Origin of the sequence: Micrococcus sp. HMSC067E09 (assembly GCF_001812555.1) — a bacterium.
Taxonomy (GTDB): domain Bacteria; phylum Actinomycetota; class Actinomycetes; order Actinomycetales; family Micrococcaceae; genus Micrococcus; species Micrococcus lylae.
Window position 1 is genome coordinate 44511 of record NZ_KV809452.1, and the last position, 57671, is coordinate 102181.

General features: G+C 72.2%; 45 protein-coding genes and 3 tRNA genes (1 of these 48 only partly in view). 8 read left to right on the top strand and 40 right to left on the bottom strand.

The window, feature by feature from the left end:
- Nucleotides 1–56: 56 nt before the first annotated feature.
- The 5 genes from HMPREF2863_RS09655 to ftsY form a co-directional block, all read right to left on the bottom strand.
- Entirely contained in the window at nt 57–296 is a 240-nt protein-coding gene (locus tag HMPREF2863_RS09655) for an RNA-binding protein (protein WP_067190287.1), read from the bottom strand.
- 2 nt (nt 297–298) lie between these two features.
- Nucleotides 299–766 (bottom strand): 30S ribosomal protein S16, encoded by a 468-nt coding sequence (gene rpsP / locus HMPREF2863_RS09660; RefSeq protein ID WP_070639731.1) that lies wholly within the window; start codon nt 764–766, stop codon nt 299–301.
- Nucleotides 767–984: 218 nt separating this feature from the next.
- Complete coding sequence (gene ffh, locus HMPREF2863_RS09665; protein ID WP_070639733.1) at nt 985–2568, bottom strand: signal recognition particle protein; 1584 nt, start codon at nt 2566–2568, stop codon at nt 985–987.
- A gap of 197 nt (nt 2569–2765) precedes the next feature.
- Nucleotides 2766–4073 carry an ammonium transporter gene (locus HMPREF2863_RS09670; protein ID WP_070639735.1) on the bottom strand — a complete coding sequence of 436 codons (1308 nt, stop codon included), beginning with the start codon at nt 4071–4073 and terminating at the stop codon, nt 2766–2768.
- A gap of 275 nt (nt 4074–4348) precedes the next feature.
- Nucleotides 4349–5542: a signal recognition particle-docking protein FtsY gene (ftsY, locus tag HMPREF2863_RS09675; protein ID WP_070639737.1), complete on the bottom strand. Its 1194-nt coding sequence runs from the start codon at nt 5540–5542 to the stop codon at nt 4349–4351.
- Nucleotides 5543–5593: 51 nt separating this feature from the next.
- Between ftsY and HMPREF2863_RS09680 the strand changes: the two genes are divergently transcribed.
- Nucleotides 5594–6898 carry an MFS transporter gene (locus HMPREF2863_RS09680; RefSeq protein ID WP_067190297.1) on the top strand — a complete coding sequence of 435 codons (1305 nt, stop codon included), beginning with the start codon at nt 5594–5596 and terminating at the stop codon, nt 6896–6898.
- Nucleotides 6899–7076: 178 nt separating this feature from the next.
- On the opposite strand, the gene wecB is transcribed toward HMPREF2863_RS09680, so the two are convergent.
- The gene (wecB, locus tag HMPREF2863_RS09685; RefSeq protein ID WP_067190299.1) at nt 7077–8243 is read right to left on the bottom strand and encodes a non-hydrolyzing UDP-N-acetylglucosamine 2-epimerase; all 1167 of its coding nucleotides are present in this window, start codon (nt 8241–8243) and stop codon (nt 7077–7079) included.
- Between the two features lie 309 nt (nt 8244–8552).
- Between wecB and HMPREF2863_RS09690 the strand changes: the two genes are divergently transcribed.
- Nucleotides 8553–9473, top strand: coding sequence for an ABC transporter permease (locus HMPREF2863_RS09690; protein WP_070639739.1), 921 nt, complete (start codon nt 8553–8555; stop codon nt 9471–9473).
- Entirely contained in the window at nt 9457–10359 is a 903-nt protein-coding gene (locus HMPREF2863_RS09695) for an ABC transporter ATP-binding protein (protein WP_070639741.1), read from the top strand. The genes HMPREF2863_RS09690 and HMPREF2863_RS09695 overlap by 17 nt, the downstream gene beginning before the upstream one ends.
- A 150-nt stretch (nt 10360–10509) precedes the next feature.
- Here the strand turns inward: HMPREF2863_RS09695 and HMPREF2863_RS09700 are convergent, their stop codons facing one another.
- The 12 genes from HMPREF2863_RS09700 to coaD all read right to left on the bottom strand — a co-directional run bounded on the left by HMPREF2863_RS09700 (nt 10510) and on the right by coaD (nt 25684).
- On the bottom strand, nt 10510–14955 hold the full coding sequence (locus HMPREF2863_RS09700) for a glycosyltransferase (RefSeq protein ID WP_070639743.1): 4446 nt from the start codon (nt 14953–14955) through the stop codon (nt 10510–10512).
- A gap of 63 nt (nt 14956–15018) precedes the next feature.
- Nucleotides 15019–15996 carry a UDP-glucose 4-epimerase GalE gene (gene galE, locus HMPREF2863_RS09705; protein ID WP_070639746.1) on the bottom strand — a complete coding sequence of 326 codons (978 nt, stop codon included), beginning with the start codon at nt 15994–15996 and terminating at the stop codon, nt 15019–15021.
- Nucleotides 15997–16098: 102 nt separating this feature from the next.
- The gene (gene wecC / locus HMPREF2863_RS09710; protein WP_070639748.1) at nt 16099–17340 is read right to left on the bottom strand and encodes a UDP-N-acetyl-D-mannosamine dehydrogenase; all 1242 of its coding nucleotides are present in this window, start codon (nt 17338–17340) and stop codon (nt 16099–16101) included.
- A gap of 76 nt (nt 17341–17416) precedes the next feature.
- Complete coding sequence (locus tag HMPREF2863_RS09715; protein ID WP_070639749.1) at nt 17417–19216, bottom strand: glycosyltransferase family 4 protein; 1800 nt, start codon at nt 19214–19216, stop codon at nt 17417–17419.
- A 36-nt stretch (nt 19217–19252) separates the two neighbouring features.
- Nucleotides 19253–20470: a glycosyltransferase family 4 protein gene (locus HMPREF2863_RS09720; RefSeq protein ID WP_070639751.1), complete on the bottom strand. Its 1218-nt coding sequence runs from the start codon at nt 20468–20470 to the stop codon at nt 19253–19255.
- Complete coding sequence (locus HMPREF2863_RS12210; protein WP_246828874.1) at nt 20463–21620, bottom strand: LCP family protein; 1158 nt, start codon at nt 21618–21620, stop codon at nt 20463–20465. Before HMPREF2863_RS12210 ends, HMPREF2863_RS09720 begins: the two co-directional genes overlap by 8 nt.
- 61 nt (nt 21621–21681) lie before the next feature.
- Nucleotides 21682–22575, bottom strand: a complete 894-nt coding sequence (gene mutM, locus HMPREF2863_RS09730; RefSeq protein WP_070639753.1) for a bifunctional DNA-formamidopyrimidine glycosylase/DNA-(apurinic or apyrimidinic site) lyase — start codon at nt 22573–22575, stop codon at nt 21682–21684.
- 7 nt (nt 22576–22582) lie between these two features.
- Nucleotides 22583–23245, bottom strand: coding sequence for a ribonuclease III (rnc, locus tag HMPREF2863_RS09735; RefSeq protein WP_067188847.1), 663 nt, complete (start codon nt 23243–23245; stop codon nt 22583–22585).
- Between the two features lie 73 nt (nt 23246–23318).
- The gene (gene rpmF / locus HMPREF2863_RS09740; protein WP_067188743.1) at nt 23319–23522 is read right to left on the bottom strand and encodes a 50S ribosomal protein L32; all 204 of its coding nucleotides are present in this window, start codon (nt 23520–23522) and stop codon (nt 23319–23321) included.
- Nucleotides 23523–23524: 2 nt separating this feature from the next.
- On the bottom strand, nt 23525–24094 hold the full coding sequence (locus tag HMPREF2863_RS09745) for a YceD family protein (protein WP_067188745.1): 570 nt from the start codon (nt 24092–24094) through the stop codon (nt 23525–23527).
- A 115-nt stretch (nt 24095–24209) separates the two neighbouring features.
- The gene (gene galU, locus HMPREF2863_RS09750; RefSeq protein ID WP_070639755.1) at nt 24210–25118 is read right to left on the bottom strand and encodes a UTP--glucose-1-phosphate uridylyltransferase GalU; all 909 of its coding nucleotides are present in this window, start codon (nt 25116–25118) and stop codon (nt 24210–24212) included.
- 98 nt (nt 25119–25216) lie between these two features.
- Entirely contained in the window at nt 25217–25684 is a 468-nt protein-coding gene (coaD, locus tag HMPREF2863_RS09755; protein WP_070639757.1) for a pantetheine-phosphate adenylyltransferase, read from the bottom strand.
- A 48-nt stretch (nt 25685–25732) separates the two neighbouring features.
- Here coaD and HMPREF2863_RS09760 point away from each other — a divergent pair, with 48 nt between their 5' ends.
- On the top strand, nt 25733–26977 hold the full coding sequence (locus HMPREF2863_RS09760) for an aminotransferase class I/II-fold pyridoxal phosphate-dependent enzyme (protein ID WP_070639759.1): 1245 nt from the start codon (nt 25733–25735) through the stop codon (nt 26975–26977).
- A gap of 140 nt (nt 26978–27117) precedes the next feature.
- Here the strand turns inward: HMPREF2863_RS09760 and rsmD are convergent, their stop codons facing one another.
- From rsmD to HMPREF2863_RS09780, 4 genes are read right to left on the bottom strand one after another with little or no spacing between them, the layout of a single operon-like run.
- Complete coding sequence (rsmD, locus tag HMPREF2863_RS09765) at nt 27118–27678, bottom strand: 16S rRNA (guanine(966)-N(2))-methyltransferase RsmD (RefSeq protein WP_067188751.1); 561 nt, start codon at nt 27676–27678, stop codon at nt 27118–27120.
- A gap of 10 nt (nt 27679–27688) precedes the next feature.
- On the bottom strand, nt 27689–29902 hold the full coding sequence (locus HMPREF2863_RS09770; RefSeq protein ID WP_070639883.1) for an ATP-dependent DNA helicase RecG: 2214 nt from the start codon (nt 29900–29902) through the stop codon (nt 27689–27691).
- A complete protein-coding gene (locus tag HMPREF2863_RS09775; protein ID WP_083315359.1) occupies nt 29889–30890 on the bottom strand; it encodes a DAK2 domain-containing protein in 1002 nt (333 codons plus the stop codon). Before HMPREF2863_RS09775 ends, HMPREF2863_RS09770 begins: the two co-directional genes overlap by 14 nt.
- Nucleotides 30887–32086, bottom strand: coding sequence for an LCP family protein (locus tag HMPREF2863_RS09780; RefSeq protein WP_070639761.1), 1200 nt, complete (start codon nt 32084–32086; stop codon nt 30887–30889). The genes HMPREF2863_RS09775 and HMPREF2863_RS09780 overlap by 4 nt, the downstream gene beginning before the upstream one ends.
- 108 nt (nt 32087–32194) lie before the next feature.
- Between HMPREF2863_RS09780 and HMPREF2863_RS09785 the strand changes: the two genes are divergently transcribed.
- Nucleotides 32195–32683 carry a DUF3515 family protein gene (locus tag HMPREF2863_RS09785; RefSeq protein ID WP_245829842.1) on the top strand — a complete coding sequence of 163 codons (489 nt, stop codon included), beginning with the start codon at nt 32195–32197 and terminating at the stop codon, nt 32681–32683.
- A gap of 156 nt (nt 32684–32839) precedes the next feature.
- On the opposite strand, the gene HMPREF2863_RS09790 is transcribed toward HMPREF2863_RS09785, so the two are convergent.
- The 6 genes from HMPREF2863_RS09790 to leuC all read right to left on the bottom strand — a co-directional run bounded on the left by HMPREF2863_RS09790 (nt 32840) and on the right by leuC (nt 39433).
- Nucleotides 32840–33964 (bottom strand): D-alanine--D-alanine ligase family protein, encoded by a 1125-nt coding sequence (locus HMPREF2863_RS09790; protein WP_070639763.1) that lies wholly within the window; start codon nt 33962–33964, stop codon nt 32840–32842.
- On the bottom strand, nt 33961–34998 hold the full coding sequence (locus tag HMPREF2863_RS09795; protein ID WP_070639765.1) for an NAD(P)H-dependent glycerol-3-phosphate dehydrogenase: 1038 nt from the start codon (nt 34996–34998) through the stop codon (nt 33961–33963). The genes HMPREF2863_RS09790 and HMPREF2863_RS09795 overlap by 4 nt, the downstream gene beginning before the upstream one ends.
- Nucleotides 34995–35738, bottom strand: coding sequence for a lysophospholipid acyltransferase family protein (locus HMPREF2863_RS09800; RefSeq protein ID WP_083315362.1), 744 nt, complete (start codon nt 35736–35738; stop codon nt 34995–34997). Before HMPREF2863_RS09800 ends, HMPREF2863_RS09795 begins: the two co-directional genes overlap by 4 nt.
- Nucleotides 35738–37063 (bottom strand): UDP-N-acetylglucosamine 1-carboxyvinyltransferase, encoded by a 1326-nt coding sequence (gene murA / locus HMPREF2863_RS09805; RefSeq protein WP_070639767.1) that lies wholly within the window; start codon nt 37061–37063, stop codon nt 35738–35740. Before murA ends, HMPREF2863_RS09800 begins: the two co-directional genes overlap by 1 nt.
- Before the next feature lie 291 nt (nt 37064–37354).
- Complete coding sequence (leuD, locus tag HMPREF2863_RS09810) at nt 37355–37963, bottom strand: 3-isopropylmalate dehydratase small subunit (RefSeq protein ID WP_070639769.1); 609 nt, start codon at nt 37961–37963, stop codon at nt 37355–37357.
- Between the two features lie 3 nt (nt 37964–37966).
- Nucleotides 37967–39433 (bottom strand): 3-isopropylmalate dehydratase large subunit, encoded by a 1467-nt coding sequence (leuC, locus tag HMPREF2863_RS09815; protein WP_070639771.1) that lies wholly within the window; start codon nt 39431–39433, stop codon nt 37967–37969.
- 285 nt (nt 39434–39718) lie between these two features.
- Here leuC and HMPREF2863_RS09820 point away from each other — a divergent pair, with 285 nt between their 5' ends.
- Complete coding sequence (locus HMPREF2863_RS09820; protein ID WP_245232034.1) at nt 39719–40501, top strand: IclR family transcriptional regulator; 783 nt, start codon at nt 39719–39721, stop codon at nt 40499–40501.
- Between the two features lie 113 nt (nt 40502–40614).
- On the opposite strand, the gene HMPREF2863_RS09825 is transcribed toward HMPREF2863_RS09820, so the two are convergent.
- The 3 genes from HMPREF2863_RS09825 to HMPREF2863_RS11900 are packed head-to-tail and all read right to left on the bottom strand — an operon-like array spanning nt 40615 to nt 45303.
- A complete protein-coding gene (locus HMPREF2863_RS09825) occupies nt 40615–41706 on the bottom strand; it encodes a thiamine-phosphate kinase (protein ID WP_168165781.1) in 1092 nt (363 codons plus the stop codon).
- On the bottom strand, nt 41693–43438 hold the full coding sequence (locus HMPREF2863_RS09830; RefSeq protein WP_070639774.1) for a GTPase: 1746 nt from the start codon (nt 43436–43438) through the stop codon (nt 41693–41695). Before HMPREF2863_RS09830 ends, HMPREF2863_RS09825 begins: the two co-directional genes overlap by 14 nt.
- Nucleotides 43435–45303, bottom strand: coding sequence for a dynamin family protein (locus HMPREF2863_RS11900; RefSeq protein ID WP_245829841.1), 1869 nt, complete (start codon nt 45301–45303; stop codon nt 43435–43437). Before HMPREF2863_RS11900 ends, HMPREF2863_RS09830 begins: the two co-directional genes overlap by 4 nt.
- Nucleotides 45304–45423: 120 nt before the next feature.
- Here HMPREF2863_RS11900 and HMPREF2863_RS11905 point away from each other — a divergent pair, with 120 nt between their 5' ends.
- Entirely contained in the window at nt 45424–47901 is a 2478-nt protein-coding gene (locus HMPREF2863_RS11905; protein WP_067188771.1) for a glycosyltransferase family 2 protein, read from the top strand.
- A 57-nt stretch (nt 47902–47958) separates the two neighbouring features.
- On the opposite strand, the gene HMPREF2863_RS09845 is transcribed toward HMPREF2863_RS11905, so the two are convergent.
- From HMPREF2863_RS09845 to gltX, 5 genes are all read right to left on the bottom strand, one after another.
- Nucleotides 47959–48034 (bottom strand) — tRNA-Glu (locus HMPREF2863_RS09845).
- A 236-nt stretch (nt 48035–48270) separates the two neighbouring features.
- Nucleotides 48271–48346 (bottom strand) — tRNA-Glu (locus tag HMPREF2863_RS09850).
- Between the two features lie 60 nt (nt 48347–48406).
- A tRNA-Gln gene (locus HMPREF2863_RS09855) sits at nt 48407–48478 on the bottom strand.
- Nucleotides 48479–48686: 208 nt separating this feature from the next.
- Complete coding sequence (locus HMPREF2863_RS09860) at nt 48687–49547, bottom strand: HAD family hydrolase (RefSeq protein WP_070639776.1); 861 nt, start codon at nt 49545–49547, stop codon at nt 48687–48689.
- Between the two features lie 31 nt (nt 49548–49578).
- The gene (gene gltX, locus HMPREF2863_RS09865; RefSeq protein WP_067188775.1) at nt 49579–51135 is read right to left on the bottom strand and encodes a glutamate--tRNA ligase; all 1557 of its coding nucleotides are present in this window, start codon (nt 51133–51135) and stop codon (nt 49579–49581) included.
- Nucleotides 51136–51173: 38 nt separating this feature from the next.
- Between gltX and HMPREF2863_RS09870 the strand changes: the two genes are divergently transcribed.
- The gene (locus tag HMPREF2863_RS09870; protein WP_067188777.1) at nt 51174–52955 is read left to right on the top strand and encodes a polysaccharide pyruvyl transferase family protein; all 1782 of its coding nucleotides are present in this window, start codon (nt 51174–51176) and stop codon (nt 52953–52955) included.
- Between the two features lie 26 nt (nt 52956–52981).
- Here the strand turns inward: HMPREF2863_RS09870 and HMPREF2863_RS09875 are convergent, their stop codons facing one another.
- The 4 genes from HMPREF2863_RS09875 to metG form a co-directional block, all read right to left on the bottom strand.
- Complete coding sequence (locus HMPREF2863_RS09875) at nt 52982–53770, bottom strand: fumarylacetoacetate hydrolase family protein (RefSeq protein WP_067188779.1); 789 nt, start codon at nt 53768–53770, stop codon at nt 52982–52984.
- A 197-nt stretch (nt 53771–53967) separates the two neighbouring features.
- Nucleotides 53968–55059 (bottom strand): branched-chain amino acid aminotransferase, encoded by a 1092-nt coding sequence (locus HMPREF2863_RS09880; RefSeq protein ID WP_067188781.1) that lies wholly within the window; start codon nt 55057–55059, stop codon nt 53968–53970.
- A gap of 193 nt (nt 55060–55252) precedes the next feature.
- Entirely contained in the window at nt 55253–56341 is a 1089-nt protein-coding gene (locus HMPREF2863_RS09885; protein ID WP_067188783.1) for a 3-isopropylmalate dehydrogenase, read from the bottom strand.
- 67 nt (nt 56342–56408) lie between these two features.
- A protein-coding gene (gene metG, locus HMPREF2863_RS09890) for a methionine--tRNA ligase (protein WP_371327631.1) crosses the window boundary here: on the bottom strand, nt 56409–57671 show its 3' portion. 357 nt of this gene lie beyond the right edge of the window; 1263 of the gene's 1620 nt are visible here — the last part of the coding sequence; its start codon lies beyond the right edge, outside the window — the gene reads right to left on this strand; the stop codon is at nt 56409–56411.

A 57671-nucleotide genomic window follows, 5' to 3' on the forward strand; every position in this document is an offset into this window, starting at 1 on the left:
CGCCACCGTTCTACCGGTGGCGGCGGGCCGTGGTCACAGGCGTGTGCCCGACGTGCTCAGCGGCGGCGGTCGGTGTCCACCACGTCCACGCGGACGGGGTGGCCGGCCAGCCCGTCCAGCACGGTGCGCAGTGCCGAGGCGGTGCGGCCCTGACGGCCGATCACCCGCCCGAGGTCAGCCGGGTCGACACGGACCTCCAGCATCTCGCCCCGGCGCTGCCGCCGCGCGTCCACGCGGACGGCGTCCGGGTTGTCCACGATGCCGCGCACCAGGTGCTCGAGAGCCTCGGTGAGCATGGTCACTCGGCCTTCTCGGCCTCAGCCTCGGCGGTCTCGCCCTCGACGGAGTCGGACTCCTCAGCGGCGGCCTCAGCCTCGCCCTCGGCGGACTCGGCCTCCTCTGCGGGGGCCTCCTCCTTCGGGGCCTCCGGCAGGATCACGGACTCCTTGTCTCCGGCGACGAAGGCCTCCTTCTCGGCCTTGGTCTTCAGCGTGCCCTCGGCGCCGGCCTCACCCTTGAACTTCTGCCAGTCGCCGGTGACCTTCAGCAGTGCGGCGACCTGCTCGGTCGGCTGGGCGCCGACGGACAGCCAGTACTGCGCGCGCTCGGAGTCGATCTGGATGAACGACGGCTCCTCGGTCGGGTGGTACTTGCCGATCTCCTCGATCGCACGGCCGTCGCGGCGGGTACGGGAATCCATGACGACCACGCGGTAGTACGGAGCACGGATCTTGCCCATGCGCTTCAGTCGAATCTTGACAGCCACGTTTGTGGTTTCTCCTGTTTCTGGTCTGAGGTGCGGTGCTCGGCCGGGGACGTGGGGCGCATCCTCGTCGGCCGGACCGCGGGACGGAGCGCAGGCGGAGGAGAGAGGGTCGTCCGCGCGCTCAGTGCCCTGCCATTCTGCCAGAGATCAGCCCGGAACACACGTCGGGCGCGCCACCCTGTCCGTCGCGCCGCGCCCGAGGGGCGTGGGGGCCGGACTCAGCGGTCCTTGAGGTACTTGTCGAAGCCCGCCGGGAGGTTCAGGTCCTGGGCGTTGAAGCTGGACGGATCGAAGTCCTGGCCGAACATGGAGCCCGGCTTCTGGGCGCTGCGGGCGCGACGCTCCTCAAGGGCCTGACGCTCGGCCGCGGCCCTCGCCGGATTGCCGGAGCGGACCTTCTGCCTGCCCTTGCCCTTGCCCTTCTTCCGGGTGCCGCCCCTGCCGGGGCCGGGGCCCATGCCGGGCATGCCGGGCATACCGCCGCCGGAGGCCATCTTCTTCATCATCTTCTGGGCCTGGCCGAAGCGCTCGAGCAGGGCGTTGACCTCGGAGACGGTGACGCCGGAGCCCTTGGCGATGCGGGCGCGACGGGAGCCGTTGATGATCTTGGGCGCCACGCGCTCGTGCGGGGTCATCGAGTTGATGATGGCCTCGACGCGATCGATGGAGCTCTCGTCGAACTGCTCGAGCTGCTGCCGCATGCTCTGGGCACCCGGCATCATCATGAGCATCTTCTTCATCGAGCCCATCTTCTTGAGCTGCTGCATCTGGCTCATGAAGTCGTCGAGGGTGAAGTCCTCCTGGTCCGCGAACTTCTTGGCCATCTTCTCGGCCTCGGAGCGGTCCCAGTTCTTCTCCGCCTGCTCGATGAGGGACATCACGTCGCCCATGTCCAGGATGCGGGACGCCATGCGGTCCGGGTGGAAGACCTCGAAGTCCTTCAGGCCCTCGCCGGTGGAGGCGAACATGATCGGCTTGCCGGTCACGTGCCGCACGGACAGGGCGGCGCCGCCGCGGGCGTCGCCGTCGAGCTTGGTGAGCACCACGCCGGTGAAGCCGACGCCCTCGTTGAACGCCTGGGCGGTGGCCACGGCGTCCTGGCCGATCATCGAGTCGATGACGAAGAGGACCTCGTTCGGGTTCACGGCGGCGCGGATGTCCTTGGCCTGCTGCATCAGCTCCTGGTCCACGCCGAGGCGGCCGGCGGTGTCGATGATGACCACGTCGTGGTACTTGGAGTTCGCCTCCGCGATGCCGTCCAGGGCCACCTGGACCGGATCCCCGGTGGGCACCTCGAACTCGGAGGAGACGCCCGGGTGCGGAGCGAACACCGGCACACCGGCACGCTCGCCGCCCACCTGCAGCTGCTTCACGGCGTTCGGTCGCTGGAGGTCACAGGCCACGAGCAGCGGGGTGTGCCCGTCGGACTTCAGCTGGTGGGCCAGCTTGCCGGCCAGGGTCGTCTTTCCGGCGCCCTGCAGGCCCACGAGCATCAGCACGGTGGTGCCGGTCTTGGCGTGCTGGATGCGGCGGGTCTCGCCGCCGAGGATCTCCACGAGCTCCTCGTTGACGATCTTCACGACCTGCTGGCCCGGGTTCAGCGCCTGGGAGACCTCCGCTCCGAGCGCGCGCTCCTTGATCTGCGCGATGAACTGACGCACCACCGGCACGGCCACGTCGGCGTCCAGCAGCGCACGGCGGATCTCGCGCGCGGTGGCGTCGATGTCCGCCTCGGTGAGCCGGCCCTTGCCCTTCAGGTTGCGGAAGGTGTTGGCCAGACGATCAGACAGGGAGTTGAACACGGCGGTGGTGGTCCTTCGGAAGGGGGCGGGATCGGCGCGGGCGCGAAGGGCCCGGCGTCGGATGGCGCCGTCGGCGCCCCACCAGGGTAGCAACCGAAGCAAGGGCGGACGATGCGGCGAGGGCCCCGACCGCCATGGGGCGGTCGGGGCCGTCGGTGTCCTCGGGCGGCGGCGGGAGGCGGCCGTCGCCGTCGGGCTCAGCGCGCGGGCGTGGGCTCGGCGGCCTGCGCCTCGGCGCCGTCCTCCCTGTAGGCGGTGCCCAGGCCGTAGTCGTAGGCGGACTCGGCGTGCAGGGCGAGGTCGACGCCGCGCTCCTCCTCCTCGGCGGAGACGCGCAGGCCCATGGCGGCCTTGAGGACGAAGGCGATGATCGCGGTCATCACGCCGGTGAACACGATGGTGAACAGCACGGCCACCACCTGGGCGAGCAGGAGGCGGAGCCCGCCGCTGTAGAACAGGCCGGCCATGCCCTCCTCGGACACCAGCTCCGGGCGGCCGAACAGTCCGATCATCACGGTGCCGATGATGCCGGCGACCAGGTGCACGCCCACCACGTCGAGCGAGTCGTCGAAGCCGAGCTTGTACTTCAGGTTCACGGCGAGGGCGGCGGCGGCGCCGGCGACCGCACCGATGACCACGGCGCCCACCGGGTCCACGTAGGCGCAGGCCGGGGTGATGGCGACCAGGCCGGCCACGATGCCGGAGGCGGTGCCCAGGGAGGTCGGGCGGCCGTGGCGGACGACCTCGACGATCATCCAGCCGACCATGGCGGCGGCCGGGGCGGCCAGGGTGTTCACCCAGATCAAGCCGGCGGTCTGGACGTCCGTGGCGGCGCCGCCGTTGAAGCCGAACCAGCCGAACCACAGCAGGGTGGCGCCGAGCATCACGAAGGGGATGTTGTGCGGGCGGTGGCCCGGGTCCACGCCGAAGCCGGCGCGCTTGCCCATCATCAGGGCCAGCACGAGGGCGGCCACGCCGGCCGCGGTGTGCACCACGAGGCCGCCGGCGAAGTCGACGGCCTCGCCGACCACGGAGCCGATGGCGCCGTCCGCGGAGAGCAGGCCGCCGCCCCAGACCATGAAGGCCATCGGGCAGTAGACGAGGGTCACCCAGACGGGGACGAACACGCACCAGGTGCTGAACTTGGCACGGTCGGCGACCGCGCCGGAGATCAGGGCGACGGTGATGATCGCGAAGGTGGCGCCGAAGCCGATGCCCACGAGGCCCTCGGTGTTCACCGCGCCGTAGAGGCCGAAGTCGGCGAACGGGTTGCCGACGATCCCGGCGAAGCCGTCGCCGCCGGTCATGCTGTAGCCCCACAGCACCCACACGACGCCGATCAGGCCCATGGAGATGAAGGACATCATCATCATGTTCAGGGAGGCCTTGGCGCGCGTCATGCCGCCGTAGAAGAAGGCCAGTCCGGGGGTCATCAGCAGCACGAGCCCGGCGCAGACCATGGTCCACACCGCCTCGGCACTCAGGGGGGTCAGCTCGACGTCCATCTCTCGTCGTCCTCTCCGTGCGTCGTGTGGGGGGCCGCCGCGGCGCCGGCGGGGATGGACCGGGTCGCGACCTGTGACCAGGCTCCCCGTCCCGTGTTGCCCGTTGCGCGCCCCCGTGTTGCGGGGAGGTAAGGGATCGTTTCCATCGTGTGACACAGCCGACAGCCGGCCGGATCCGACCCCGTCGTCCCGGTGCGGGAACGACGACGGCTCCGTCGCCTCGGAGGGCGACGGAGCCGTCATCGTGGGTCCCCTTGTCCGCGGGACCGGCGGGGTCAGTCGGCGAGCAGCGCGTCGACGAAGCCCTCGGCACTGAACGGCGCCAGGTCGTCGGCGCCTTCGCCCAGACCGACGAGCTTCACGGGAACGCCCAGCTGGCGCTGGATGGCGACGACGATCCCGCCCTTGGCGGTGCCGTCGAGCTTGGTGAGCACGATGCCGGTGACGTCCACGACCTCGGCGAACACCTTGGCCTGGGTCAGCCCGTTCTGACCGGTGGTGGCGTCCAGGACCAGCAGGACCTCGTCCACCTCGCCCTGCTTCTCGATGACGCGCTTGATCTTGCCCAGCTCGTCCATGAGGTTGGCCTTGTTCTGCAGCCGTCCGGCGGTGTCCACCAGCACGACGTCCGCCTCCTGGCGGATCCCCTCGGCGACGGCCTCATAGGCCACCGATGCCGGGTCCGCACCGTCCTTGTCCGAGCGGACGGTGTCCACGCCCACGCGGGCACCCCAGGTGGCGAGCTGCTCGGCGGCGGCGGCGCGGAAGGTGTCCGCGGCGCCGAGGACGACCTTGCGGTCCTCGGCCACGAGCACACGGGCCAGCTTGCCCACGGTGGTCGTCTTGCCGACGCCGTTGACGCCCACGACCATCGTGATGGCCGGGCGGTCGCCCTTGCGGGAGGCCTCGAGGCGGCGGTCCATGGACGGGTCCACCATGGCCAGCAGCTCCTCGCGCAGCAGCGAGCGGACCTGCTCCGGGTCCTGGGTGCCCTCGACCTTCACGCGGTCGCGGAGGCGGTCCACGAGCTCCATGGTCGGCTCCGTGCCGAGGTCCGCCATGAGGAGGGTCTCCTCCACCTCGTCCCAGACGTCCTCGTCGATCCGGTCGCGGGAGAGCAGGGCCAGCAAGCTCTTGCCGAAGACGTTGTTGGACTTCAGCAGCCGGGCGCGCAGGCGCTGCAGGCGCGAGCCCGCGGCCTCCGGCCGCTCGACCTCCGGCTCCGGCTCGGCCTCGGGCTCGACGACCTCCGGCTCGGGTTCGACGACCTCCGGCTCCGGCTCGGCCTCGGGCTCGACGACCTCCGGCTCGCGCTCGAGGACGGCGGTGCCGCCACGGCCCGGGTCGTCGGGGTCCCGGACCTCCTTGTAAGTGCCCTTCGGCGGCGCGGGGCGGCGGTCGAGGAAGCCGACCAGGACCACGCCCACGGCGAGGGCGATGACAACAGCGATGATCAGAGTGAACTCCACGCTTCCAGTCTGTCACAGACCCCGTTGCCGCTCCGTGAGACAATCCGCCCTATGGCCACCCGACGATCTGACGCGACCCGCATCCCCCTCCCCCGTGAGATCAAGGTCATGGTGGCCGCCGCGTTCACGATCGCCATCGGCTTCGGCCTCATCGCTCCCCTGCTGCCGGCCTACGCCCACTCCTTCAACGCCTCTGCGATGGCCGTGGCATCCGTCGTGTCCGCGTTCGGCGTCACGCGTCTGCTCTTCGCCCCGGTGTCCGGACGGCTGACGAACCGGCTCGGCGAGACGCCCGTGTACATGACCGGCGTGCTGATCGTGGCCCTGTCCATGTTCCTCACGGCCTTCGCCCAGGACTTCACCCAGCTCATCGTCTTCCGTGCCCTCGGCGGGATCGGCTCCACCCTCTTCACCGTCTCCGCGATGGCGTTCCTGGCCCGCAAGTCCCCGCCCACCATCCGCGGCCGCGTCTCCGGCGCCTACGCCTCCGCCTTCCTCGTCGGGAACATCGTCGGCCCGATCGTCGGCTCGGCGCTGTCCGTGTTCGGCTTCCGCATCCCGTTCCTCATCTACGGCACCGCTCTGGTCTGCGCCGCGGCGCTGGTGTTCTTCCAGCTCAAGGACACCCGCCGCGCCGACCGCCGCGTGCAGGACTCCCGACCGCCGATGCCGCTGAAGGAGGCCCTCGCACTGCCCTCCTACCGGGCCGCGCTCGTCTCCTTCTTCTCCAACGGCTGGGCCACCTTCGGCGTCCGCAACTCCGTGATGCCGCTCTACGCCTCCACCGCGTTCGCCGGCGCAGCCCTGTTCGGGTACGCGGTGGACGGCGCCCTGATGTCCGGCCTCGCCCTGTCCCTGTTCGCCGCGGGGAACGTCACCGCCGTGACGTTCAGCTCACGCCTGTCCGACGTCCACGGACGCAAGCCCCTGATCCTGATCGGCCTGACCACCACCGCGGTCATGACGGGCCTGATCGGCCTCGCCTCCTCCCCCGCGCTGTTCCTCGTCGCCTGTCTGCTGGCCGGCGCGGGCACCGGCACCCTCAACTCCCCGCAGCAGGCGGCGATCGCAGACATGGTCGGCCAGGAGCGCAAGGCCGGCCACGTCATGTCCACGGCCCAGATGTCCGCAGACATGGGCGCGATCATCGGTCCGCTGCTCGCCGGTGCCATGGCGGACATGTGGGGCTGGGACTGGGCCTTCTTCGCCACCGGCGCCGTCCTGGCCATCGGTGCGATCGCCTGGGCCCGCGCCCCGGAGACCAACCTGCCGGTCCGCCCCGGCGGGCCCCGCACGGGCACCCTGCCGGTCATCGTCCCGCCGGAGAAGCCGCGCACCTCGCCCGAGGAGAGCTGAGCGGCACGCAGGCACCGCTGCCGGGCCTGCTGCTTCCCGACGACGGTCCCCCACCCCGTCGCCCGCCTCGCCTGCACCGCCGGCACGTCAGTGCCGGGATCCCGGACACGACGGAGCCCGCCTTCCTGAGCGGAAGGCGGGCTCCGTCGTCGTGGGCCTGCCGGCGGAGGCTGGTGGCTCAGCGCTCCCCGAGGCCGTCGTCGAACTCGGAGTCCCGTTCGCCGACACCCAGCATCTGAGCGATGGCGGAGACGGTGCGGCCGGCGGCCCTGCCGTCGCCGTAGGGGTTCACCGCGTTGGCCATGGCCTTGTAGGCGGCCTCGTCGTGCAGAAGGGTCTGCACCTGCTCGAACACGACGTCCTCGGCGGTGCCGATGAGGCGGACGGTGCCGGCCTCCACCGCCTCCGGGCGCTCGGTGTTCTCCCGCATCACCAGCACCGGCTTGCCGAGGCCTGGGGCCTCCTCCTGGACGCCGCCGGAGTCGGTGAGCACGACGTTCGCCAGGGACAGCATGTGGGTGAACTCGCCGTAGGCCAGCGGCTCGGTGACCACGATGTTCTCCAGGCCCTCGAGGAACGGCAGGACGGCCTCGCGGACCACCGGGTTCTTGTGGGCCGGAAGGACGAAGAGGACCTCCGGGTTCTGCTTCGCCAGGCGGGCCAGGGCACGACCGACACCGCGCATGGCCTCGCCCTGGTTCTCACGGCGGTGGGTGGTGACCAACACGACCTTGGTGCCCTGCGCCACCTTCTGCTCGACCTCCGCCAGCTGCGGGTCGGTGAACGGGATCTTCTTGTCCACGACCTCCAGGAGGGCGTCGATCACGGTGTTGCCGGTGATGTACACATCGGCCTCGTCCACGGCCTCGCGCAGCAGGTTCGCCTTGGACACACGGGTCGGCGCCAGGTGCAGGGACGCGAGCTGGGAGGTGAGCTTGCGGTTCGCCTCCTCCGGGAACGGGGACATGATGTCGAAGCTGCGCAGGCCTGCCTCGGCATGCACCACCGGGATCTGCAGGTTGAACGCGGCGATCGCGGCGGCGGTGGAGGTGGTGGTGTCGCCCTGGACGACGACCGCGTCCGGCTTCTCCTCCACCAGGATGCGGTCCACGCCCTCGAGGATCTTCGCGAAGATCGAGTTCAGGGTCTGGCGCGGCTGGATGATGTTCAGGTCGTGGGCCGGGACGATGCCGAACAGCTCGTTGACCTGGTCCAGCATCTCGCGGTGCTGGCCGGTGACGGCCACGACGCAGTCGAACTGGTCCGACGCCTCCAGCGCCTTCACGATCGGGGCGACCTTGATGGCCTCCGGACGGGTGCCGTAGATCGGCATGATCTTCTTCACAGTGTTCCTCGCTGTGTGGGAGTCGGCGGTCTCGAGGCCACTGGTTCTCCGGGCACATGTCGCCCGCCCTCGAGTTGCCCCCACCATAGTCCACGGCCCCGGCAGGCACCGGCTCGGCACGCAGGATCGCCGCCGGCACCGCGCGGTCTCCTACACTGGTACAGCGGTCGACGCCGCCTTCCGGCGGCGACGGCGTCGTCGTGCCGTGCCCCGCACGGCGCTGACGACGGCGCGCGACCGTGACACGACCCCCTGGCCGCCACCCGACGTCCATGGGACACACGGTGAGAAAGGCAGGCGCACACACCCATGTCGACACAGCGCCACGACGGGCGACCCGCGTCCCGGACCGACGAGTTCCGCAGCGCCGTCCACGACGCCTACGGCGACGCGTCCCACCTGACCTCGGTCACCGGACGTCCCGGGCTCGGCAGCTACATCCGTCAGCTCTGGCAGCGTCGCCACTTCATCTGGTGGCAGTCCCGCAGCCGTGTGGTGACCAGCAACGACGACAGCCGGCTCGGCGCCTTCTGGCTCATCCTCCGCCCGCTGCTCGACGCCACGTTCTACTGGCTGGTCTTCGGCGTGCTCCTCCAGCTCGACCGCGGCATGTCGAACTACGTCGCCTTCGTCATCATCGGCGTGTTCATGTTCCAGTTCACCGGTGCCGCACTCACCGGCGGCACCCGGACGATCTCCTCGAACATGTCCCTGACACGGGCCTTCCAGTTCCCCCGCATGGCCCTGCCGATCGCGGATCTGCTCTTCGACGTTCTGCAGCGCATGCTCGCCGTGGGCGTGATGTTCGTGCTCGTCCTGGTCATCCCCCCGCACGAGACGCCGGAGTGGACCTGGCTCTTGGTCCCGGTCGTGCTCGTCCTGCACATCCTCATGAACTTCGGCATCATGCTCCTGCTGGCGCGGGCGAGCACCCTGTTCCCGGACGTCAGCCGCTTCATGCAGTTCGTGACCCGCATCCTGATGTACGGCTCCGGCGTGATCTTCCCGATCACCCGCTTCACCGACCGGTACCCGGTGCTCCACGACATCATCGAGATGAATCCCGTGTTCGTCGTCCTCACGATGTACCGCGACCTCATCATCGACGGCGTCATGCCGTCCGCCGCCCACTGGGCCACCCTCGGCGCGTACGCCGTCGGTCTGTCCGTGGTGGGCTTCTTCGTCTTCTGGCTCGGAGAGGAGTCCTACGGCCGTGACCAGTACCGATGACAGGAACGCCGGCGAGTCCGGCCGCGCAGACACCGACGCGTCGGACGACGCACGGCAGTTCGGAGACCTCACCCTCCTGGCCACCGACATCACGCTCGACTACCCGGTGCGCATCGCCCGCGAGGAGAAGACGCGCGGGCTCTTCTCGTCCGCCGGTGAGCGCGGAGTGGTGCACGCCGTCCGCGGCGTCTGCCTGGCTGCGCGCCAGGGCGAGTTCATCGGCCTCGTGGGCCGCAACGGCTCCGGCAAGAGCGCGCTGCTGCGCGTCCTCGCCGGCGTCGAGGCCCCGACCACAGGCGAGGTCTTCGCCGCCTCGAAGCCCCAGCTCATGGGCGTGGGAGCGGCCCTCATGCCGCATCTGACGGGCCTCGACAACATCCGCATCGGCCTGCTCGCCATGGGGCTCACCCCGGACGAGGTCCAGGCCCGGATCGCGCAGGTCGCCGAGCTCGCGGACATCGGTGACTCCATCCGCATGCCCATGCGCACCTACTCCTCCGGCATGCGGGCCCGGCTGCGCTTCTCCATCTCGGTGGCCGCCAAGCCGGACATCATCATGATCGACGAGGCGCTCTCCACCGGCGACGATGCCTTCCGGGAGCGGTCGAACCAGGCCATGAAGGACCTCATCGCACGGTCCGGCACGGGATTCCTGGTGAACCACTCCGCCCCCGTGATCCGGGAGCTCTGCACACGCGTGGTCTGGATGGACAAGGGCGAGATCGTCGAGGACGGGGAGACCATGCGCGTCATGAAGGACTACAGCATGTTCATGAACGCCCTCCGTAAGCACGGCGAGAAGAAGGCCCTCGAGGTCAAGGCGCGCTACGCCTCGACCTTCGAGGAGCGGATCGAGGACATCCGCCGCGGCACCGTGGACACCTGACCGCACGGCCGGCACCGTGGACGCCTGAACCTGACCGCGCGGCCCGCGCCGTCACAACGGGGCCGTCACGACGGAGACGGGGCCCGCCCCGCAGCACGGCTGCGGGGCGGGCCCCTCGTCGTTCGGATCCGCGCGGTGCGCGATCACTCTTCAGCGGCGGCGTCCCTCGACCACCTCGAGGATCTGGGCGCCGATCGTCGCCGGGGCGAAGTGGCTGCGCATGAACTCGCGCACCTCGGCGGACTCCTGCAGGAACCGGTCCCGGTCCGCCGTCAGGCGACGGACCCGGTCCACGGCTTCGGCGGCGTCCTCCACGAGCCACCGCTCTCCGTACACGAACTCGGCGCCCGCCCAGGGCCAGATGATCGGCACACAGCCGGCGGCGCCGCCCTCGGCGATGGCCTGGTGGGTGCCCTCGTGGTCGCTCGTGGAGAGGATGAATCCGGGCTCGGTGCGGTACCACTCGGCGATGTCGGCGCTGTGCCCGCCGAACTCCACGGCGCCCTGGAGCGCCGGAGAGTCCGTCAGGCGGGCATACTGCGCCTCGAAGTACTCGCGCTCGGGCTCACGGTTCATCAGCCACGGGTACTCCATGTACTCCTTGCCCTTGACCACGAGGCGGTAGCCCAGGTCCTCGGCCGTGAGACGCTCCATCACGTCGAGCGCCAGGTCCAGTCGCTTGGACTGCGGCACCGAGCCCACCATGCCCAGCACGTGCGGGTCCGGATCCGTACGAGGCGCCGCGAAGGCGTCGAAGTCGAAGGTGTTGCCGATGACCACCGAGCGCTCGGCCGGGACACCGAAGGTGATCTGCGCGCGGCGCATGCCGACCGGCGAGACGAAGACGAAGGTGTCCACGGCTTTCAGATCCGCCTCCCGGAGGAAGCGGGTGCGCAGCTCCTGGGCGTGAAGGCGCACGATCAGGCGCTGTCCCTCACGCTTGTTCCGGCTGTACCACTTCACGTTGCCCAGCGCCCACTCGCAGAACACCACGTCGGCCTCGGCGAGGAGACGGCGGCTCTGCTGCTCATCGTGGATGTCGTGGCCGCCCCACTGGTCGACGATGACGCGGTGGCCCGCTCCTTCCAGCACGGCGGTGATCTGCGGGAAGAACTTCAGGTCGTGACCGGCCACCAGCACCGTCAGGGGCTGCGTGGTCTCCTCGCCCACCATGACGGCGCCGGCGACGTCCTGGGACCCGTCGGGCAGGCCGGCAGAGGCCTGCACACCCGATGCACCGGCCGCTGCGGCACCGGCACCGACGGGGCTCGACGCGGTGCCGGAGACGACCGCCGCCGTTCCTCCGGAGGCCTGGGCGGAGCCGTCACGGTCCACCACCCGCTGCCAGGCGAAGACCTGGTCGTCGTCGAGCGCCGGCGGGGAGCCCTGCAGCCACGCCTCGTAGACGTCCTCGGCGAGCAGGACCGTGCCCGGCTCGATGTCCGAGGTCAGCGCAGCGATGCGCACGTGCGGTTCGCCCTTGCCCCAGGAGACCGTGCGGGTGCCGACCGCCTTCCAGTCGCCGAAGCGCAGGGCCAGGGACATGTCCTCGAGCAGGTGGGCCTCCGGAGCGGGGGCACCGGCGCGGTGCACCACGACGTGGCCGATGCCGGCCTCGCGCAGCGCAGCCACGCGTGCCTCACCCTCGGCGTGGACCACCGGGCAGGAGGCCTGGACGCCGTCGGTCGAGTCGGTGAGCAGGTACAGGGCCGGACGGATGGTCTGAGCCTCGAAGAGAGGCACGTCCGCGCGCGAGCACTCGACCGCCACGGGGGCCGTCGCCGGGCTCTGCACCCGGAAGCCGGCCACGCGCATCATGTACACCAGACGATGGGCGCAGGTGTGCGCCTCGTACACGTGGCGGAACGCCTTCCACAGGCCCTCGTGGCGCAGCGCCTCGGAGCCCTTCCATGCCTCAAGGTGGCCGTTCGCCTGATCCGGGGTGGTCACGGTCGGCACGGTCCCGGCGAGGGTCTCGTCCACGCCGCGGCCGGCCGAGCTGAGCACGGTCGAGCCGGACGCGGTGATCTCCACGACGCGGCGGGAGAACATGCTCGGGGAGTCCACCACGGAGTTGCCGTTGAGGTGGATCGGGTGGGCCTTGTAGGCCTGGCACATGTCCGGGTAGCTGAGGCTCTGCCGTGCGTACCGGCGGAACCGGTCCGGGAGGCGGTACGGCGAGTTCGGGTCGTTGTGCACCCGCTCGTAGATGGCGAGGCCGAACGGCGCGGACTCGTAGAACAGGAAGTCGAGCCCCTGCTTGCGGGTCGCGTACTTGTCGCCGTAGTAGGTGCCGCCGTAGGCGATGCTCTCGTCCTGCTCACGCGTGCTCGGCAGGGGGTTGTGCAGCAGCGGCTGCGCGGCGAACGGGGCGGAGGCCACGGTCTTGATCTGGTTGTCCGGCAGGGACTTGTAGTCCACGATCGTCCGCGCGTCCGTGGTGAACACGTAGTCGCAGAGGGAGGCGGTCCGCTTGAAGCGGTTGTAGTGGACCGGGTCCTCCTTGTTCCAGAACATCACCGGGATGCCGTGCTGACGACAGTGCGCGATGAGCTCTGCGATCGGAGCATGGGTCTCGTCGTCGTAGTAGCCGATGATGCCCGTCCAGGCGCCGTCGTTGCCCTGCCAGGCGGACTCGATGAACAGGGCGTCGACGCTGTGCGTCTGGAACTGCTCGTTCCAGTCGTCCGGACGCACGCGCAGGGCGGTCAGCTCCGGGACGAAGGTATCCGAGGTGAACACGTCGCCGATGAACGCGACCGTGAAGTCCTTCAGCGGTCGCTCGGCTTCCGCATCGGCCCCCGCGGTGCGGCCGTCGCGCGACAGCGACCCCAGTGCCTCGGCGATGCGGGCGCCCGTGACGGACCAGCTGCGGTTCTCCTTCACCCAACGGCGGGCGCGCACGCCCATGGCCCGGGCGGCCTCGCGATCCTCGAGGACCTCGGCGAGACGGTCGACCAGGCTCGCCACGTCGTCCTTGGCGAAGCTCAGTGCGGTCGCCTGGTCCGGCCCGCAGAACACCGTGTGCGGCGAGACGTCCGAGAGGACGACCGCACCGCCGACCGCCATCGCCTCGAGCGGCTTGAGCGGGGAGACGAGCTCCGTCACCGGCAGGGACTTCCGGGCCAGCGGGAAGACGTCGATGCTGGAGAGGTAGGCGGGCATCTTGGCGTTCGGGACACCGCTGACGAAGCGGGTGTCCGCGTCGAGGCCCAGCTCGGAGACGAGGGCCTTGAGGCGGTCCAGGTAGGCTCCGCCGCCCATCACGAGGAAATTGAACCGGATTCCTCGACCCTTCAGGGTGGCCAGCGCCTCGGCGACGAGGTCGAGGCCCTCGTAGTCGGTCACGCTGCCGGCGAAGCCGACGACCGGCAGGTCCGGCTCGGAGAAGCCGAGGCTGCGCAGCAGGGCTGTGTCCTTGCCCAGCGGCGCGAACGTGTCCGCGTCCACGCAGTTGGGCGCCACGGAGACGAGGTCGCCGTCGACACCGCGGGCGATCAAGTCCTGGCGCATCTCCTCGGTGATGACGACGACGCGGTCGGCGGAGCCTGCGACGAGGTCCTCCATGCGACGGTCGAGGCGGTACTGGTCGGAGTCGGCCCAGCCCTCGCGGACGGAGGCGGCAGAGACCTCCCAGAAGCCGCGCATCTCATAGACGAACGGAATGCCCAGGCGACGGGCGGCGATCAGCGCCGGCAGCGCGGACAGGTAGTTGGAGGCCGCCAGGATGTACTCCGGCTTCTCGATCATGGCCTCGCGCACGTAGGCGTCGGCGGCCACCTGGAAGAAGATGTCGATGTCGCCCTCCCAGGCGGGGATGCCCGGGTTGTGGACGTAGCGGACGTCGTCGATCTCCTCGACGTAGCGGCGCTGCTCTGCCGGGACGCGCCGGCCCCCCTGGACGGTCTTCTTGTCCCACGGCTTGCCCGGCATCGGGGCCACGAACACGTCGAGGCCCTGACCGGTCAGCCCCTCCACGACACCCTTGGTGCGCGAGGTGTAGCCGTTGGTGACGGACACCGGGGACATGCCCACGGCGTACATGACCTTGTTCCGCACGGGGACGTAGTTGTAGCTGCGGTGTCGCTGCGGCAGCTCCACGTCCTCGGAGAGGAAGCGGTGCAGCGAGTCGACGCGCCGGATGTAGCCGACCTCCGCCTCCTTCAGACCGCTCTTGTCCCGGATCTGGTCCAGCACCTGGCGGGCACCGCTGATGTCGCCCTTCTCCTGGATCAGCTTGCGGGCGAACGGCAGGCCCGCGGCCACGGTGCCCCGCCGCTCGAACGCGGCCCGGAGGGTCTCGAGCGACTCCTGGGAGGACAGCCGCGCCGCCGCGCCCTTGGACGCGGGCTTGCGCGCGGCCGACCCCGGCACGGCGGCGCCGCGGGCGCGGGCGAAGCGCGTGATCTTCGCGTTCAGCCGGCGGTGGTACATGATCATGACGAAGACCGCGGCGCACAGCATCCAGAACAGGCCGATGATCAGGACGGTGTGGTCCACGATGAAGGCCAGGACGGTCCCGACCAGCGCGAGGAGCACGAACAGCCCCATCACGAGCTGCTGTCGTCGTGAGAATCGAAGGAACAGCTGGATCATTGATGCGAGTCCTCGGTAGTCAGGGTTCAGGGGGTCGGTGTGCTGCCCGGCGGTGGGTGGCGGTCAGTCGGCCGGCGGAGCGAAGTCCACCACGGAGGCGACGATGTCCTCCCGTGAGTGGCGCGAGCTCCAGCCGAGGTCTTCCGCGATGCGCGAGACGTCGGCCGTGAGAGCCCCGGGGTCCCCGGGGCGGCGCGGACACAGGTCGTAGTCCAGCGTGATGCCGGGATAGGAGCGGAACGCCTCGACGATCTCGAGCACGCTGCTGCCCTGTCCGGTGCCGACGTTGTAGACGAGGGTCCGGGCCGGGGCGTCCCGGGTGACGGCCGGCAGGGCGGCGAGGTGCGCCTCGGCCAGGTCGACCACATGCACGTAGTCGCGCACGCAGGTGCCGTCGACCGTGTCGTAGTCCGAGCCGAAGACCGAGAGCCGGTCGCCCCGGGTGATCACGTCTCGGATCGCCGGCATGAGGTTCGTGGTGGTGGTGTCGGCCAGCTGCGCGCTCTCCGCGCCCGCCACGTTGAAGTACCGCAGCGCGACGGCCCGGAGCCCCCAGGCCCGCGCCGCGTTCTCGAGGGCCAGCTCGCTGACGAGCTTGGACTGGCCGTACGGGTTGATGGGCGCCGTCGGCGTGTCCTCGTACACGACGGTGGCCTCCGGCTCGCCGTACACGGCCGCGGAGGAGGAGAACACCATGGAGTCCACGTCCGCGGCGCGCATGGCTGTGAGCAGGTTCACCGTGGAGCCGATGTTCGCACGGAAGTACTCCTCCGGCTGCACCACCGAGTCACCGACGACCTTCTTCGCGGCGAAGTGGACGACGACGTCGATCCCCCGGTCCCGCAGCAGCGCCGTGAGCTCGGGGACGGAGCTGTCTCGGGACAGGTCGATCTCGTGCAGCGGGACCTCCGCCGGGACCCGGCGCCGCAGACCTGTCGACAGGTCGTCGACGACGGTGATGTCCTCCAGGCCCCGCCGACGGGCCGCAGAGACGAAGTGGGATCCGATGTAGCCGGCTCCGCCGGTCACCAACAGCCGCATGCCGTCCTCCTCGTTCGCGTCCTCCCGTCCCGATCCGCGGGACGGGCGCGGCGACGGGGCCGCCCCTTCCGGGGGACCCCGTCGCCCGATGTCATGCAGCGGTCAGCGCCACTGGCCTCGGGTGTCGATGACGTGCTTGCCCTCGACCTCGGAGCCGAGGCCGGCGAAGGCATCGTGGTCCACCAGGAGCAGGACGATGTCGGCCTTCTCCACGGCCTCCTCGGCGGAGACGAAGCGGATGTTGGGCTTGCCCTCGAGCTTGGCCGGCAGCTCCTCGACGTGCGGCTCGACCACGAGGACCTCGGACCCGGAGAACTGGTCCGCCAGGTCGTGGGCGATGTTCAGCGCGGGGGACTCGCGGAGGTCGTCGATGTTCGGCTTGAAGGCCAAGCCCAGGGCGGCCACGACCGGAGCGCGGCCGGTCTCCTGCTGCACGTCGAAGGCCGCGGCCTTGACCTGGTCGATCACCCACTGCGGCTTGGCGTCGTTGATCTCGCGGGCCGCGCGGATGATGCGAGCGCTCTGGGGAGCGGCGTCCACGATGAACCACGGGTCCACGGCGATGCAGTGGCCGCCCACGCCCGGGCCGGGCTGCAGGATGTTCACGCGCGGGTGGTGGTTGGCGAGCTCGATGAGCTCCCAGACGTCGATGCCCTGCTCGGAGCAGATCACGGACAGCTCGTTGGCGAAGGCGATGTTCACGTCGCGGAAGGAGTTCTCCACGAGCTTGGCCATCTCCGCGGTCCGGCAGTCGGTGAGCAGGATCTCACCCTTGCAGAAGGTCCGGTAGAGCGCCTCGGTGCGCTGTGCGGCCTCCGGGGTGGAGCCGCCGACGATGCGGTCGTTGGTGACGAGCTCGACCATCACGCGGCCCGGGAGCACACGCTCCGGGCAGTGGGCGAAGTCGAGTCCGGCTTCACGGAGGTCCGGACGCTCGGTGTAGATGACCTCGGCCATGTGCTCGGTGGCGCCGGGGGGCGAGGTGGACTCGAGGATGACCAGCTCGTCCCCGGTCAGCTGCGGGGCCAGACCGCGGGCGGCGGCCTCGATGTAGCTCAGGTCCGGGACGTGGTCGCCCTTGAAGGGGGTCGGCACGGCGACGATGTAGGCATCGGCCTTGGGAGTCTCCTTGGAGGCGGAGAGCATGTCCTTGTCCACGGCGCGCTTGACGAAGTCGGCCAGGTCCGGCTCGACGAAGGGCACCCGACCCTCGTTGACGGCCTCGACGGTGCGGTCGCTGACGTCGACGCCGTGCACCTTCACGCCGTTCTCGGCGAGGATGGCGGCGGTCGGCAGGCCGATGTAGCCGAGCCCGATGACGGCAACGCTCTGGATCTCAGACATCCGTGGTGTTCCTCTTCCTGTCTATGGGAGTCACGCGACCCCGATCGCTGCGCCTGGGCGCGCGACGTGTCAGGGGTCACCGGCCAGTATACGGTTCGGTCCCCTCCTCGGCGGCACTCCCGGATGTGATCTCCGCGTACATCTGGACGTAGCGGCGGGCGTTCGCGGCCCAGGTCCGCTCCGCCAGCACCCACTCGCGCGCGTCTGCGCCCAGTGCGCGCCGCCGGGCACCGTCCGTGAGGACCGCGTCGAGGGCCTCCGCCCAGGCCTCGGGGTCCTCGGCGGGGACGAGGACGCCGGTCTCCCCGTCCCGCACGATCTCCCGGAGCGCAGGCAGGTCGGAGACGAGGACCGCGCGCGCGGACGCCATGGCCTCCAGAGGCTTCATCGGGGTGACCGAGCGGGTCACGGTGGTGTCCTTGCGGGGGACGCAGAACACGTCCAGGGCACGGTGACAGGTCGGGGCGAGGCTGCGGTCCACGCGGCCGAGCAGGTCGACGCGGTCGCCGATCCCCAGCTCATCGGCCAGGCGCCGCAGCCCCGGCAGCGCCGTGCCGTCTCCGGCGACGAGCAGGCGGAGGCGGGGACGGGAGACGGTCAGCAGGGCGACGGCACGCACGAGGTCGTCGAGCCCCTCGTAGGGGACCACCGAGCTGACCGTCCCCACGTACTCCGCGTCCGGGTCCAGGCCCAGGCTGCGTCGCGCCTGCGCGGCGTCTCCGGACGGGTCGAGGAAGGCCCCGCCCACGGCGTTCGGGCTCAGCACGATGCGGTCGGGGTCGACACCGTCGGCGGCGACCCGGGCCCGCATGGTCTCGGCCAGGGTCACGACCGCGTCCGCGGAGCGGACGGCGTCGGCCTCGCGGGCGGTGAAGAGCCGGTACCGCTCCGAGGACAGCGCGGCGGTCCCCCGGGTGGAGGCCCAGGTGTCGGCGAGCTGGCCGCGCACCTCGTAGACCCAGGGGATCCCCACGGCCTCCGCGACGGCACGGACGACGACGGCATTGACCCAGTGGGTGGTCGTGTGCAGGACGGCGGGACGCCGTTCCAGCACGAGGGCCAGGAGCTCCTCAGCGTTCTGCTGCAGGCGTCGGTCGAAGCCCGGCAGGAGCCTCGGCGCCAGCAGACGGTGGTAGCGGATCCCGTCGACCTCGTCCCGGTCGGCCGCCTGGAGCACGCCGGTCTGGACCGGCCACCCGAGTCTCGTGACGGCCTCGGGGTCCCACCCGCAGTCACGCACGGCCAGCATCAGGCTGTGGGACCGCTGTGCATAGCCGGAACCGGTGTGCGGCAGGGAGTTGGTGAGCACGAACAGCACCCGGTCCGCGACCGGTCGGTACGGCGCGCCCGGGGGCTGCAGGGTCGGGATCCACCCCTCCATCGCCCGCAGCTCCGAGCCGAGCCGCTCGCGGACTGCCCTCTCGCGCGCAGAACCGCCCAGGACGGCCACGGCCTGCCGCATCCGGCCGTGATACCAGTGCGAACGGGCACGGGCCGCCGCCCATCCGGGCGTGGCGGAGGATGTCGTCGCGAGGATCTGCTCGGCCCTGTCGGGGCGGTCGGCGGCGAGGAGGACGTCGGCCAGGCGCACCCGGGTCACCGGGTCCGCGCCGTGCGTGCGGGGGCTGCGCAGGACCTGGTCGACCAGCTCTTCGAGCTCTTCTGTCCGCCCCCCGGCGGCGAGGGCGACGGCGGCGGGCACCGGCAGGCTCGCGGAGCAGCCGGCTCCCCAGGCCCCCAGGCGCATCCGCACGGCGGGCGGGAGGCGGCGCGAGATCTGCAGGGCGAGGACGACCGGATCGTCGCGGACGTGGTCCACGGCGGTCGTCGCGGCCAGCAGTGCGTTGGAGGCGAGGCGTCGCACGGACGGGGACATGGGGCTCCTCGGGGTGACGGGACGGTTCCTGAAGGCTCAGATCCGCGGCCGGGAGAACCGGCCGCGGCGCCGGAGGACGGTGCGCGAGAGCAGCTCGGCGTAGCGGTGGCCGATGGTGCTCAGGTCGGCGTGGCTCGCCACCCAGCCGCGGGCTGCGCCCGTGGTCCGGGTCGACGCGGGGTCGGCCCACAGCGCTTCGAGGTGCGCGACGAGGTCGTCCACCGTGGGACCGACGACGTCTCCTCCACCGGCGGCCTCGACGACTGCGGCCGCCTCCCCCTGGATCTGGGCCGTGACGTGCCGGCCGATGGAGAGCAGCTCGTAGGTCTTCGACGGCACGGTGTGGAGGAAGCTCGCCCAGTCCGGGCGCAGGCACACCATCACCGTGTCCGCCCAGGCGTAGTGCTCTCGGGCGGCCTGCCCGTGGACCGCGTCGAGCATCTCGACGGGTTCGCCCCGCCTGCGGTTGAGCGCGAGGAGTTCCTCGCGTCGGGTGCCCGAGCCGACCATGCGGACACGCACCCCTGGCGCGCGGGAGCGCAGGCGTGCGGCGGCCTCGACCAGCCGCTCCAGTCCCTGCGACTCACCGTGGTTGCCCAGGTAGAGGACGTGGAGCTCGTCGCCCGGACGGCGGTCCCGGGGAGGCAGGGCGGGGATGGCGTCCAGCGCCACGCCGTTGCCGAGGGTCTCGACGCAGGCGATGCCGCGTGCACGGAGGGTCTCGGCGAACCCTGCGGTGACGGTCACCACGAGGTCCGCACGGCGCTGGGCGCCTCCGACGATGCGCTCCATGAGCCGTCCCAGCGGTCCGCTGCGCAGGCCGGCGTCCCGGGCGAGGTCCGGCCAGGCGTCGCGCATCTCCAGGACCAGCGGCAGGCGGCGCAGCACGGCGAGCGCCCGGCCGGCGACGACGGTCGGCAGCGCAGGCACGGTGGCCACGACGACGTCGGGCCGCGTGGCGGCCAGCCCGAGCGGGATGCTCTGGACGGCGTGGAGGACGGCGTCGGCGAACCGCGCGTTGCGCCCGCCGGCCTCGGCGCGCCGTGAGCGCGTGCGCAGGACGGTTTCGCCGTGCTCGCCCCGTTCGCTCCGCGCGGCGTGGTCCGGGGCTCCGGGGGCGAGGACCGTCACGGACCAGCCCTCGGCGACGAGTCCGCGCACGATCGCCTCCCACCGCCGGGCCGGCGGCGTGGCCTCCGGGGCGTAGGATTGGGTCAGCAGAAGGACCCTCGGGGCCGTCTCGCGGTCAGCCACAGGGGTCCTCCACGGCGGGCACGGGAGCGGGGGCGGACGACGCGGGGCCCGACGCGCCGTCCGAGGAGGAGGGCGCGGCGGACTCGGAGGCGGGGCGCTCGGCCCTGCGGCGCTCGGCCGCTTCCTTCTCATCGCGCTCCACCTCGCGGAGGTAGCCTCCGAGGTCGTCGCGCGCGTAGGCGGCCTTGAGCCGGTCGAGCTGCTGCTCGTCCGGGAGGACGACCTGCTGGCCAGACTCCTCGACGGCACCGCCGGCGTTGGGGATGGTGAACATCTCGACGTCGTCGCTGCCGATGGACCGCAGGTCCCAGCCGTATCCGGCCACCCGGCGCGAGTCGAGTCCCTCGTCCACCGTCAGGTGGCGGGAGAGGGTGGAGACCACGTCCATGGTGCGACGGGGGTCGGCGAGCACGTCGACGCTGAGGAACCGGTCGAGCGCGCCGAACACGACGCGCTGCTGGTTCTCGACGCGGGTGAGGTCGCCGCGGGCGAAGGCGTGCCGCTCGCGCACGTACCGCAGCGCCGCGGTGTCCTGGAGCAGGATCTCGCCGCGGGGGAAGTAGCTGGGGTTCCTGACACCGGACGAGAAGGCCGTGGGGTTGCAGACGGACACGCCGCCGAGGGCCTCGGTGACGCCGCGGAAGCCCTGGAAGTCGATCTCGACCAGGTGGTTGACCTCGATGTCCAGCAGCTCCTCGACCGTGTCCACGGTCAGTTCATAGCCGCCCTTGGCCAGGGCCGAGTTGATCTTGCCCTTCCCATGGCCGGGGATGTCGACGTAGAGGTCGCGGAGGATCGACATGACGTAGACGCCGCTGCGGTCCTCCGGGATGTGGACCACCATCATGGTGTCCGAGCGCTCCCCCTCCACGTCGGGCGAGCCGTCCTCGCCGCGAGAGTCGGAGCCGAGCAGCAGGACGGTGACCGCTCCACCCTCGCCGTCGGTGACGTTGGGCGCGGAGACGGTGCGGCGGTTGTCGTCGTAGCTGCGTGCCAGGGCTCCGGCGTACAGCGCGACCAGCACGAGAGCGACCACCACGACGGTCGCCAGGGCCCCGAGCACCCAGGGCCAGCGGCGCCGCCGGCGGCGGTCCGGCTCGGCGTGCCGGTCGCTGAGCTCGTCGAGCTCTGCGGGCTCACGGGAGGTCACCGGCATCTCTCCTGTCGTACGGGCGGGGGCTGGGAATCAGTGTAGGCGGGCGTGGTGCCCCTCAGGTGCGCGGACGCGGCTGGCAGCGGCGGCAGCGATGGGAGGAGCGGCCCATGAAGGCCTCCCGTACGATCACCCCGTCCCGCCCTTCGTCCCGGCAGCGGGGGCAGGGCTCCCCTGTCCGACCGTAGGCGTTGAGCGACCGGGCGAAGTATCCCGAGCGGCCGTCCACGTTGACGTAGAGCGCGTCGAAGCTGGTCCCGCCGGCGGCGAGGGCCCGTTCCATGACGGTGGCGGCTGCGGTGAGCACAGCGTGTCCCTGGGCCCGGGACAGGGTCGCGGTGCGTCGTTCGGGGTGCAGACGCGAGGCCCAGAGGGCCTCGTCGGCGTAGATGTTGCCGATCCCGGAGACGAGGGACTGGTCCAGCAGCGCCCGCTTGAGCCGGGTGCGCGAGCGGCGCCAGCGGTCGTGGACCGCGTCCGGATCGAACTGCCGGTGGAGGGGGTCGAGCGCGATGTGGGCGGCCGTCGTCGGGATCCGCTCGCCGGTCGCCGGGTCGGTGACGAGGCGGTCCAACCACCAGCCGCCGAAGATCCTCTGGTCCACGAAGCGCAGCTCCGCCTCCCGGCCGTCGGCGGCGATGACGGGCAGACGCAGTCGGAGGTGGGGCGGATCCGGGCGTGTCGCGTCGTCGACCCTCACCTGACCGGACATGCCCAGATGCACGACGACGGCCGCCTCCCCCGCCTCGGCCAAGGGGATCCAGAGGAACTTGCCGCGGCGCATCGGCGCCCCCAGCAGACGGCCGTCCAGGGCCGCGCGGAGCGACTCCTCGCCGCCGGGCGAGCGGCGGAGGCTGCGGGGCTCGAGCACATCGAGGCGGCCGGCGTGCGCGCCGGCCGTGAACGGGAGGAGTCCGCGGCGGACGACCTCCACCTCGGGCAGCTCAGGCATCGCCTGATCAGTCCCGCGCGGTCGGCAGGTCGGCCTCGAGCCGCGCCCAGGACTCGGCCGCGGCGTCGCGTTCGGCCTGCTTCTTCGAGGAGGCGACGGCGGAGGCGTACTCGGTGCCGCCGACCCACAGGGTGGCCCGGAATCGCGGGTCATGCGCCGGGCCCTGCCCGACGATCTCGTAGCGCACGTCGCCGAGGGAATGTCGGGAGGCGGCCTCGGCCACCTTCGTCTTCCAGTCGGTGCCGGCACGGGCGATCTGCGGGTCGTCCAGCAGGGGCAGCACATGACGGTGCACGAGGGCCGCTGCGGCGACGGGGCCGTGGTCGATGTAGGCGGCTCCGATCAACGCCTCGAAGGTGTCCGCGAGGATGGAGTCCTTGTCCGCGCCGCCGGTGCGGCGTTCGCCCTCGCCGAGGCGGATGTGGGCCCCCACTCCGAGCCCGCGGCACACGTGGGCGAGCGCATGGGTGGAGACGATCGACGCCCGGCGGCGGGCCAGGTCGCCTTCGGAGAGGGCCGGGAAGGACTTGAAGAGGTGGTCGGTGACCACGTACCCGAGGACGGCGTCCCCGAGGAACTCGAGGCGCTCGTTGGTCGGCAGGCCGCCCTGCTCGTAGGCGAAGGAACGGTGTGTCAACGCCAGTTCGAGCGTCTCGGACGTGATCGTCACGCCGAGACGCTCGAACAGCGGGTCGGAGTCAGGCGCCGCGTGGCGCCCCTGCCGCGGGGAGGCGGGCGCCATCTCAGGCGTCGGCGACCTTGCGGCCCTTGTACTCGAAGAACAGCGGGGTGCCTGCGGAGTCGGTCTTCAGCTCGGCCTGGTGCGGCAGACGGTAGGAGACACGACCGTTCTCGACGGACTTGATCAGGGTCGGGGCCTGGGCCTTCCACTGGGAACGGCGGGCACGGGTGTTGGCACGGGACATCTTCCGCTTCGGGACTGCCACGACTATCTCTCTTCTGTCTCGGGGGTGGAGGTCTGTTCGGTCTCCGCGAGGGCGGCCAGGGCCGCCCAGCGGGGATCCACTCGCTCGTGGCCGTGCCCTTCGGGCGCGTCCTCGAGCCGGATGCCGCAGTCGGCGCACAGCCCTTCGCAGTCCGGTCGGCAGACCGGCTGGAACGGCAGGGCCGTGACCACGGCATCGCGGAGCACGGGCTCCAGGTCGATCGTCTCGTCGACGACCGCCTGCTGGTCCTCGTCGTCCGTCTCGGACGGGTCGGTCAGGTAGAGCTCCTGCAGGTCGACGGTGAAGCCGACCTCGAGCGGGTCGAGACAGCGGGCGCACTCGCCGCGCAGCTCGACGTCCGCCGTCCCCGTGACGAGGACGCCCTCGTGCACGGACTCCAGGCGGATGTCCACGTCCACGGGATCCCCGGCGGGGACGCCGAGGACGGGGATGGACAGCCCCTCGGGGGCGGGCCACTGCTCAGCGACCTCACGCTGGAGGCCCGTGCTGTGCAGCAGGTCCTTCACCGAGATGACCCACGGGGACGCGGCGTCGCGGTGCGGTGCACTCATCTGCTGACGCTCCTCTCGTCTCGTGGGGCAGACCGTACCCCGGGCACACCGGTGCCCAGGGAGAACCGACTGTCCATCATAACCGGTCGCGCGAGCTCGCGGCAACGCGGCGCGCTCAGAGGTCGGCGCTGTACTCCTTGAGCCAGGCGGTCATGTCCGCGCCGAGTTCGGGGTGGGCCGTGGCGAACTCCACGACGGCCTGCAGGTAGCCGAGCTTGTCGCCGGTGTCGTAGCGGCGGCCCGTGAAGACCACGGCGTGCACGCCGTGCCCCTCGGCGTCGCCGTCGGCGAGAGTCTGCAGGGCGTCGGTCAGCTGGATCTCGCCGCCGCGGCCCGGAGGGGTCCGGTCCAGGACGTCGAACACCGCCGGATGCAGCACGTAGCGGCCGATGACGGCGAGGGTGGACGGCGCATCCTCGCGTGCGGGCTTCTCCACCAGCCCGGAGACGCGGACGACGTCGTCCTCGCCCTCCACCGCCTCGACGGCTGCGACGCCGTAGGAGGAGACGGCCTCCTCCGGCACCTCCATGAGGGCCACCACGGAGCCGCCGTAGCGGGCCTGCACCTCGAGCATGCGCTCGAGCAGCGGATCCTCGGCGTGGATGATGTCGTCCCCGAGCAGCACGGCGAAGGGCTCCTGGCCGACATGACGGCGCGCACAGGCGACCGCGTGGCCGAGGCCGAGGGCCTGACCCTGGCGGACGTAGTGCATGTCACCGACGAGGTCCGACTCGCGGATCATCTCGATGCGACGGGTGTCGCCCTTCCTCTCCAGAGTCGCTTCGAGGGCCGGGTGACGGTCGAAATGGTCCTCCAGGGCGCGCTTGTTGCGGCCTGTGATGACGAGGATGTCGTCCAGGCCCGCGGCCCGGGCCTCGCGCACGACATACTCGATGGCTGGGCGGTCCACGACCGGCAGCATCTCTTTGGGCATCGCCTTGGTGGCCGGCAGGAAGCGCGTGCCGAGGCCGGCGGCCGGGATGACGGCCTTGCAGGCGCGGCGGGCGGAGTCCGGAGCAGACATGGTTCCCCTTCCAGGCGGCCGGGTGCCGCCGTCGAGTTCGGGTGCGGTGGTCTGTGTCGAGTCTAGGCGAGGGCGGACAACTCGCCGGGGAGAGGCGCTCAGCCCGCGAACCGCTGCATCACGGCCGTCGGGACGAACTCGGACACATCGCCGCCGAGGCCGTGCACCTCCTTGATGAGCGAGGAGGACAGATGCGTGTAGCGGGGATCAGCGGAGAGGAACACCGTCTCGATGCCCGTCAGATGGTGGTTCATCGTGGCCATCGGCTGCTCGTACTCCAGGTCCGTGCCGTTGCGCAGCCCCTTGACGATGGCGTTCGCGCCGGCCTCGCGGCAGAACTCGGCCAGCAGCCCGACGCCCATGGGTCTGACCACGACGCCCGCCAGGGACGAGAAGGTGGACTCGACCATCTCGATGCGCTCCTCCATGGAGAAGCGGTAGGTCTTCGCCGGATTCACGGACACGGCCACGACGACCTCGTCGAAGAGGTTGGCCGCACGCGCGATGACCTCCACGTGGCCGTGGTGGAGCGGGTCGAAGGATCCGGGGCAGACGGCTCTGAGCATGGATCCAACCTATCCCACGTGCCCGGAGCGTTCAGTACAGTCGAGCCCATGGCACCCCCGTCGTCCCACGATGTCCACACCCCGTCCGCCGACGCCCCTGCCCCACGCTGGCGGGCGACGGCGGAGGCCGCCGGCCTGCTGAGGCACGGCGTCCCCGCGCCGACGGTCTTCGAGACCATGACGTCCCTCGCCCTCGCGCACGACGCCGTGAACCTGGGCCAGGGGTTCCCGGACCAGGACGGGCCGGACGAGCTGCTCGCCCTGGCCGCCGATGCCGTCCGCACCGGCTCCAACCAGTACGCGCCGGGCACCGGCTCCCCCGCCCTCCGGCAGGCCGTCGCCGAGCACCGCCGCCGCCACTGGGGTGTGGACGAGGACCCGGACACGCAGGTGCTCGTGACCACCGGCGCCACCGAGGCCATCGCCGCCGCGGTCCTCGCGTTCGTCTCCCCGGGCGACGAGGTCGTCACGGTCGAGCCCTTCTACGACGCCCACGCCGCCACGATCGCCCTGGCCGGCGGCCGCCACGTCACCGTCCCTGTGGGCCCGCCGTCCTTCCTCCCGGACCCGGACGAGGTCGCTGCGGCCTTCACGGACCGCACCCGCATGCTCATCCTCAACACGCCGCACAACCCCACCGGAGCCGTCTACCCTCGGCCGCTGCTCGCCCGCCTGGTGGCCCTCTGCGCGGAGCGGGACGTCCTCGTGCTCACGGATGAGGTCTACGACCACCTGGTCTTCGACGGCGAACACGTGACCGGCCGCGCCGTCCCGGGTGCCGAAGACGTGGTGCTCACGGCGTCGTCGGCCGGCAAGTCGCTGGCGGTCACCGGCTGGAAGGTCGGCTGGCTGACGGGTCCGGCGGACCTCGTCGCCGCGGTGAGGGCCGTGAAGCAGTACCTGACGTTCTCCTCCGGGCCGGCGTACCAGCTGGCGGTCGCCGAGTACCTGCCCCGCGCGGACGCCTATCTGGCCGAGCAGCGTGAGCGCTACCGCGCCGGACGAGACCTGCTCGTCTCCGGTCTCCGTGCCGCCGGGCTGGACCCGGTGGTGCCACAGGCCGGCTACTTCGTCACGGTGGACCTCTCCCCGTGGGGAGTGGAGGATGCCCGGGCCGCCGCCGAGGACTGGATCCGCACGGCCGGGGTCTGCTCCATCCCGGTCTCGGCCCTGTGTCGCGCGGACGGCGACACCATGCGCTCCTGGCTCCGCCTCGCCTTCTGCAAGGACGCCTCGGTCATCGGCGAGGGCATGGACCGCCTGGTCCGGCACGCGGCCTCGCTGCGCGGCTGAGCCCGCCTCCTTTCCGACGACGGCCCCTCGGCCCCGGCCTCTGCCTCCCCCGGTCTCGTGGCCAGGCGGCGACCGCCTGGGCCGAGGCGCCGTCGTCGTGGTGGCAGGCCCGGAGGGCCGGGGTGCCCGACGGCCACGGCTCAGCGCACGTCCTGCCAGAAGTAGAGCGCGGTCTCGCCGTAGGTGCGCACGTCGACCTCCTCGAGCCCCTCGGGACGGGTCGGCGGCGCGCTGCGTGCGGAGCGCTCGAGCACGAGCAGCCCTCCGGGGGTCAGTGACGCGGCCGCCGACACGAGGACGCCGTCGAGTTCCGGGCCGTCGAGCGGGTAGGGAGGATCGGCCAGGATGAGGTCGGCCTCCGTCCGCCGCGCGAGGAAGCGCTCGACCGACTGGCCGAGGGCTGTGCCGGCACGCCGGCCGAGGGCCCGGTTGACGGCATCGGTGTTGCGGCGGCAGACCTCGAGCGCCGTCCGGTCCCGCTCCACGAGGGTGGCGGAGCGGGCGCCGCGGCTGAGGGCCTCCAGGCCCAGTGCGCCGGAGCCGGCGTAGAGGTCGAGCACCACCGTGTCCTCGCACCAGTCGCGGGACTGGAGCCAGGAGAAGAGGGCCTCCTTGGTCCGGTCCGTGGTCGGACGGGTGTCCGAACCACGGACGGAGGCCAGGGGCATGCCGGAGGCGGCGCCGGCGATGATGCGGCTCATGGCAGGTCGGTCATCCCTTCTCGGCGTAGTCGGCTGCGTGGGCGTGGGCCGCCTCCCAGCGCCGGACCTCCGCGACGGCACCGGGCCAGCCCTCGAGGCCGGCGTCCGCGGTGAGCGCGGCGGAGACCGCGTGGGCGGCCAGGGAGACGAGGCCGGCGTCCGCCACGACGTCCAGGTGGGCCAGACCGGACTGCATGCCGGACTGGGCCGCGCCGAGCACGTCGCCGACGCCGCGGCTGCGCAGGTCCTCCTGCGCGATGAGCATGCCGTCGTCGGTCCGCTCGAGGACCTGGAGCCGGTCGAGCGAGGGGTGTCCGTCCGGCAGGCGGGTGACGAGCAGACACACGGCGGGGTCGGGACCGCGGCCGATGCGGCCCCGGAGCTGGTGGAGCGTGGAGAGGCCGAAGTCCTCGGCGTCCAGGACGGCCATGACGGTGGCGTTGGGGACGTCCACACCGACCTCCACCACGGTGGTGGCCACGAGGACGTCGGTCTGTCGCTCCGCGAACGCGCGCATGGCGTCCTCCTGCTCCGCCTGGTCCATGCGGCCGTGGACCATGTCCAGGCGCACGCCGGACAGGGCCGGCAGGTGCTCCAGGCGGCGGACCATCTCCTCCACATTGGCATGGGCGGGGTCCCCGGGGTCCGGGTCGATGCGCGGGCAGACCACGAACGCCTGGTTCCCCGCGGCCACGTGCTCGGCGATCAGCTCCCACACGCGGGCGATGATCCGCGGACCATGGGCCATGCGGGCCACGTGGGTGGACACGGGCTGCCGACCGCGCGGCAGACCGCGCAGGACGGTGAGGTCCAGGTCGCCGAAGACGGTCATGGCCACCGACCGCGGGATGGGCGTGGCGGACATGACGAGCAGGTGGGTGCCGGGGTTGGCCTCGCGCAGGGATTGGCGCTGGTCCACGCCGAAGCGGTGCTGCTCGTCCACCACGGCCAGACCGAGGTCGAAGAAGCCCACCGTGGAGGAGAGCACGGCGTGCGTGCCCACGACGATGCCCGCCTCCCCCGAGGCCAGCTTGAGCAGGGCCTGCCGCCGCTCGGCGGTGCGCTGGGAGCCGGTGAGCAGCACGACCTCGGTGGCGGGTCCGTCCGCGGCGGCGAGGGTGCCGCCCTCGGCCAGCTCGCCCATCAGGGCCAGCAGGCTGCGGTGGTGCTGCTGGGCGAGGACCTCCGTGGGGGCGACGAGGGCGGCCTGCCCCCCGGCGTCGACCACCTGCAGCATGGCGCGCAGCGCGACGAGCGTCTTGCCCGCTCCCACATCCCCCTGGAGCAGCCGGCTCATGGGCTCGCGGGAGTCGAGGTCCGCGGCGATCGCGGCGCCGACCTCCTCCTGGCCCGCGGTGAGCGCGAAGGGCAGCCGGGCGTCCAGCGCCTCGAGCAGTCCGCCGGGCCGCAGCGGGCGCGGGGTGGCCAGAACAGTGCGGGCATCGGCGCGGCGCACGGCCAGGGACGCCTGGACCACGCAGGCCTCGCGCAGGGCCAGCGCCCGGCGCGCCGGGCCCACGTCGGCGAGCTCCGCCGGGGTGTGCAGGTCGCGGTAGGCCTGATCGATGGGCGGCAGCGGCGCGGGCAGGTTCAGCTCGGCGGCGGCGCGGGCGCGCAGGTCATCGGTGAGGACCTCTGGCACGGCGGACCAGTCCACCGCGTCCAGGACGGTCATCACCGCGGTGCGGACGACCCAGCTGGGCAGCTTGCCGGTGGCGCGGTAGAGGGCGAGGGGGCGCAGGTCGGCCTCGGTGGCCTCGGCGTCGTCGGCCAGGAGCGTGAAGTCCGGGTTGTTCAGGGTCACCCGGTCCCGGTAGACCGTGGTCTTTCCCTGGAACATCGCACGCCGTCCCGGCACGAGGCGGCGTCGGGCGTCGTGGCCGTTGAAGAAGGCCATGGACAGGGACGCCCCGGGGCCGGCGGGGGTGTCCGGGTCCGCCACGGTCACGTCCACGATGAATCCGCTGCGGCTGCGCATCCGGCGGGTGGTGACGGAGCGCACCTCGGCCACGACGGTGACCTCGGCGTCGATCGGCAGCTGGGCGATCCGGGTCAGCTCGCCGCGTTCGATCCAGCGCCGCGGGACGTGGTCGAGCAGCCCGCCGACGGTGGTGATCTTCAGCTCGCGGGCGATCCGGTCCGCCGTCTTGCCGCCGAGGACGCCGGACAGCGGCAGGTCGAACGGGTGGGTGGCCGCGCCGACGCCGGCCTCAGCGCCCGCCATGGGCATGGGCGTGGTCGTCGTGGCCGCCGGTCAGGTCGCTGACGCGCAGGTCCTGCGGCTCGCCGGCCTCGTGCAGCAGCGACTCGACGGCCTCCGCTTGAGGCACATGCACGTGCACGCGCCACGGGACGGGGCTCTGGGGGTCCTCCCCGCGGCGTGTCGGCGCCACGATGACCGAGTCTCCGACCTCGGTGAGCCGGTGGCGGAGCGTGGCCGCTCCGATGGGGTCGAGCTCGATCGTGCACATGACCTCGACGCCGCCCTCGGCGCCCGCGGCCTCGGCGGTGATTCCCTCCGCATAGCCGTGCAGGCCCTCGGTGAGCTCGGTGTCCGAGTCCTCGTCCAGCATCACGGCGCGCAGCGCCTCGAAGACGAGGAGCAGCCCGACGGCGCCCGCGTCCACGACCGCGGCCCTGCTGAGCTCGTCCAGTTGCCACTCGGTCGCCTCCACGGCCGTCCGGGCATCGCGCACGCAGGCGCTCACCGTCTCCTCGAGCACGGCCCTCGTCTCGACCGGCCGGTCCTCTGCGACGGCTCGGCGCAGGGTCTGCGCGACGCTCTGCCGGACGACGCCCAGGACGGACAGCATCGTGCCTTCCCTGGGGTCGGACAGGGCCGTCCGCGCCGCGGTGTCCGCCCGGTGCAGGGCCGCCGCCAGCGCCGGTGCGGTCAGGGCCTCCAGGCCGCGCAGCGGATCCGCCATCCCTGCCACCATGACGGCCAGGAGGGTGCCGGAGTTGCCCTGCGCGGAGGACAGCGCCGCGGCTCCGGCGCGCGCGAGCGTGGCACCGATGTCCACGGGGCCGTCCTCCTGGCAGTCCACGGCGGCGTGGGCGGCAGCCATGGTCGCGTGCATGTTGCTGCCGGTGTCCGCGTCCGGCACCGGAAAGACGTTGAACGCGTTCAGCCGTTCGGCGGCCTGCCCGAGCAGCTGTTCGGAGCAGGCCAGCCAGCGGACGATGCGCGGGGGCCTGGGGGTGTGCGTCACTGATCGAGCACCTCGTCCAGAGTGCCGGTGCGGATGCCCTCGCCGATGCGGCGGATGGAGGCCCAGTCCGGCCACACGACGGCCTGATCGCCGGCCCATCCCGCGCCCAGGGTCGGCACGGTGCTCACGTTGATGTCGTCGCTTCGGACGTTGCGCATGGACCAGGCCAGATCGAACAGCCTGCCCGAGTCGAGGCTCTCGTCGAACGTCAGGTAGGGGGCGAGCGCGTTGACCGAGTTCCGCACGGAGTTGGGGTCCGTGAGGGTCGTGCGGGACATGGCCTTGGTGATGATCGCCTTCACCAGGCGCTGCTGGTTCTCCACGCGGGAGTAGTCGCCGTCGCCGAAGGCGTAGCGCTCGCGGGCATAGACGATGGCCTCCTCGCCGCTGAGGTGGATGTTGCCCTCAGCGAAGGAATGGCGCCCGCTGGTGAAGGCCCGCGGGTTGTACAGATCGACGCCGCCGAGGGCGTTCACCAGGTCGCGGAAGCCGACCATGTCCACGGCGACCACGTGGTCCACGCGGGCCTGGAACATGTTCTCGATCGTGGAGACCGCCAGCGGCACGCCGCCGAGCTGGTATGCGGCGTTGAGCTTGCGGTCGCCGTGCCCGCGGATCGGCAGCCAGGTGTCACGCATGATGGACATGACCTGGATGTTCTCCCGGTCGCCGGGGACGTGGACCCACATCATGGTGTCGGAGCGGCCGATGCCGGTGATGCGGGCGATGTCCGTGTCCTCGCCGTCCGTGAGATCACCGGAGTCGGCGCCCAGCAGCAGGAAGTTCACGGCCTTGCCGTCGATCTCCTCGTCTGAGCTGGAGGCCTCCGGGCCCTGGACATCGCCGGGGCCGGTGACCTCGGGCATCACCACGGAGCCGTTGTTCCCGCCTGCTTCGGCTCCGCCGGAGCCCTCGGAAGTGCCGCCGCCGGAGCCGTCCTCCGCCCCGTCGCCGCGGCCCTGCCCCGCACCGCCGCCGAACTGCGGGCGCAGGGACTCCTCGGGGAACACGCTCCCCTCGAACTTCTTGACGTCGTCCACGGTCTTCGCGATCCCGCCCACGTAGACGGCCACCACGGCGCCGGCCGCGATGAGCGCCAGCAGCAGCACGCCGACGACCACCATGAGGCCACGGCGGCGCCGGCGCGGACGCCGCCCGGTGTTCGGTTCGGTCGTCTGCTCAGTGGAATGGCTCACGTGGTGCGCTCCTGGGGCTCGGGAGGTCATGGCCGCGCTCCCGTGGCGCGGACGTGTCAGGAATACGCCTCCATGCTAGCGGCCGTTCCCGAGACTAGACTGGACGTCGTGCGTCCTCTCCCCGCCTCCAGCGCCCGGGCCGGCCTCGTCCTGGCCGGCGTCGTCCTGCTCGCCTCCGGCTGTGCGGACGGCCGCATCGCCTCCGTCTCCGCGGCCGAGAACGCGGCAGACCCGGCCTGCGCCCCGGCGATGATCGCCATGCCCGACGAGATCGGCGACCACTCACTCCGTCCCACGGACAGCCAGGCCACCGCGGCCTGGGGTGATCCCGCCGCCGTCGTCCTGCGCTGCGGCGTGGAGCCGCCGGCACCCACCACGGATCAGTGCATCTCCGCCGAGGGCGTCGACTGGGTCGTCAGCGAGGAGGGCGAGAACTGGCGAATCACCACCTACGGCCGCTCCCCCGCCGTGGAGGTGCTGTTCGCCCAGGATCGGGTCAGCTCCGACAGCGTCATGGTCACCCTCGCCTCGGCGGTCGGCCGCATCCCGGCCGAGCGCGGCTGCGTGAACCTGCAGGACGCCGACGAGGTCGGCTGAACCGACGTCGAGGCGCTCCATGGTGCACTGGAGCACTGACGCGGGTGCACCCCGGCACTGACGCGCTGATCACCGGTCCGACGTCCTGGGGACCGGTGCGGGTGCGCGGCCGTCGTCGTCCCGTCCTCCAGCGGAGGGATGCGGCCGGGCCGGTCCTCAGTGCAGGCCGGCGCCGCGCTCCAGGGCCAGCTCGACGAGCTCGGTGATCAGCTGCGAGTAGGGGATGCCGCTGCGCTCCCAGAGCGCCGGGTACATGCTGATCGGAGTGAAGCCGGGCATCGTGTTGATCTCGTTGATCACCCAGCGGCCGTCCGGGGTGTAGAAGAAGTCGCAGCGGGCCAAGCCGGCGCCGTCGATGGCCTCGAAGGCCCGCACGGCGAGCTCCTGCAGGCGTGAGATCTCCTCCTCCGGCATTTCTGCGGGGCAGGACAGCTGCGCGGCGTCGTCGTCCTGGTACTTGGCCTCGAAGTCGTAGAACTGGTGGTCGCCGGTCTGTTCCACCACCACGATCTCACCGGGCAACGACGCGCGCGGGACGTCCGTGCCGTGGCCGTCCAGGACGGCGCACTCGATCTCCCGGCCGAGGATGCCTGCCTCCACGACGACGCGCGGGTCGAACCGGCGCGCCTCCTCCACCGCGGCGCGCAGCTCGGCGGGCTCGGCCACGCGGGTGATGCCGAAGGACGAGCCGGCACGCGCAGGCTTGACGAACAGCGGGTATTCGAGGGAGCCCGCGCGCTCCAGGGCGGAGTCGGCGTCGCGCTGCCAGTCGCGGTCCGTGATGGTCTCCCAGGGTCCGACTTCCAGGCCGGCGGCCTGGAAGGCGACCTTCATGAAGTGCTTGTCCATGCCGACGGCGGAGGCGAGCACGCCGCAGCCCACGGCCGGCAGGTTGAGCGTCTCGAACAGGCCCTGGACGGTGCCGTCCTCGCCGAAGGGACCGTGCAGCAGCGGGAAGACGACGTCCACCCGACCCAGACAGGCTCCGTCGGAGTCCACGAGCTCGGTCGTGCCGTCCGAGGCCGCGCGCAGCGAGACCGGACGGGTCGGCTCGGGGACCTCCGGCAGGGAGCCGTCGCGCAGGCTCCACTGCGTGGGGTCCATGTCCTCGACGGACCACAGGCCCGAGCGGGCGACACCCACCGGAACCGGCTCCCACCGTTCGGTGTCGATCTCGCGCAGGACGTTCGCCGCGGTCACGCAGCTGACGGGATGCTCGCTGGAGCGGCCGCCGAACAGCAGAAGGACGCGCGGACGCTCGGTGACGGCGGAGGTGGTCATGCGCGGTGTCCTTCCGATTTCAGGTTGCGGGAGAGCAGCAGGTCGGCCAGTGTCGCGACCTCGAGACGGCCGGACACGACCGCGTTGATGGCTTCGCTGATGGGCATCTCGACGTCGTGGCGGCGGGCCAGGTCGACCACGGCGGACACCGACTTGATGCCCTCGGCGGTCTGCTTCATCGAGGCGACGGCCTCGTCCACGCCCATGCCGGTGCCGATGAGGCGTCCCGCGCTGCGGTTGCGGGACAGCGGCGAGGCGCAGGTGGCGACGAGGTCGCCGAGACCGGCCAGGCCGGCCATCGTCTCCGGGCGGCCGCCCACGGCGATTGCCAGACGCGTGGTCTCGGCCAGGCCGCGGGTGATCACGGAGGCCTTCGAGTTGTCCCCCAGGCCCTGGCCGTCGCAGATGCCGACGGCGAGGGCGATGACGTTCTTGACGATGCCGCCGATCTCCACGCCCACGACATCCGTGTTGGTGTAGGGGCGGAAGGTGCGCCCCGCGGTCATCGCGGCGATGGCCTCCGCGGTCTCCGCGGACTCGGAGGCGACGACGGTGGCGGTCGGCTCGCCACGGGCGATCTCGAGGGCCAGGTTCGGACCGGACACGACGGCGAAGCGCTCCGGGGGCACGCCGAGCGCAGAGGCACACACCTGGGACGGACGCTCGCCGGTGCCGCGTTCGAGGCCCTTCACCAGGGAGACCACGATCGCGTCCTCGGCGATGGAGTCCTTGACGGTGGTGAGCGTCTCGCGGACGTGCTGTGCGGGCACGGCGACCACCACGACGGCGGCGTCGGACACGGCCTGGTGGATGTCGGTCACCGCGGAGATGTTCTCCGGCAGATCGATGTCCGGCAGATACTCCGGGTTGCGATGCCCCAGGGTGATGGCGTCCGCGATCTCCCGGCGGCGGGACCAGAGCACGATCCGGTCGGCACGGCGTCCTTCCGGGGAGGTGCTGGAGCCCATCACGGCGGCGAAGGCGGTGCCCCAGCTGCCGGCGCCGAGGACGGCGACGCGTCCGGGGCGGCTCACGCGGCGCCCTCGCGTCGGCCGGTGCGCATGTCCCACCTGCCAGCCGGCGGATGCTCGCCGCGGAGCTCGGCCACGAGCGCGGTGAGCGCGTCCATCATGCGGTCGGTCCCTGCCTTGAGGTTCTCCCGGGTGGGCCTGCGGCCACGCAGGTCGGACAGATCGACGGGCTCGCCGACCACGATGCGCAGACGCTTGGGCGGGAACAGCGACGGCTTGCCCTTGTACGGCAGCACCTCCTGCGTGCCCCACTGGGCGACGGGCACGAGCGGAACACCGGTCTGCAGCGCCAGGCGCACGGCACCGGAGCGGCCGGTCATCGGCCAGCCCTCCGGGTCGCGGGTGACGGTGCCCTCGGGGTAGACGATGATGACGCCGCCCTCCGTGAGGACGTCCCGCGCGGTGTCCAGGGACTTGGCGGCATCCCCGCCGCGCTCCACGGGGATCTGGCGCAGGCCCGTGAGGATCTGCTGCAGCGGCGCGACCTTCCACAACTCGGCCTTCGCCAGGAACGTCGGCACCAGGCCCTGGTTGTAGACCATGTGGGCGATGTCCAGCGGATCGAACTCGGAGATGTGGTTGGCCACGACGATCGCACCGGTCTTCGGCAGCCGCTCCGTGTGCAGCCACTGCTGGCGGGTCAGCAGGCGCATGGCGGGACGCACGATGGCCGCTGCCGCGGCGTAGCCTGCGCGGACGCCGAACGGTGCCCGCGAGCGCGGGGACTTCTCCCGGCGCGCCATCAGGACTCGTCCGAGAGCTCGACGTCCGCGCCGAGGGCGAGCAGCTTGTCCATGAAGTGCTCGTAGCCGCGGTTGATGATCTCCAGGCCGGTGGCCTTCGAGGTCCCCTCGGCCGCCAGGGCGGCGATGAGGTGGGAGAAGCCGCCTCGCAGGTCCGGGATGTCGAAGGTGGCGCCCTTGAGCCGGACCGGACCCGAGATCACGGCCGAGTGCAGGAAGTTGCGCTGGCCGAACCGGCACGGGATGGAGCCGAGGCACTCGCGGTGCAGCTGGATGGAGGCGCCCATGCGGACGAGGGCGTCGGTGAAGCCGAAGCGGTTCTCGTAGACCGTCTCGTGCACGATCGACACGCCCGTCGCCTGGGTGAGCGCCACCACGAGAGGCTGCTGCCAGTCGGTCATGAAGCCGGGGTGCACGTCGGTCTCGAGCACGAGCGGGTTCAGCTCACCGCCGGCGTGCCAGAAGCGGATGCCCTCGTCGGTGACGTCGAACTCGCCGCCGATCTTGCGATACGTGTTCAGGAAGGCGGTGAGGTCGCGCTGGGAGGCGTGGCGCACGAAGATGTCTCCCCCGGTGGCCAGGGCCGCCGAGGCCCAGGAGGCGGCCTCGTTGCGGTCCGGCAGGGACGTGTGGTTGTAGCCGCGCAGCGTGGAGACGCCCTCGATGCGGATGGTGCGGTCGGTCTGGACCGTGATGATCGCACCCATCTTCTGGAGGACGGCGATCAGGTCGTGGATCTCCGGCTCGACGGCGGCGCCCTTGAGCTCGGTGATGCCCTCGGCCTTCACGGCGGTGAGCAGGACCTGCTCGGTGGCGCCCACCGACGGGTAGGGCAGCTCGAGCTTGGCGCCGTGGAGGCCCTTGGGGGCGGAGATGGAGATGCCGCCGGGGCGCTTGTCCACGACCGCGCCGAAGTTGCGCAGGACCTCGAGGTGGTAGTCGATCGGCCGGTCGCCGATCTTGCAGCCGCCGAGGTCCGGGATGAAGGCCTCCCCGATCGCATGCATCAGCGGGCCGCAGAAGAGGATCGGGATGCGGGAGTCGCCGGCGTGCGCGTCGATCTCCGCGGACTTCGCCTGCTTGACCCCGGCCGGGTCCATGGTGATGGAGCCGGCCTGGCTGTCCCAGTCGACGGTCACACCATGGAGCTCGAGCAGGGCGCTCACGACGTCGACGTCCTTGATCTCCGGGATGCTGCGGAGCACGGACGGGGTGTTGCCCAGCAGGGCGGCGACCATCGCCTTCGGCACCAGGTTCTTGGCGCCGCGGACGGTGACCTCTCCGGTCAGGGGCTTGCCGCCCTGGATCGTGAGCAACTTGGCCATAGCAGTGGTCCTCCCTCGCCGCGGGGTGGCGCAGCGTCGGTTCATGCCCACCGCCGGGCGGCGGGCCAGGTCTCTGCCGACCGGGACGCGCGGGGGCGCCCGGGCCGGGAATCACCCTTCAGCATAGGCGGTACCGCCGGTCCCGACACAGTGGCGCCCCGCTCCGGCACGCAGTCCGCTGTGCGCGAATGGTCACACCGGACCGCGCCGGGCGGGGCGGTCCGTCCGGGACGGCTCCTCCGGGTGGACCGGCTCGGGCCCGAGGGTGGACCGGCTCGGGCCCGGTCTGCGTCAGCTCGCGGCCGTGCGGGCCGGCAGGGTCCTCGGCGTGAAGTCCGGTCGCCCTGACTCGTAGGCGGTGATGGCCTCCTCCTCGCCGAGGGTGACGGCGATGTCGTCGAGCCCCTCGAGCAGGCGGTGCCGGGTCTCGTCGTCCAGCTGGAAGGACGTGGTGAAGGAGCCACAGGTCACGGTGCGGGAGAGGAGGTCCACGGTGACGGATGCGCCGGGCTGGTTCTCCAGCTCCTTCCAGATCCGCTCGATGTCCGCCGCCTCCACCTGAGCCGCCACGAGGCCCTGCTTGGCGGCGTTGCCGCGGAAGATGTCCGCGAAGCGCGGCGAGAGCACGGCGCGGAAGCCGTAGTCCTTGAGCGCCCAGACGGCGTGCTCGCGGGAGGAGCCGGTGCCGAAGTCCGGCCCGGCCACCAGCACGGTGCCGGCGGAGTACGGCTCGGTGTTGAGGATGAACTCCGGGTCCTGGCGCCAGCCGGCGAACAGGGCGTCGTCGAAGCCGGTGCGGGTGATCCGCTTCAGGTAGACGGCGGGGATGATCTGGTCCGTGTCCACGTTGGACGCGCGCAGCGGGACGCCGATGCCGGTGTGGGTGGTGAACTTCTCCATGGCTCAGGCCTCCTGGGGGACGCGGTCGAGGGCGGGCAGGTCGGACGGGCTCGCCAGACGGCCCAGCACGGCGGTCGCCGCGGCCACGACCGGCGAGACCAGGTGGGTGCGGCCTCCCTTGCCCTGGCGGCCCTCGAAGTTGCGGTTCGAGGTGGAGGCGCAGCGCTCCCCCGGCTCCAGCTGGTCCGGGTTCATGCCGAGGCACATGGAGCAGCCGGCGAAGCGCCACTGGGCGCCGAAGTCCTCGAAGATGCGGTCGAGGCCCTCCTCCATCGCCTGCAGACGCACGCGGGCGGACCCCGGCACGACCATGACGCGCACCCCCTCGGCCTTCTTCCGCCCCTCCACCACGGAGGCGAAGGCGCGCAGATCCTCGATCCGGGAGTTGGTGCACGAGCCCATGAACACGGTGTCCACCGCGATGTCCTTCATGGCGGTTCCCGCCTCGAGGCCCATGTACTGCAGCGCCTTGGCGGCGGCGGCCTGCTCGTCCGGGTCGGAGAAGGACTCCGGATGCGGGACGGCGTCGTTCAGGCTGACGCCCTGGCCGGGGTTGGTGCCCCAGGTGACGAACGGCTCGAGCGTGTCCGCGTCGATCACGACCTCGGCGTCGAAGACGGCGTCCTCGTCGGTGCGCAGGGTCCTCCAGTGCTCGACGGCGGCGTCCCAGTCGGCGCCCTCGGGAGCGTGGGGGCGGCCCTTGATGTACTCGAACGTGGTGTCGTCCGGAGCGACCATGCCGGCGCGGGCTCCGGCCTCGATGGACATGTTGCAGATGGTCATGCGCGCCTCCATGGAGAGGGAGCGGATGGCCTCGCCGCGGTACTCGAGCACGTACCCCTGCCCTCCACCGGTGCCGATCTTCGCGATGACGGCGAGGATGAGGTCCTTCGCGGTCACGCCCTCACGGAGGGTGCCCTCCACGGTGATCGCCATGGTCTTGAACGGCTTGAGCGGCAGTGTCTGGGTGGCGAGCACGTGCTCGACCTCGGAGGTGCCGATGCCGAACGCCAGCGCGCCGAACGCGCCGTGCGTGGAGGTGTGGGAGTCGCCGCAGACCACCGTCATGCCGGGCTGTGTCAGGCCCAGCTGGGGTCCGACGACGTGCACGATGCCCTGTTCCCGGTCGCCCAGGGAGTGCAGGCGGATGCCGAACTCCTCGGCGTTGGAGCGCAGGGCCTCGATCTGCGTGCGGGAGGTCGGGTCGGCGATCGGCCGGTCGATGTCCAGCGTCGGGGTGTTGTGGTCCTCGGTGGCGATCGTCAGGTCCGGCCTGCGCACGGGGCGGCCGGCCAGTCGCAGGCCCTCGAAGGCCTGCGGGCTCGTGACCTCGTGGAGCAGGTGGAGGTCGATGTAGAGCAGGTCGCGGCCGCGGGCCGCTCCCTCGCCCTCTCCGCGGACGACCACGTGCTCGTCCCAGACCTTCTCCGCCAGCGTGCGCCCGCGGGAGGTCTCGTGTGTGCCGGTCATGCGGCGCTCCTTCGTCGGTTTCGGGCCGGGCCGGTCAGGCCTGGCCCCGGGTTGTCGTCCAGGCCAGGGATGGCGGCCCGGTGCGGGGCCAGAGGTGGCGGCCCGTCACTGTCTTCACTGTCATCCTCGAGCCCAGGCGTGTCGACATCCGGTCGCCTCGGTTCCGCCATGCGGACACCACGGCGAGGTCCTCGCCTCACCCCGGGGCCGCCGATTCCGCGTCATGATGCGGGCGAGGCGCGTCATACAGCGACTTCCGCATGGTGAGATGGATACCCTCACATCATGAGCAATGCCTCCTCCTTGCCTCCCCGTCCGGCCACGACCGCCCAGACGGACCTGCTGGGCCACCGTGAGCCCAGCGGCGTGGGCGTCGTGGACAAGTCCGCCGCGATCCTCGACGCCCTCGAGTCCGGCCCTGCGACCCTGGCCCAGCTCGTGACCACCACGGGGATCGCCCGCCCGACCCTCCACCGTCTCGCCGCGGCGCTGACCCACCACCGGCTGGTGGGCAAGGACCTCCACGGCCGTTATGTCCTGGGCTCGCGCCTGACGGAACTGGCCTCGGCGGCAGGTGAGGACCGGCTGACGACCGCCGCCGGCCCCGTCCTGCTCTGGCTGCGCGACGCCACGGGCGAGAGCTCCCAGGTCTTCCGCCGCCAGGCCGACGCCCGCGTCTGCGTGGCCTCCGCCGAGCGGCCCGTCGGCCTGCGCGACACCATTCCGGTCGGCACGCGCATGTCCATGAAGGCCGGCTCCGCCGCCCAGGTGCTGCTGGCCTGGGAGGACCACGAACGCCTCGTCGACGGGCTGGCCGGCGCCGTCTTCACGCCGACCGTCCTGGCCGCGGTCCGCCGTCGCGGCTGGGCACAGTCCCTGGCCGAACGCGAGCCGGGCGTCGCCTCCGTGTCCGCCCCGGTGCGCGGGCCTTCGGGCCGCGTGATCGCCGCCGTGTCCATCTCCGGGCCGCTCGAACGCCTCACCCGTCAGCCCGGCCGCGTGCACGCCGACGCGGTGGTCGCCGCGGCCACCCGGCTCACCGAACTCATCCGCGCAGGCGAGGCCTGAGCGCGCCATAGGCGGGCCAGGGCCCCGACCGTCTCGGTCGGGGCCCTGGTGCCTCGGTGTGCACGCTCCGCCGGCGGCCGGCCGGCCCCGGTGCCGCGGCGCACCGATGCAGTTCAGGCGAAGTGGTCCCACCCGGCCTCGCCCAGCAGCCGATGGCCGGCCGGCACGCTTGACGACGACGGCACCGCACCGATCACCCGGAAGCCGGGCGGAACGCCGTGGCCGGGTCGCACGACGGCCAGCAGACCGTAGTCCTCTCCCCCGCCGAGCACCCATTCCTCCGGGGCGATCTCCAGCAGCCGGCCGAGCCTGCGCAGCGGTGCGGCCGCCTCGGCGACCCAGGCCTCGTCAGCCCAGAGCTGCACGCCGTTGGCCGCCGCAAGCCGGTCCGCGTCCCGGCCGAGCCCGTCCGAGACGTCCATCCCGCAGGCGAGTGCGCCGGCGCCGGCGGGCCCGGCCCCCAGCGGCGGCCGGGGGCGCAGCTGGGCGCGAACGGCACGGACGAGCTCACGTGGACCGGGACGGTCCTGAGGCGCCAGTGCATGCCAGCGCTCCTCAAGCTCGGCGCGGTCGGTGAGCAGCAGGGCGAGCCCCGCCGCCGCCCAGCCCGGCGCGCTCCCGGCGTGGACCACGGCGCCGCCCTCGCTGCGGACCGCCGCGAGGTCCTGCTCCCCCATGGTCCGGCGCAGCACGCCGTGGGCTCCGGGCCGGCCGAGCACGGTGACGGCCAGTCCCGCACGGTCGGCGCCGCCGAGGTCGCCGCCGGCCACCCGGCACTCGTCCGCGCCCAGACGCAGCAGGGCGGTGGCGAGGCCGCGGGCGACGCCGGCGATCCAGGCCGCCTCGGTCCGCCGCGGTCCCGTCAGAGCCATGACGAGTGCCGTGGGCACTCCGCCCATCGCGTTGATGTCGGAGAGGTTCTGCGCCGCGGCCTTCCAGCCGACGTCGAAGCCACGGGTGCGGACGCCGGCCGGCCAGGTCGGCAGCCAGTCGTGGCCCTCGGCCATGGAGTCCGTGGAGACGAGGGTGCCGCCGGGCGACACCGGCAGCAGGGCCGCGTCGTCCCCGATGCCCACGCTGCCCTCCGGCCACGGACGGCGTTCTTCGACCACGGCCAGCTCCCGGCCGATCAGGCGCAGCACTCCGGCCTCGCCCAGACCGGCGAGCGTCCGGGCGCCGTCGTCGTGGTGCTCAGCGGCGGGCACGGGGGCCTCCCCGCCCGGCATCTGCGCCCCGGGCCCGGGCGAGGGCGGCCCGGAAGTCCGCAAGCCGGGCGATCTCCTCCTCCACCGGACGGATGACCTCGCGGCGGCCGACCTCGGTGGTGGCCTCCTCGAGGCGGCGGCGCGCCCTGCGGCCCCGTCCGCGCGCCGCGAGCCGGGCGAGCGGGATCGCCATCAGCGCCAACAGGATGCCGAGGGCGATGCCTGCGACCAGCAGGAGCGTCGGCAGCGGGAAGCCCTCCACCTGCGGTGCCTCGGGCAGGTGGAACTGCAGGTACGCGGCCAGCGCATAGACACCGAGCCAGCCGGCGCCCACCACTGCGGTGAGCAGGGCCAGCCACTGGAGCACGTTGAACACCGGCCACCACCACGAGCCCTTGCCGGCCTGGAGGTCGGTGCCGGCGATGGCCTGGTCCACGGCGTCCGGCAGCCGCTCCTGGCGGCTGCGGCCGGCCCGGCGGATCGAGGCCTCCCACGGCTCGGGGGCGCCGGCGGAGGCATCGATGACGAGCGAACGGACTGCGGCGGCCACGGCGGCCTTCTGAGTGCCGCTGCGCTCCGGCAGGGAGGTGCGGTGCAGCGACGGATCGTGCTCCGGGGCGTCCCCGTCCCGCCGCGGCAGCGGACGGGACGGCAGCAGGTGCAGCCGACGCAGCGGGTCCGTGCGGAAACGGTGGGTCCAGCGCAGCACGGGCCAGCCCGTGGCGCGGGTGGCGCGCAGGCGGTAGGACCCCTCGACCGCACGGACCACGGCGGGCACGCCGCCGGCCACGGCGAGGTCACGGCCGAGGCGCTCTGCCCTGCCGGAGCCGACGCCGGCAGGCTCTCCCTCGCCGGAGGCGGCGTCCAAGGCGTCCGCGTGGGCGGCGACGTCCGCGGACAGGCGTGCGGAGGCGGCGCCGCGCTCGGCGACGATGCGGGCGATCTGCGCGCCGACCTCGTCCAGGCCCTCTCCGGTGCGGGCGGAGGCGGCCATGACCCGCACATCTCCCAGCCCGTGGCCGGTGAGCATGCGACGCAGGGAGGCGATGACCTCGTCCCGGTCGCGCACCTGGATGCGATCCACCTGGTTGAGGACCACCAGGGTCACAGCGGCGTGGGAGCCCATGGTGGCCAGGAAGTCGCGGTGCAGCACGGCGTCGGCATACTTCTCCGGATCCACCACGAAGACGAGCACGTCCACGTGTCCGGCGAGACGTTCGGTGACCGTGCGGTTCTCGCGGACCACGGAGTCCACGTCCGGCAGGTCCAGCAGGATCAGGCCGGTGGCGTCGGCACCCTCGCGGCGGCCGATCCCGAACAAGCCCTGACGGCCCTGGTCCAGGTGCGGGGCGTCGTCCAGAAGATGGCGCTGCTTCACGCCGAGCCAGTCCAGCAGCGCGGCGGCGCCGCCGCCCTCGCCCGTCTGGTCCTGGCCGCGGCCCACGCCCCAGACGGCGGCGAGCGCCTCGGAGGTGGTCGGACGGGTGGCCGCCACACGGGCCAGCTCGCGGCCGGTCAGGGCGTTGAACAGGGAAGACTTGCCGGAGCCGGTGGCCCCGAAGAAGCCCACCACCGTGTGGTCCGCAGAGAGCGAGGTCCGCACGGAGGCGGCGTCCATGGCGGCGTGGGCGTCGTCCACCACGGGGTCCGGCAGGCGGTCACGGCCGAGTTCCGCGGCCTCGCCCAGGGCGGCCAGACGGTCGTGCAGGCTCGGGGCGGTGCTGCGGCTCATGCGTGGTCCTCCTCCGGGTCCACGATGGACACGGCCTCGTCATCCAGGTCCTGGGCGTGGTGCCCGCCGGATCGGGCCGCGTCGGTGTCGGTGCCGGGCGCCCCGACGGTCGTCGGGGTTCCGGAGAGGCCGGAGCGCAGGGACGGGGCCAGGCGGCGCAGGGCGGCGGTGTCCTCGGCGGTGCGCTTCCGCTCGACCAGCGGCAGGAACTGGTCGGACAGGGCGCCGTCGAGCAGTCGTCGGACGCGCATGTCCAGCAGGTCGTTCGCTTTCTTGGCCATGCGTCGCACCGCGTCCTCGCCGAAGATCGACTCGAGCAGCTTCTGGCCGACGACGGCGGTGCCGCCTGCGATGCCGACCTCCAGGCCGACGAGGCCGCCGGTGGAGGCGAAGGAGAGGACCATGAGGGCCACCGCGGCGCCGTTGACACCGAACGCTGCCAGGCGGGCCTTGGTGCGTCGACCGGCGCCCTCCTCCTGGATGAGGGCGAGCACGTCCTGCTGCCAGGCGCGGATGACGCCGGCCGCCTCCTCCGAGAATCCGCTCGGCAGGGCGCCGAGGTTGCGGCCGGACAGGACGGCGCTGCCGGCCGGCTCGGCCTTCCAGCGGCGCTCGATGTCCTCGGCGGCGTCGGCGGCGGCCTCCACGATCACGGCGTGCAGTCCGGTCTCCAGAGCGGTCTCGACCTGCTCCGGCGGAGCCGGGCGGCCGCGGACGAACGCCGCGAGTCGGTCGCGCATGCGGCCGATGCCGGACTCCAGGCCGCGGAAGAACTCGCCGGTGCCGACGAAGTCCTGCCAGCGGGCGAGGACCTCACCGCGCAGCAGGGTGCCGTCCGACGTGGCCTCCTCGACCTTCGTGGCGGCGCGGTCGGTGGCCTCGGCCACGATGCGGGCCAGGGCGTCGGCCGCAGACTGCTGCTCGGCCTCGGCGTCCGCCAGGGCGTCGACGCGCTGGGCCAGCTGGGCCAGGACGCCGTCCACCGTGCGGCGGGCGACCGCCGAGCGGGCGGCGGCGTCCTCGGCGAGCTCCGTGAGCCACCGGCGCAGCCCTGCGACGTGCTCCTCGGGGAGCAGGCCCCGCTCGTCGAACCGGGTCTCCGGGATCACGTGGACCGGGGAGTCGGCCAGGCCGCGCTCGGAGAGCATCCGGCGCAGGTCCGGGACGACGTCCTGCTCGGCACCGTCCGGGACGCGTCCCAGGACGATGGCCACGGTGATGTCGCGCGCGGCGGCCTCACCCAGCAGCTGCCACGGCACGGCGTCCGCGTAACGGTGCGCGGTGGTGGTGAAGATCCAGAGGTCTGCGGCTTCGAGCAGCTGGCGGGACAGTGCGCGGTTGTCGTCCGAGACGGAGTCGATGTCCGGGGCGTCGACCATCGCGATGCCGGCCGGCAGCGCGGGCTCCGCCACGAGGGCCACGGTGTCCATGGCACTGCCGTCCGGCTCCACCGGGCCGGCGGAGACGGAGCGGTGCACACGGACGCGGGCGAGCTCGGGCAGCACCCGTGGACCGGAGAACCAGTGCTCGTCGTCCGGGTGGTGCAGCAGCAGGGGCTGGCGGGTGGTGGGGCGCAGCGCCGAGGAGCGGGAGACCTCGTGGCCCACGAGGGCGTTCACGAGGGTGGACTTTCCGGCGCCGGTGGAGCCGCCGACGACGGCCAGCAGAGGCGCGTCGAGCGAGTCCAGCCGAGGCAGGACGTAGTCGTCGATCTGGTGCAGCGTGCGTTCACGCAGGGCGCGCTGATCGGCCACGCCGGAGGTCTCGAGGGACAGCTCGACGGCGTCGGCGTGGGAGCGCGCGGCCCGGACGGTCTCCTGGACCGCCTCGAGCGCAGCGGCGTCGCGGTGGGAAGTGTTCGTCACCCGCCCATGATGGCACGTGGGCGGGCGCCGGCCACGCCCTGTCAGATCCCCTCCGCGCACCGCGCGTCGGTGCCCGGTCACCGACGGTGCCTCCGCGGCCTGGTCCCTATAGTGGACGGTGTGACGTTCATCGCTCTGCCTCCGCACTGGTCTCCTCCGTCGCTGTCGGGCGGCCTGCTCTCCGACGAGTCGTGGACCGGACCCTCCGTGCGGTACCTGCGCTGCGCCGACGACGCCCCCGAGGTCCTGGAGCATCGGCGCGCAGGCAGCGACTACCTGGTCCACGCCGGCACGCTGGGCGACCTCTCCCGCCCCGGACCGGGCCTCCCCCCTCGGGGGGAGACGACCGGGCTCGCGGTCGACCTCGTGACGGAGGCACCGAGCACGAAGGCGATCGTCGTCGACGTGGCGGTGGTGGAGTTCGACGACCGGGGCACGAAGTCACGGGTCACCTTCGTGCCCGCCAACGCCCCGACGGTTCACGTGCTCCGCGGAGACTGCGAGCGGTTCCGTCTGGCCCTGCGGATCCGCGGCGCCGGACGGATCCGGCTGAAGCATGTCGGGGTGGCTCCCCTCACCGACCGCTCCCGCGCCGCCTGGAACACACCGGCGGGCGTGGCGCCGTTCGTCGCCGCGCTTTTGCGCCGTGCCGCGCCGCTCGCCCAGCGCTCGCAGGCCGAGGCCTGGCGCCGCGCCGGAGGGGGCCCCACCACCTGGGGCATGTTCGATCCGACCGCAGGCGGCACCGTCCTGTGGCCCGTGGACACCGACGAGGACGGCGGCACCGCCATGCTCGCCCGTTCGCTCGAGTCCTCGGGCGAACAGTGGATCCGACGCGAGGCCCTGGCGGCCGCTTCGGACGACGTCGTCGAGGCGGCGGCCGCGCACCACGTCATCGCGACCGCCGGAGACGATGCCGCTCGCCGCCGGCTGGAGGGGTTCCTGGCCCACGGCCTGTCGGTGGTGACGGACCAGAGCGCGTGGGTGCGCCGGACCGCCCCGCAGATCCATGCGGTCCCGGTGGATCAGGACCTCGCCTACCTGAACCGCCCCCTGCGCCGCTACGAGGCGGCCGCCCGGACGGCGGCCGCCTGGGAGGCCGCGGACCGGCTGGAGTCCGGCTCCCCCACCCGACCGCGCCTGACGGTGCTGGCGCTGTACGACCGCGCGCCGACGACGGATGTCCCCGAGGCGCCGGCCTGCGCAGACCTGCTGGTCCGCACCGTGGAGGACTTCCCTCTGCCGGAGGCCCTGGACGCCTTCTGCCGCGCCGAGGGCGTCGATGTGCTCGTGCCGCTGCGCGCCGGCGACCGGCACGGACGTCGGTACCTGCACAGCAGGGTGCTGCCTTTCCTGTCCCTGGAGGTCGACCGGGTCGTCCAGCCGATCACGATGGCGGACCTCGAGCGCCGCCAAGCAGACGGAGAGCCCCTTGCCGAGATCCTGGCCGGCTGCCATGTGGGCGTCCACGACCGCGGCGACGTCTGGACGAGCGGACTCTCCCTGTCGGCGGCGCCGGCCTCCGCCTGGCTGTGGGGCGTGCCCGACGGCGGTCGCGCCTTCGCCGTGGACCCGTTCGAGCTGGACTGCCCGCCGGGAAAGCTGTTCGCAGATCCGGATCCGGCCGAGGACACCGCCCATGCCTCCGGTCCCGACCTGACCGTCGTCCTGCCGGTCTACAACAACGGACGGCACCTGCTGGAGACGGCTCTGCCCTCGCTGGCCCGTCAGGAGTGCTGGCCCCGGATGCACGTCATGCTGGTGGACGACGGCTCCACGGACGGACGCACCCCGGACGTGTGCCGCTCGCTGGCGGAACACTGTCCGCGGATCACGGTCCACCTGTTCGAGGACGGCGGGTCCGGCTCCGCGTCGCGTCCGCGCAACTGGGGCGTGGAGCAGGTCCGCACGGAGCTCGTCTCCTTCCTCGACCCGGACAACGAGATCAGCCCCGGCGGCTACGACCGGCTTCTCGACCTGTACGTCGCCCGCCGGGCAGAGGAGCGGACGCCGGACCTCGTCTCGGGCTTCCAGGTGAAGATCGGCGACGACGCCCGGGTGATGGCCCGCCACGCCTTCGGGGACCGTGAGGTGGCGGACGCGCGCCGGGAGTTCTTCCGCGGGCGCCACTTCCCCACCGTGTCGACCCAGGCGGCCGTGCTGCGCACGCAGTTCCTGCGCTCGGCCGGCATCCGCTTCGTCGAGTCGGCCTCCGGCGAGGACACGCTGTACGGCTGGGAGGTCCTCCTCGCAGCGGAGAACGCGGTCTTCACGGACCGTGCACACCTGGTCTACGTGGCGGACCGGGCCGGCTCCGTCACCAACGACGCCTCCGCACGACTGTTCCACAAGCACCTCGTGGTGGAGCACGCCCGTCTCGCCTGGCTGCAGGAGAACGACCTGCTGGAGACCTTCTGCTCCGGTCAGCTGCAGCGCTCCCTCGACACCTGGTACGCACCGCTGCTCGAGCAGGTGGCTCCCGAGGAGCGGGCCGAGGCGGAGTCCGTGCTCGCCGAGATCGTGGCCCTGTACCCGACCGGGGCGCCTGCGGCCGAGCAGGCCGCCGGCGGCGCCCCGTCCTCGTCCGACGACGGCTGAGCCGCGTCCGGCAGACGCACGAGAGCCCCGGTCCGAAGACCGGGGCTCTCGTCACGATGGTGACCCCAGCGGGATTTGAACCCGCGTTACCGCCGTGAGAGGGCGGCGTACTAGGCCGCTATACGATGGGGCCGAGCCGTTGCTCCGGGCGACGTGTGCCGTCCGCGGCAACTCCACAAATGTAGCAGGGCCCCGCCTCCGGGCAAAATCGGCGGTCGAGGCAGCGGCGCGCCGTCCCCGGCAACGGGACCGGCTGCCGGCCCCGCGAGCGCCCGGACGGACGGCCCCCGCCGGACTGACGGCACGTCCGGCGCAACGGCATCGCGGACGCACGAAAGCCCCGGTCCGAAGACCGGGGCTTTCGCGGGTTGGTGACCCCAGCGGGATTTGAACCCGCGTTACCGCCGTGAGAGGGCGGCGTACTAGGCCGCTATACGATGGGGCCGAGAGCGTTGTCCCGACTCGCGTCGGAGCAACTCGAGAAGCCTACCACAGCTTCTGCGAGCTGGGGTACCAGGACTCGAACCTAGAATGACGGTACCAGAAACCGTTGTGTTGCCAATTACACCATACCCCACTGCCGGTCAATGCTTGACTGACCGTCAGCACGTTATTCACGAACGTGTGTTCCCGGGTTCCCCCGGCAACGAGTAAGAACTCTACACGTCCTTCCCTGCGAGTGCAAAACCGGCGGCGCGTGATCTCCACCATCCGTCGCAGCGGCGCGCCCGGACGCCTCTGCCGGCCGCGCCCCTCGCGCCTGCGCGCCGCCAGCCGAGTCCTCCTCAGAGCCAGGCACGCAATGCCTCGAGCGAGCCGATCCGCCAGCAGCCCCGCTCCGGCTCCCGCACCGGCGCAGCCGTGGCACGACGGATCTCATGCCCGCTTGGGTCCACCGGCTCCGTGCCGGCGCCCTCCCCGGAGCCGTCCGCCGTGTCCGCGGCATCGCGGACAGACCAGACCGGCACGAGCCCGGCACCGCTCGCGCCGGCGACATCGTGCTTCAGGCTGTCCCCGACGAAGAGCGTCCGCGCCGGCTCGGTGCGGAGCCCTGCGCAGCCGGCCAGGAACGGGGCCGCATCCGGCTTGGGCGCACCGACCGTGTCGGACCCCACGACCACGTCGATCCACCCCAGGCCGATCGCCGCGGACTTGCCGCGCTGGTACTCCTCGACGTTGTTGGTGACGATCCCGACGGGGCGCCCCGAGGCCCGGACCTGCTCGAGCACCGCGGCGACCTCGGGGAACAGCCTCCAGTGGGAGCGCACGAGGTGCTCGTACTCCGTCACCCAGAGCTGCGCATCCGGCACCGCCGCGGCGCCAGGCGCCCCGAGCCCCTGCAGGGCGTCGGCGGCCCGTGCCAGGCGCTGCTCCGCGAAGGTCAGCTCTCCGGCGATGTACCGCTGGTAGTGCCCGCGCACGTCTGCGGCGAAGTCGACGGCCGCGGCCCGCAGCGGCCCCTCTCCCAGGGCGTCCACGCCGGGCCACTGTCGGCAGACGGTGGCGGTGAAGGCGGCCCGCTGGGCGGTCTTCAGGTCCAGCAGGGTGTCGTCGAGGTCGAACAGGACGCCGTCCCACGCCGGAGCCCCGGAGGCGTCGGCCTCCGGGGCTCCGGACTGGGACCGGCCGTCATGGCGGTCGGTCATCGCGTCCCTCCGCTCGGCGTCGGCACCAGGCTCAGAGGCCCTGCTCGGCGGCGAATCGGTCCAGGCGGGCCAGCGCGGACGCCTTGCCGAGGATCTCCAGGGACTCGAACAGCGGCGGGGAGACCTTCTTGCCGGTCACGGCCACGCGCACCGGGCCGAAGGCCTGGCGCGGCTTCAGCTCGAGGCCGTCGATCAGCGCGGCGCGCAGGGCCTGCTCGATCGCCTCGGTGGTGAAGCCGTCCTCCGGCAGGGCGTCGAGGGCCTCGCGGGCTGCCGAGACGGCGGCGCCCAGGTCCGCCGGCATGCCCTTCATGGCACCCTCGGCGGTGGCGATGTCCGCGTCTGCGGTGAAGAGGAAGGCGAGCATGTCCACGGCCTCGCCCAGCAGCTGCACGCGCTCCTGGACGAGGGGGGCAGCCGCAGCGAGGATCTCCTTCTCGCGGTCGGTCGGCTCCTGGGCCATCAGGCCTGCGGCCTGCAGGTAGGGCAGCAGGCGCCCACGGAAGTCGTCCTCGTCGAGCATGCGGATGTGGGTGCCGTTGATGGCGACGGCCTTCTTCTCGTCGAAGCGGGCCGGGTTCGCCAGCACCTTGTGCACGTCGAAGTGCTCCACGAACTGCTCGGGGGTGAAGATGTCCTCGTCGGCGGACAGCGACCATCCGAGCAGGGCGAGGTAGTTCAGCAGGCCCTCACGGATGAAGCCGTTGTCCCGGTGGTGGAACAGGTTGGCCTGCGGGTCGCGCTTGGAGAGCTTCTTGTTGCCCTGGCCCATCACATAGGGCAGGTGGCCGAACTCAGGCATGTACGCCGCCACGCCCACGGCGTAGAGGGCGCGGTACAGGGCGATCTGCCGCGGGGTCGAGGAGAGCAGGTCCTCGCCGCGCAGCACATGGGTGATGCCCATGAGGGCGTCGTCCACGGGGTTCACCAGCGTGTAGAGCGCGGACCCGTCACCGCGCACCACCACGAAGTCCGGCACGGAGCCGGCCTTGAAGGTGATCTCGCCGCGCACCATGTCCGTGAAGGTGATGTCCTCGTCCGGCATGCGCACACGCCAGACCGGGACGCGTCCCTCGGCCTCGAAGGCCGCGATCTGCTCGGCGGTCAGGTCGCGGTCGAAGCCGTCGTAGCCGAGCTTGGGGTCGCGGCCGGCGGCGCGGTGGCGTGCCTCGGTCTCCTCCGGGGTGGAGTAGGACGGGTAGATGTAGCCGCCGTCCTTGAGCTTGTCGATGACGTCCGCGTAGATGTCCTTGCGCTGGGACTGGCGGTAGGGCTCGTGCGGGCCGCCGACCTGGACGCCCTCGTCCCAGTCGATGCCGAGCCACGTCATGGCCTCGACGAGCTGCAGGAAGGACTCCTCGGAGTCGCGCTTGGCGTCGGTGTCCTCGATGCGGAACACGAGGGTGCCGCCGGTGTGACGAGCCCAGCCCCAGTTGAACAGGGCGGTGCGGATCAGCCCCACGTGCGGGGTGCCGGTCGGAGAGGGGCAGAATCGGACGCGGACGGGGGTGTCCGCATCCACCTGGGGGACGTCGGCGGACGCGGCACGGGAGGCGGGAAGGTGGTCGGTCGCGATGGCATCAGACATAGTGGTCCTCAGCCTACTCCCGACGCCCTGGAGGACCCGTGATCTCCGCCGAACCGACCGCCGCCTCCGCCGCCGAGCCCCGTCGGGTCACCGTGGTGGGCTACTACGGCGCCCGCAATCTGGGAGACGACCTCCTGCTGTCTGCGATCCATGAGGGGCTGCGGCGCGCGGACCCGCAGGTCCGTGTCCAGGTGGCCGCCGAGCATCCGCAGCACGTGGCGGCGCTGCCGGGTCTGTCCGCCCACTCGCGGCTGGACCACGCCGCGACCTTCGAGCACGTCCGCCGCTCCGACGCCCTCGTCCTGGGCGGAGGCGGGCTGTGGCACGACTACTCCTTCGAACGGGCCGGCGGGCTCCTGGGCTTCGTCACCGCGGCGAAGGTGTCCATGCCCGGCTACGGGATCCCGGCGATGCTGGCCGAGATGCTGGGCGTCCCGGTCCACGTCCTCGGGATCGGCGCCGGGCCGATCCGCAGCGAGGACGCCGCCCGGGCGGTCCGCGCGGTCGCCCGCACGGCCGAGACCCTGACCGTGCGGGACGAGGACAGCGCCCGGATCCTGGAGCCGTTCGCCGCCGACCTGCCGGAGGTCCGCCTCGCTCCGGACCTCGTGTACTCCCTCTCCCTTCCCGACGGCGGCCCCTCCTACGACGAGGCCCGCTCGCCTGCCGCGTCCGTCGCCAGGGCCAGGGAAGCGGGCCGCGCGGTCGTCGCGGTGAACCTGCGCTCCTGGGCCGACGGGGACATGGCGCGCCTGCGGACCCGGCTGGCCGCGGCCCTGGCGGCCGTCGCCACGACGAGGCCCCTCACCGTGGTGACGCTCCCCTTCCAGGCGGGGCCGGGCCGGGATGCGCAGGCGCTGGCGGAGCTCACCGCGCTGCTGCCCGAGGACGTCGAGCGCATCGACCTGGCGGAGCCGCCGCCCCTGGCCGAACTGACGGCGCTGCTGCGCGGGGTGGACGCCGTCGTGGCGATGCGCCTGCACGCCTGTCTGCTCGCGCACCGCTGCGGGACGCCGACGGTCGGCCTGGACTACGACCCGAAGGTGGGCCGGCACTTCCGGGAGGCCGACCGCGCCTCCGCCTGCCTGCCGCTGGACGCCGACGCCGCGGCCCTGGAGCACGCCCTGCGTGCGGCCCTGGACGGACCGTTGCCCGGCACGTGCGTGCAGCGCATCCGGGACCTGGAGGCGCAGTCCCGTGCCGTCGTGGACGACGTGGCGCGGCGGATCGTCGCCGCCGGCATCCGCCCCCGCCCGCGGGGTCCCGCCGTCGGGGCCGCAGCCGCCGCTGCCGCGCTCGGGACCGGAGCCGTCGGGGGGCCGGCGGCCGTGGAGCCGGCGGCGTTCTCCGGGATGGTCCTGTCCGACGAGAAGGGACGGCTGACGGCACGGGACGTGGACCGCCGGACCCGGGCACGGGCAGACCGTCTCTCGCTCGCCTTCCCCGAGTCCGAGAAGACCCTGGCGGCGGGGCGTCGGCTGGGTTTCTCCGGCGTCCTCACCGCCGCCGCGGGCGCCGCGGCGGTCCTGGAGCTCCCCGCCGTCCCGGCACACGATGGCGACGGCCCGACGGTCGAGCTGGTCTGCGGCGGGGCCGCCCTCCGCCTTCCCCTGCCGGAGGCTGCGCAGCGGCGACGGATCCTGCTGCACACCCCCGGGGGCGGTCAGAAGGTCCGCGTCAGCCTCACCCTGCACGGTCCCGCCGCGGGTGCCGCGCCGTGGGACGGTGCGGCGCAGGTGTCCCTCACGCTCAGCGGCGAGGACGTCGCGGGGCTCTGGGTCGCCCCGCAGACCGTCGTCGCCCCCGGCGGACGCCCCTGACGGCCGTCCCCGGCGAGCGGTGTGCCTCAGCGCCGGAACGGCGTGCTGAACGAGCCGATGCCCTCCACGACCACCTCGACGCGCTGGCCCTCGCGCACCAGGCCCACGCCGGACGGGGTGCCGGTGAGGATGACGTCGCCGGGCAGCAGGGTGAACGCCTCCGAGGCGGCGGCCACGAGCTCGGCCACAGAGAAGACCATGTCGTCCGTGGTGCCGTCCTGGGCGGGCTCTCCGTCCACGGCGGAGGTGATCCGCACGGGGGACTCCACGTCCAGCTCGGTCTCGATCCACGGACCCAGCGGGCAGGCACCGTCGAAGCCCTTGGCGCGGGCCCACTGCAAGTCGGTGCGCTGGGCGTCACGCGCGGTGAGGTCGTTGGCCGCCGTGTAGCCGAACACCACGTCCTTCACCCGCTCGATCGGGACCTCCTTGCAGATGGTCCCGATGACCACGGCCAGCTCGGCCTCGTAGGAGACCTCGTCAGAGAAGGACGGCAGGGTGACCGGCTCGCCCGGACCCACCACAGAGGTGTTGGGCTTGAGGAAGAACTGAGGGCTGGCGGGCACCTCGTTGCCGAGCTCGGCGGCGTGGTCCGCCCAGTTGCGGCCCACGCCGATGACCTTGGAGCGCGGGATGATCGGCGCGACGAGGCGGACGTCGGCCAGCCGGTGGGTGGTGCCGGTGGTCTGGACCCCATGGAAGAACGGGTCGCCGGCCAGAGCCGTGACGGTCAGCTCCTCCTCCGGGGCGTCGGCGGGGCCCTCCACGAGCCCGTACTGCGGTTCGGCCTGGTCCACGAAACGTGCGATGCGCATGGACCCCACCCTATGCCCCGGCCCCCGCGTCCGCGCATCCGCTCCGGCAGGCCCTTCCCGACGGCGGCCGCTCCCCCGCCTCGGCAGCCTCTCGCCCCGCGACCGGCGAGGACGGGGCGATGACAACGGCTCCGTCGCCTCGAAGGCGACGGAACCGTCGTCGTGACGCCGGCCCGGAAGGTCCGGGCCCGGACGGTTCAGACCAGGCGGTGCATCCACCCGTGGATGTCGTCGGCCGTGCCGGTCTGGATGCCGAGCAGGGTCTCACGGATCTTCAGGGTCACATCGGTGCCGCCGGGGGACTCGATGACCTCGTCCCCGTCCAGGAGGCGACCGATCGGGGTGACCACCGCGGCGGTGCCGCAGGCGAAGACCTCCGTGATCTCGCCGGAGGCGACGCCGGCGGCCCACTCGTCGACGGTGATGCGGCGTTCCTCGACCTGCAGGCCCATGTCCCGGCCGAGCTGCAGGATGGAGGAGCGGGTCACGCCCTCGAGGATGGTGCCGGTGAGCTCCGGGGTGACCAGACGGCCGTCGGCGAACACGAAGAACACGTTCATGCCGCCGAGCTCCTCGACGGAGTTCTCATGGGTGGGGTCCAGGAACAGCACCTGGTTCGCGCCGTGGGCCGCGGCCTCCTGCTGGGCGACCAGCGAGCCGGCGTAGTTGCCGCCGCACTTGGCGGCACCGGTGCCGCCGGCGGCGGCGCGGGCGTAGTCGCGGGAGACCCAGATGGTCACCGGCTTGAGCTCGCCGCCGAAGTAGTTGCCGGCCGGGGAGGCGATGACCTTGTAGGCCACCTCGTTGGCCGAGCGGACGCCGAGGAACGCCTCGGAGGCGTACATGAAGGGACGCAGGTAGAGCGCCTCGCCGTCGCCGCCGGGGACCCAGGCGGCATCGGCGGAGACGAGCTCGCGGATGGACTCGAGGAAGAGCTCCTCCGGCAGCTGCGGCAGGGCCAGGCGCGCGGCCGAGCGGTTCAGGCGGGCGGCGTTGGCCTCCGGGCGGAACGTCCAGATGGAGCCGTCGGCGTGCCGGTAGGCCTTCAGCCCCTCGAAGATCTCCTGGGCGTAGTGCAGCACCGCCGCGGCCGGAGACAGCTGGATCGGGCCGTAGGGCTCGACGCGGGCGTCGTGCCAGGAGCCGCCCTGCTCGTCGTTGGTCCAGTCGATCGAGACCATGTGGTCCGTGAAGTCCTGCCCGAAGCCCGGGGCGGCAAGGATCTGCTCGCGCTCGGCGTCGGTGCGCGGGGACGGATGCTCGATGCGGCGGAAGGTGGTCTCGGACACGGTGTGCTCACTCCTGACGTGCGGATTCGGCGGCGGCTCGGGCGGGGCACACACCCGCACCGCGCAGACGGCGGCAGGCGACAGGCCAGGCCCTTATCACGATGATATGCCCGTCGGTGGCGGTGCTCACATTCCGGACGCGCCGGGCCGGGACGGCGGCGCCGTTCCGTGTGGGAGGCGGGCGGCGAAGTCGTCAGAGGCGGGCGGCGATGTCCCGGCCGACGGCCTCGGTCGAGACCTTCTCCCCCGCGGTGCGCTCGGCAAGGTGGGCCCAGACGGCGCGGTGCACCCGCTCGGCGGCGGCACCGCGGCCCAGGTGTTCCAGGGCCATGGCGGCGGACAGGACCGCGGCGGTCGGGTCGGCGATGCCCTGGCCAGCGATGTCCGGGGCCGAGCCGTGGACCGGCTCGAACATGGACGGCGCCGTGCCGGAGACGTTGATGTTGCCGGAGGCGGCCAGGCCGATGCCCCCGCCGATCGCGGCGGCCAGGTCCGTGAGGATGTCGCCGAAGAGGTTGTCGGTGACGATCACGTCGAACCGGGCCGGGTCGGTGACCATGAGGATGGTCGCGGCGTCCACGTGCAGGTAGTCGTGCGTGACCTCCGGGAAGTCGGCGGCGACCTGCTCCACGACGCGCTTCCAGAGGTGCCCGGCGTGGACGAGCACGTTGTGCTTGTGCACGAAGGTGAGCTTCTTCCGGTCCGAGGCCTGGGCGCGGGCGAAGGCGTACCGGACCACGCGCTCGACGCCGTAGGCGGTGTTCACGGAGACCTCGGTGGCGATCTGCTGCTCCGTGCCGCCGCGCAGCTGACCGCCGTTGCCGGCGTAGGGGCCCTCGGTGCCCTCGCGGACCACGGTGAAGTCCACTTCACCGGGCGCGGAGAGCGGGCTGACCGCACCCGGGTAGAGCGTGGTGGGGCGCAGGTTCACGGCGTGGTCGAGCTCGAAGCGGAGCTTGAGCAGCACCTGGCGCTCGAGCAGGCCGGAGGGGACCTCGGTGTCGCCCGGGGCGACGCCCACGGCACCGAAGAGGATCGCGTCGTGCCGCCGCAGGGCGTCGAGGGTCTCTGCGTTCAGGGCCTCGCCGGTGGCCTTCCAGTGGTCGGCGCCGAGCGGGTACTCGGTGACTGTGGCCTCCGCCTCGCCTTCGGCGGCCAGCGCCGCCTGGAGGACGGCGAGCGCCTGGGCGGTGACCTCGGGCCCGATGCCGTCGCCGCCGATGACGGCGAGGTCGATGGAGCCCTCGGCGGGCACATGCGGGGCGGCGGGAAACTGGCTCATGGGCGCCACACTAGGAGAGCCCCGGCCGGGATTCCATGATCCGGGCAGGGGCTCTCACATGTCGGACTCAGGCCTCCGCGGGCTCCTCATGACGGGGGAACACACCGACCGGCTTCGGCAACGCGGTGCCGGGCACGAGGTCCTCGACGAACGCGGAGAAGGAGCGCGGACCCTCGTTGGAGGCGTTGGTCCGGCCGGCGTCGCCGGAGGGCTCGACGCCGAGCAGGTCCAGCAGGCGGGTGGCCGAGTCCGGCATGACCGGCTGGACCAGCAGGGCGACGCGGCGCACGGCCTGCAGGGTGACGTAGAGGACGGTGCGCATGCGCTCCTCGTCGGTCTTGCGCAGCACCCACGGGGCCTGGTCCGCGAAGTACGCGTTGACCTCGCCGAGCACGCGCCAGGTCTCCTCGAGCGAGCCATGGAAGTCCTGCACGGCGTAGGCGGCCCGGGCATGCTCGAGCAGGCCGTCCACCTGGGCGAGGATCGCGCGATCGGCATCGGTGGGCTCGCCCGGAACGGGCACGGCGGCCTCGCAGTTCTTGAACGCCATGGACAGCGAGCGCTGGGCGAGGTTGCCCAGGTTGTTGGCCAGGTCGGCGTTCTTGCGGCCCACCACGGCATCGTGGTTGTAGGAGCCGTCCGCGCCGAAGGAGAACTCGCGCAGCAGGAAGAAGCGCACGGCGTCCAGGCCGTAGCGGGCCGCCCACTCGGCCGGGGCGACGACGTTGCCCAGGGACTTGGACATCTTCTCGCCGTTGTTGTTGAGGAAGCCGTGGATCATCACGCGCCTGGGCAGCTCGATCCCGGCGGACAGGAGGAACGCCGGCCAGAAGATGCAGTGGAAGCGGGAGATGTCCTTGCCGATCACGTGCACGTCGGCCGGCCAGAACCTGGCGAAGGACTCGGAGGACTCGTCCGGGAAGCCGACGCCGGTCAGATAGTTCGTCAGCGCGTCCACCCAGACGTACATGACGTGGTGGGCCGAGGGCGCCCCGCCTCCGGCCGGGGCGGGGACGGTGATGCCCCAGTCGAAGCTGGTCCGGGAGATGGAGAGGTCGTTCAGGCCCTGCTCCACGAAGCGGATGACCTCGTTGAAGCGGTAGCGGGGACCGGCGAAGTCCGGGTTCGCCTCATAGAAGGCGAGCAGCCTGTCCGTGTAGGCGGAGAGGCGGAAGAAGTAGGACTCCTCCTCGGTCCAGGTGACCTCGGTGCCGGTCTCCACGGCGTACCGCTGTCCGTCCTCGCGGACCTCGGTCTCGTCTTCGGTGAAGAAGCGCTCGTCGCGTACGGAGTACCAGCCGGCGTAGCGGTCCAGGTAGATGTCTCCGTT

Bases quoted from the DNA above. Each gene is read 5' to 3' on its own strand.
- HMPREF2863_RS09655 (WP_067190287.1), bottom strand. From the start codon at position 296: ATGCTCACCGAGGCTCTCGAGCACCTGGTGCGCGGCATCGTGGACAAC.
- HMPREF2863_RS09670 (WP_070639735.1), bottom strand. From the start codon at position 4,073: ATGGACGTCGAGCTGACCCCCCTGAGTGCCGAGGCGGTGTGGACCATG.
- HMPREF2863_RS09680 (WP_067190297.1), top strand. From the start codon at position 5,594: ATGGCCACCCGACGATCTGACGCGACCCGCATCCCCCTCCCCCGTGAG.
- HMPREF2863_RS09690 (WP_070639739.1), top strand. From the start codon at position 8,553: ATGTCGACACAGCGCCACGACGGGCGACCCGCGTCCCGGACCGACGAG.
- HMPREF2863_RS09700 (WP_070639743.1), bottom strand. From the start codon at position 14,955: ATGATCCAGCTGTTCCTTCGATTCTCACGACGACAGCAGCTCGTGATG.
- galE (WP_070639746.1), bottom strand. From the start codon at position 15,996: ATGCGGCTGTTGGTGACCGGCGGAGCCGGCTACATCGGATCCCACTTC.
- wecC (WP_070639748.1), bottom strand. From the start codon at position 17,340: ATGTCTGAGATCCAGAGCGTTGCCGTCATCGGGCTCGGCTACATCGGC.
- HMPREF2863_RS09715 (WP_070639749.1), bottom strand. From the start codon at position 19,216: ATGTCCCCGTCCGTGCGACGCCTCGCCTCCAACGCACTGCTGGCCGCG.
- mutM (WP_070639753.1), bottom strand. From the start codon at position 22,575: ATGCCTGAGCTGCCCGAGGTGGAGGTCGTCCGCCGCGGACTCCTCCCG.
- HMPREF2863_RS09745 (WP_067188745.1), bottom strand. From the start codon at position 24,094: ATGAGTGCACCGCACCGCGACGCCGCGTCCCCGTGGGTCATCTCGGTG.
- galU (WP_070639755.1), bottom strand. From the start codon at position 25,118: ATGTCTGCTCCGGACTCCGCCCGCCGCGCCTGCAAGGCCGTCATCCCG.
- coaD (WP_070639757.1), bottom strand. From the start codon at position 25,684: ATGCTCAGAGCCGTCTGCCCCGGATCCTTCGACCCGCTCCACCACGGC.
- HMPREF2863_RS09760 (WP_070639759.1), top strand. From the start codon at position 25,733: ATGGCACCCCCGTCGTCCCACGATGTCCACACCCCGTCCGCCGACGCC.
- rsmD (WP_067188751.1), bottom strand. From the start codon at position 27,678: ATGAGCCGCATCATCGCCGGCGCCGCCTCCGGCATGCCCCTGGCCTCC.
- HMPREF2863_RS09770 (WP_070639883.1), bottom strand. From the start codon at position 29,902: ATGGCGGGCGCTGAGGCCGGCGTCGGCGCGGCCACCCACCCGTTCGAC.
- HMPREF2863_RS09790 (WP_070639763.1), bottom strand. From the start codon at position 33,964: ATGACCACCTCCGCCGTCACCGAGCGTCCGCGCGTCCTTCTGCTGTTC.
- HMPREF2863_RS09800 (WP_083315362.1), bottom strand. From the start codon at position 35,738: ATGGCGCGCCGGGAGAAGTCCCCGCGCTCGCGGGCACCGTTCGGCGTC.
- murA (WP_070639767.1), bottom strand. From the start codon at position 37,063: ATGGCCAAGTTGCTCACGATCCAGGGCGGCAAGCCCCTGACCGGAGAG.
- leuD (WP_070639769.1), bottom strand. From the start codon at position 37,963: ATGGAGAAGTTCACCACCCACACCGGCATCGGCGTCCCGCTGCGCGCG.
- leuC (WP_070639771.1), bottom strand. From the start codon at position 39,433: ATGACCGGCACACACGAGACCTCCCGCGGGCGCACGCTGGCGGAGAAG.
- HMPREF2863_RS09820 (WP_245232034.1), top strand. From the start codon at position 39,719: ATGAGCAATGCCTCCTCCTTGCCTCCCCGTCCGGCCACGACCGCCCAG.
- HMPREF2863_RS09830 (WP_070639774.1), bottom strand. From the start codon at position 43,438: ATGAGCCGCAGCACCGCCCCGAGCCTGCACGACCGTCTGGCCGCCCTG.
- HMPREF2863_RS09860 (WP_070639776.1), bottom strand. From the start codon at position 49,547: ATGACCGACCGCCATGACGGCCGGTCCCAGTCCGGAGCCCCGGAGGCC.
- gltX (WP_067188775.1), bottom strand. From the start codon at position 51,135: ATGTCTGATGCCATCGCGACCGACCACCTTCCCGCCTCCCGTGCCGCG.
- HMPREF2863_RS09875 (WP_067188779.1), bottom strand. From the start codon at position 53,770: ATGCGCATCGCACGTTTCGTGGACCAGGCCGAACCGCAGTACGGGCTC.
- HMPREF2863_RS09885 (WP_067188783.1), bottom strand. From the start codon at position 56,341: ATGAGCCAGTTTCCCGCCGCCCCGCATGTGCCCGCCGAGGGCTCCATC.